Source organism: Methanosarcina sp. KYL-1 (assembly GCF_024372725.1).
Taxonomy (GTDB): Archaea; Halobacteriota; Methanosarcinia; order Methanosarcinales; family Methanosarcinaceae; genus Methanosarcina.
Window position 1 is genome coordinate 57,672 of the sequence record NZ_VOUA01000007.1, and the last position, 57,671, is coordinate 115,342.

At 41.9% G+C, this 57,671-nt stretch carries 51 protein-coding genes and 2 pseudogenes (2 of these 53 cut by a window edge); 17 read left to right on the forward strand and 36 right to left on the reverse strand.

Annotated features, from left to right (window positions below):
* The 5 genes from FTO70_RS07285 to nadC form a co-directional block, all read right to left on the reverse strand.
* Nucleotides 1–55: the start of an iron ABC transporter permease gene (locus FTO70_RS07285; RefSeq protein WP_255335086.1), read on the reverse strand. The gene continues 1,016 nt to the left of window position 1, outside the view; only the first 55 of its 1,071 coding nucleotides appear in the window; its start codon is at nucleotides 53–55; the stop codon falls past the left edge of the window.
* An 18-nt stretch (nucleotides 56–73) separates the two neighbouring features.
* Nucleotides 74–1,240, reverse strand: a complete 1,167-nt coding sequence (locus FTO70_RS07290; RefSeq protein WP_255335087.1) for an iron ABC transporter substrate-binding protein — start codon at nucleotides 1,238–1,240, stop codon at nucleotides 74–76.
* Between the two features lie 609 nt (nucleotides 1,241–1,849).
* Entirely contained in the window at nucleotides 1,850–2,962 is a 1,113-nt protein-coding gene (locus tag FTO70_RS07295; protein WP_255335088.1) for a cell division protein FtsZ, read from the reverse strand.
* Between the two features lie 131 nt (nucleotides 2,963–3,093).
* A complete protein-coding gene (locus FTO70_RS07300) occupies nucleotides 3,094–4,365 on the reverse strand; it encodes a BatD family protein (RefSeq protein ID WP_255335089.1) in 1,272 nt (423 codons plus the stop codon).
* A 380-nt stretch (nucleotides 4,366–4,745) separates the two neighbouring features.
* The gene (gene nadC / locus FTO70_RS07305; protein ID WP_255335186.1) at nucleotides 4,746–5,579 is read right to left on the reverse strand and encodes a carboxylating nicotinate-nucleotide diphosphorylase; all 834 of its coding nucleotides are present in this window, start codon (nucleotides 5,577–5,579) and stop codon (nucleotides 4,746–4,748) included.
* Nucleotides 5,580–5,831: 252 nt separating this feature from the next.
* On the opposite strand from nadC, the gene FTO70_RS07310 reads away from it, so the two are divergent.
* The 3 genes from FTO70_RS07310 to FTO70_RS07320 all read left to right on the forward strand — a co-directional run bounded on the left by FTO70_RS07310 (nucleotide 5,832) and on the right by FTO70_RS07320 (nucleotide 9,076).
* The gene (locus FTO70_RS07310) at nucleotides 5,832–6,647 is read left to right on the forward strand and encodes an aspartate dehydrogenase (protein ID WP_255335090.1); all 816 of its coding nucleotides are present in this window, start codon (nucleotides 5,832–5,834) and stop codon (nucleotides 6,645–6,647) included.
* Nucleotides 6,648–7,112: 465 nt separating this feature from the next.
* A complete protein-coding gene (nadA, locus tag FTO70_RS07315; RefSeq protein WP_255335091.1) occupies nucleotides 7,113–8,030 on the forward strand; it encodes a quinolinate synthase NadA in 918 nt (305 codons plus the stop codon).
* A gap of 176 nt (nucleotides 8,031–8,206) precedes the next feature.
* Nucleotides 8,207–9,076 (forward strand): geranylgeranylglycerol-phosphate geranylgeranyltransferase, encoded by an 870-nt coding sequence (locus tag FTO70_RS07320; protein ID WP_255335092.1) that lies wholly within the window; start codon nucleotides 8,207–8,209, stop codon nucleotides 9,074–9,076.
* A gap of 156 nt (nucleotides 9,077–9,232) precedes the next feature.
* Here the strand turns inward: FTO70_RS07320 and FTO70_RS07325 are convergent, their stop codons facing one another.
* Entirely contained in the window at nucleotides 9,233–10,465 is a 1,233-nt protein-coding gene (locus tag FTO70_RS07325; RefSeq protein ID WP_255335093.1) for a methionine adenosyltransferase, read from the reverse strand.
* A gap of 206 nt (nucleotides 10,466–10,671) precedes the next feature.
* Nucleotides 10,672–11,421, reverse strand: coding sequence for an RNA ligase partner protein (locus FTO70_RS07330; RefSeq protein WP_255335094.1), 750 nt, complete (start codon nucleotides 11,419–11,421; stop codon nucleotides 10,672–10,674).
* Between the two features lie 900 nt (nucleotides 11,422–12,321).
* Here FTO70_RS07330 and FTO70_RS07335 point away from each other — a divergent pair.
* The gene (locus FTO70_RS07335) at nucleotides 12,322–12,669 is read left to right on the forward strand and encodes a hypothetical protein (RefSeq protein ID WP_255335187.1); all 348 of its coding nucleotides are present in this window, start codon (nucleotides 12,322–12,324) and stop codon (nucleotides 12,667–12,669) included.
* Nucleotides 12,670–12,924: 255 nt separating this feature from the next.
* Here FTO70_RS07335 and FTO70_RS07340 read toward each other — a convergent pair whose 3' ends face one another.
* The gene (locus FTO70_RS07340) at nucleotides 12,925–13,089 is read right to left on the reverse strand and encodes a hypothetical protein (protein ID WP_255335095.1); all 165 of its coding nucleotides are present in this window, start codon (nucleotides 13,087–13,089) and stop codon (nucleotides 12,925–12,927) included.
* Nucleotides 13,090–13,269: 180 nt separating this feature from the next.
* On the opposite strand from FTO70_RS07340, the gene FTO70_RS07345 reads away from it, so the two are divergent.
* Nucleotides 13,270–13,662: a co-chaperone YbbN gene (locus FTO70_RS07345; RefSeq protein WP_255335096.1), complete on the forward strand. Its 393-nt coding sequence runs from the start codon at nucleotides 13,270–13,272 to the stop codon at nucleotides 13,660–13,662.
* Between the two features lie 8 nt (nucleotides 13,663–13,670).
* Here the strand turns inward: FTO70_RS07345 and FTO70_RS07350 are convergent, their stop codons facing one another.
* Nucleotides 13,671–14,501, reverse strand: coding sequence for an ABC transporter permease (locus FTO70_RS07350; protein ID WP_255335097.1), 831 nt, complete (start codon nucleotides 14,499–14,501; stop codon nucleotides 13,671–13,673).
* Nucleotide 14,502: 1 nt separating this feature from the next.
* Nucleotides 14,503–15,231, reverse strand: a complete 729-nt coding sequence (locus tag FTO70_RS07355; RefSeq protein WP_255335098.1) for an ATP-binding cassette domain-containing protein — start codon at nucleotides 15,229–15,231, stop codon at nucleotides 14,503–14,505.
* Between the two features lie 375 nt (nucleotides 15,232–15,606).
* Between FTO70_RS07355 and FTO70_RS07360 the strand changes: the two genes are divergently transcribed.
* A complete protein-coding gene (locus tag FTO70_RS07360; protein WP_255335099.1) occupies nucleotides 15,607–16,560 on the forward strand; it encodes a deoxyhypusine synthase in 954 nt (317 codons plus the stop codon).
* A 4-nt stretch (nucleotides 16,561–16,564) separates the two neighbouring features.
* Nucleotides 16,565–17,230, forward strand: coding sequence for an orotidine-5'-phosphate decarboxylase (gene pyrF, locus FTO70_RS07365; protein ID WP_255335100.1), 666 nt, complete (start codon nucleotides 16,565–16,567; stop codon nucleotides 17,228–17,230).
* Between the two features lie 270 nt (nucleotides 17,231–17,500).
* Here pyrF and FTO70_RS18035 read toward each other — a convergent pair whose 3' ends face one another.
* A complete protein-coding gene (locus tag FTO70_RS18035; RefSeq protein ID WP_369694347.1) occupies nucleotides 17,501–17,668 on the reverse strand; it encodes a Fur family transcriptional regulator in 168 nt (55 codons plus the stop codon).
* A 502-nt stretch (nucleotides 17,669–18,170) separates the two neighbouring features.
* Here FTO70_RS18035 and katG point away from each other — a divergent pair.
* Both katG and FTO70_RS07375 read left to right on the forward strand, forming a co-directional pair.
* Nucleotides 18,171–20,369 (forward strand): catalase/peroxidase HPI, encoded by a 2,199-nt coding sequence (gene katG, locus FTO70_RS07370; protein ID WP_304364428.1) that lies wholly within the window; start codon nucleotides 18,171–18,173, stop codon nucleotides 20,367–20,369.
* The gene (locus FTO70_RS07375; protein ID WP_255335101.1) at nucleotides 20,347–20,559 is read left to right on the forward strand and encodes a catalase-related domain-containing protein; all 213 of its coding nucleotides are present in this window, start codon (nucleotides 20,347–20,349) and stop codon (nucleotides 20,557–20,559) included. The genes katG and FTO70_RS07375 overlap by 23 nt, the downstream gene beginning before the upstream one ends.
* A gap of 194 nt (nucleotides 20,560–20,753) precedes the next feature.
* On the opposite strand, the gene FTO70_RS07380 is transcribed toward FTO70_RS07375, so the two are convergent.
* Nucleotides 20,754–21,473: a CDGSH iron-sulfur domain-containing protein gene (locus FTO70_RS07380; protein WP_255335102.1), complete on the reverse strand. Its 720-nt coding sequence runs from the start codon at nucleotides 21,471–21,473 to the stop codon at nucleotides 20,754–20,756.
* 236 nt (nucleotides 21,474–21,709) lie between these two features.
* On the opposite strand from FTO70_RS07380, the gene FTO70_RS18040 reads away from it, so the two are divergent.
* Nucleotides 21,710–21,901: a hypothetical protein gene (locus FTO70_RS18040; RefSeq protein ID WP_369694346.1), complete on the forward strand. Its 192-nt coding sequence runs from the start codon at nucleotides 21,710–21,712 to the stop codon at nucleotides 21,899–21,901.
* Nucleotides 21,902–21,908: 7 nt separating this feature from the next.
* Here the strand turns inward: FTO70_RS18040 and FTO70_RS07385 are convergent, their stop codons facing one another.
* A complete protein-coding gene (locus FTO70_RS07385; RefSeq protein WP_255335103.1) occupies nucleotides 21,909–22,457 on the reverse strand; it encodes a YkgJ family cysteine cluster protein in 549 nt (182 codons plus the stop codon).
* 531 nt (nucleotides 22,458–22,988) lie between these two features.
* On the opposite strand from FTO70_RS07385, the gene FTO70_RS07390 reads away from it, so the two are divergent.
* Entirely contained in the window at nucleotides 22,989–23,387 is a 399-nt protein-coding gene (locus FTO70_RS07390; protein WP_255335104.1) for a hypothetical protein, read from the forward strand.
* 368 nt (nucleotides 23,388–23,755) lie between these two features.
* Nucleotides 23,756–23,995, forward strand: a pseudogene (locus tag FTO70_RS07395) (peptide chain release factor 1); the annotation flags it as partial.
* A gap of 54 nt (nucleotides 23,996–24,049) precedes the next feature.
* Here FTO70_RS07395 and FTO70_RS07400 read toward each other — a convergent pair.
* Entirely contained in the window at nucleotides 24,050–24,835 is a 786-nt protein-coding gene (locus tag FTO70_RS07400) for an IS5 family transposase (RefSeq protein ID WP_255335105.1), read from the reverse strand.
* 69 nt (nucleotides 24,836–24,904) lie between these two features.
* Here FTO70_RS07400 and FTO70_RS07405 point away from each other — a divergent pair, with 69 nt between their 5' ends.
* Nucleotides 24,905–25,105, forward strand: coding sequence for a hypothetical protein (locus FTO70_RS07405; protein ID WP_255335106.1), 201 nt, complete (start codon nucleotides 24,905–24,907; stop codon nucleotides 25,103–25,105).
* Between the two features lie 167 nt (nucleotides 25,106–25,272).
* Here the strand turns inward: FTO70_RS07405 and FTO70_RS07410 are convergent, their stop codons facing one another.
* Complete coding sequence (locus tag FTO70_RS07410) at nucleotides 25,273–26,436, reverse strand: mechanosensitive ion channel domain-containing protein (RefSeq protein ID WP_255335107.1); 1,164 nt, start codon at nucleotides 26,434–26,436, stop codon at nucleotides 25,273–25,275.
* A gap of 274 nt (nucleotides 26,437–26,710) precedes the next feature.
* Here FTO70_RS07410 and FTO70_RS07415 point away from each other — a divergent pair, with 274 nt between their 5' ends.
* The 3 genes from FTO70_RS07415 to FTO70_RS07425 all read left to right on the forward strand — a co-directional run bounded on the left by FTO70_RS07415 (nucleotide 26,711) and on the right by FTO70_RS07425 (nucleotide 30,688).
* Nucleotides 26,711–27,502, forward strand: coding sequence for a zeta toxin family protein (locus tag FTO70_RS07415; RefSeq protein WP_255335108.1), 792 nt, complete (start codon nucleotides 26,711–26,713; stop codon nucleotides 27,500–27,502).
* A gap of 775 nt (nucleotides 27,503–28,277) precedes the next feature.
* The gene (gene iorA / locus FTO70_RS07420; RefSeq protein ID WP_255335109.1) at nucleotides 28,278–30,086 is read left to right on the forward strand and encodes an indolepyruvate ferredoxin oxidoreductase subunit alpha; all 1,809 of its coding nucleotides are present in this window, start codon (nucleotides 28,278–28,280) and stop codon (nucleotides 30,084–30,086) included.
* On the forward strand, nucleotides 30,083–30,688 hold the full coding sequence (locus FTO70_RS07425; RefSeq protein ID WP_255335110.1) for an indolepyruvate oxidoreductase subunit beta: 606 nt from the start codon (nucleotides 30,083–30,085) through the stop codon (nucleotides 30,686–30,688). Before iorA ends, FTO70_RS07425 begins: the two co-directional genes overlap by 4 nt.
* A gap of 203 nt (nucleotides 30,689–30,891) precedes the next feature.
* Here the strand turns inward: FTO70_RS07425 and FTO70_RS07430 are convergent, their stop codons facing one another.
* Together FTO70_RS07430 and FTO70_RS07435 are read right to left on the reverse strand one after the other, a co-directional pair.
* Nucleotides 30,892–31,419, reverse strand: coding sequence for a VanZ family protein (locus FTO70_RS07430; RefSeq protein ID WP_255335111.1), 528 nt, complete (start codon nucleotides 31,417–31,419; stop codon nucleotides 30,892–30,894).
* Nucleotides 31,420–31,470: 51 nt separating this feature from the next.
* Nucleotides 31,471–31,944, reverse strand: a complete 474-nt coding sequence (locus tag FTO70_RS07435; protein ID WP_255335112.1) for a VanZ family protein — start codon at nucleotides 31,942–31,944, stop codon at nucleotides 31,471–31,473.
* A gap of 665 nt (nucleotides 31,945–32,609) precedes the next feature.
* On the opposite strand from FTO70_RS07435, the gene FTO70_RS07440 reads away from it, so the two are divergent.
* Nucleotides 32,610–33,431: a UDP-N-acetylglucosamine-1-phosphate transferase gene (locus FTO70_RS07440; RefSeq protein ID WP_255335113.1), complete on the forward strand. Its 822-nt coding sequence runs from the start codon at nucleotides 32,610–32,612 to the stop codon at nucleotides 33,429–33,431.
* 92 nt (nucleotides 33,432–33,523) lie between these two features.
* Here FTO70_RS07440 and FTO70_RS07445 read toward each other — a convergent pair whose 3' ends face one another.
* The 19 genes and pseudogenes from FTO70_RS07445 to FTO70_RS07535 all read right to left on the reverse strand — a co-directional run.
* Nucleotides 33,524–34,705 (reverse strand): PGF-pre-PGF domain-containing protein, encoded by a 1,182-nt coding sequence (locus FTO70_RS07445; RefSeq protein WP_255335114.1) that lies wholly within the window; start codon nucleotides 34,703–34,705, stop codon nucleotides 33,524–33,526.
* Between the two features lie 732 nt (nucleotides 34,706–35,437).
* Nucleotides 35,438–38,815 carry a putative Ig domain-containing protein gene (locus FTO70_RS07450; RefSeq protein WP_255335115.1) on the reverse strand — a complete coding sequence of 1,126 codons (3,378 nt, stop codon included), beginning with the start codon at nucleotides 38,813–38,815 and terminating at the stop codon, nucleotides 35,438–35,440.
* A 1,364-nt stretch (nucleotides 38,816–40,179) separates the two neighbouring features.
* Complete coding sequence (locus FTO70_RS07455; protein ID WP_255335116.1) at nucleotides 40,180–41,196, reverse strand: acyltransferase; 1,017 nt, start codon at nucleotides 41,194–41,196, stop codon at nucleotides 40,180–40,182.
* Between the two features lie 755 nt (nucleotides 41,197–41,951).
* The gene (locus FTO70_RS07460; protein WP_255335117.1) at nucleotides 41,952–43,427 is read right to left on the reverse strand and encodes a flippase; all 1,476 of its coding nucleotides are present in this window, start codon (nucleotides 43,425–43,427) and stop codon (nucleotides 41,952–41,954) included.
* Nucleotides 43,428–43,544: 117 nt separating this feature from the next.
* Nucleotides 43,545–43,691: pseudogene (locus FTO70_RS07465) on the reverse strand (IS5/IS1182 family transposase); the annotation flags it as partial.
* A gap of 928 nt (nucleotides 43,692–44,619) precedes the next feature.
* A complete protein-coding gene (locus FTO70_RS07470; RefSeq protein ID WP_255335118.1) occupies nucleotides 44,620–45,423 on the reverse strand; it encodes a hypothetical protein in 804 nt (267 codons plus the stop codon).
* Nucleotides 45,420–46,646: a glycosyltransferase gene (locus FTO70_RS07475; RefSeq protein ID WP_255335119.1), complete on the reverse strand. Its 1,227-nt coding sequence runs from the start codon at nucleotides 46,644–46,646 to the stop codon at nucleotides 45,420–45,422. Before FTO70_RS07475 ends, FTO70_RS07470 begins: the two co-directional genes overlap by 4 nt.
* A 3-nt stretch (nucleotides 46,647–46,649) precedes the next feature.
* Complete coding sequence (locus tag FTO70_RS07480; RefSeq protein ID WP_255335120.1) at nucleotides 46,650–47,714, reverse strand: glycosyltransferase; 1,065 nt, start codon at nucleotides 47,712–47,714, stop codon at nucleotides 46,650–46,652.
* A gap of 28 nt (nucleotides 47,715–47,742) precedes the next feature.
* Entirely contained in the window at nucleotides 47,743–48,870 is a 1,128-nt protein-coding gene (locus tag FTO70_RS07485; RefSeq protein WP_255335121.1) for a glycosyltransferase family 4 protein, read from the reverse strand.
* Nucleotides 48,871–48,928: 58 nt separating this feature from the next.
* Nucleotides 48,929–50,485: a hypothetical protein gene (locus FTO70_RS07490; protein WP_255335122.1), complete on the reverse strand. Its 1,557-nt coding sequence runs from the start codon at nucleotides 50,483–50,485 to the stop codon at nucleotides 48,929–48,931.
* Entirely contained in the window at nucleotides 50,449–51,345 is an 897-nt protein-coding gene (locus FTO70_RS07495) for a glycosyltransferase family 2 protein (RefSeq protein ID WP_255335123.1), read from the reverse strand. The genes FTO70_RS07490 and FTO70_RS07495 overlap by 37 nt, the downstream gene beginning before the upstream one ends.
* Nucleotides 51,342–51,986 carry a PIG-L deacetylase family protein gene (locus FTO70_RS07500; RefSeq protein WP_255335124.1) on the reverse strand — a complete coding sequence of 215 codons (645 nt, stop codon included), beginning with the start codon at nucleotides 51,984–51,986 and terminating at the stop codon, nucleotides 51,342–51,344. The genes FTO70_RS07495 and FTO70_RS07500 overlap by 4 nt, the downstream gene beginning before the upstream one ends.
* On the reverse strand, nucleotides 51,983–52,411 hold the full coding sequence (locus tag FTO70_RS07505) for a GNAT family N-acetyltransferase (protein ID WP_255335125.1): 429 nt from the start codon (nucleotides 52,409–52,411) through the stop codon (nucleotides 51,983–51,985). The genes FTO70_RS07500 and FTO70_RS07505 overlap by 4 nt, the downstream gene beginning before the upstream one ends.
* Nucleotides 52,411–53,079: a WbqC family protein gene (locus tag FTO70_RS07510; protein WP_255335126.1), complete on the reverse strand. Its 669-nt coding sequence runs from the start codon at nucleotides 53,077–53,079 to the stop codon at nucleotides 52,411–52,413. The genes FTO70_RS07505 and FTO70_RS07510 overlap by 1 nt, the downstream gene beginning before the upstream one ends.
* 206 nt (nucleotides 53,080–53,285) lie before the next feature.
* Nucleotides 53,286–54,347, reverse strand: a complete 1,062-nt coding sequence (locus FTO70_RS07515) for a DUF354 domain-containing protein (RefSeq protein WP_255335127.1) — start codon at nucleotides 54,345–54,347, stop codon at nucleotides 53,286–53,288.
* The gene (locus FTO70_RS07520) at nucleotides 54,344–54,796 is read right to left on the reverse strand and encodes an acyltransferase (protein ID WP_255335128.1); all 453 of its coding nucleotides are present in this window, start codon (nucleotides 54,794–54,796) and stop codon (nucleotides 54,344–54,346) included. Before FTO70_RS07520 ends, FTO70_RS07515 begins: the two co-directional genes overlap by 4 nt.
* Nucleotides 54,784–55,896: a DegT/DnrJ/EryC1/StrS aminotransferase family protein gene (locus FTO70_RS07525; protein ID WP_255335129.1), complete on the reverse strand. Its 1,113-nt coding sequence runs from the start codon at nucleotides 55,894–55,896 to the stop codon at nucleotides 54,784–54,786. Before FTO70_RS07525 ends, FTO70_RS07520 begins: the two co-directional genes overlap by 13 nt.
* 119 nt (nucleotides 55,897–56,015) lie before the next feature.
* Entirely contained in the window at nucleotides 56,016–57,038 is a 1,023-nt protein-coding gene (locus FTO70_RS07530) for a GNAT family N-acetyltransferase (RefSeq protein WP_255335130.1), read from the reverse strand.
* 2 nt (nucleotides 57,039–57,040) lie between these two features.
* A protein-coding gene (locus FTO70_RS07535) for a hypothetical protein (protein ID WP_255335131.1) crosses the window boundary here: on the reverse strand, nucleotides 57,041–57,671 show its 3' portion. Its footprint extends 191 nt past the window's final position; the window shows 631 of its 822 coding nt (coding positions 192–822); the start codon falls outside the window, past its right edge; its stop codon occupies nucleotides 57,041–57,043.

The following is a 57,671-nucleotide window of genomic DNA, read 5'->3' on the forward strand; positions in this document are numbered from 1 at the left end:
TGTGCCGCACGTATCCGAGGTAATCCTCAGGGATTGCTCCGTCGTTAAAGTGCACTTCCTGATACCCTCCGTTTTACTTCGGAATCTGTCCAAAGCCCAGGTTATTGTATTGCTCATTCAGGTCTGAGAATACCGGTTCCCCCACAAAAAAGGTGTATATCTCATCTGCTCTGGCTTTCGGGTCAATATCTTCAAACCGGTCCGGATAGAGGACTTTCCCTACAAAGTAAGCGTTTCCAAGCACTGATTCGTAGTTTGTGTTGTAGTAGTTGTAGGGTATCACTCCGTAAATATTGCCATTCTTCACAACCGAGAGCCCTGTTAGTGATGGATCTGTCTTAAGTTCACTGGTGGCTCCGCCGTCACCCAGCTGGGTAGTGCCGATGTCTATGAAGATATATTCCGGGTCCCACTCAATGAGTTTTTCTTTGGCGATGTCGGCGTGATCCATGCCCATTCCTGCTGCAACGTTATCCGCATGTACCCAGAGGAACGGTGCGTATGCCGGCTCTGTGGAAATAATCCCGTGAGCTCCTGCATAACTCACCCCGCCTACATAGACATCCTTTTGTTCGGACTCGGGAATGTCTGCTGTCCGGCTGTCAAGGTCTTCCAGTGTCGTTTCGAAGTAAGCGATCACTTCTTCTGCCCTTTCCCCCTTTCCAACGACTTCTCCCATTAACCGGAGCGAACTGTACATATCAGCTTTATCCTCTTCGTTCCGCATAGACCCGTAGGGGAAGGCAACTACAGGAATACCGGTCTTTTCCTGGAGCTCGTCGGCATCCGCGATGCTGGCTGCAGGATCAACCGTCTCTACCTTGAGGATGACCTGCGGGCTGATTGCAATGATCTTCTCCGGGTCATCATTTCCTCTGAACTCGCCTATCAGGGGATAGTTCTTTAGCTGGGGATTTGCAAGGGCGTATGGACGACCTTCAATCTCTGAGTCCCTTGTCTCTATGCTGTCAACTCCGACTATAAGGTCCTGGGCCTGCAGGTATACGAGATAACGCAGGCACCCGGACCCGGAGCACACGACACTTTCAACATTTGCGGGTATGGTGACCGCCCTGCCAAATCCATCGGTGATCGTGACTTCTCCGGACTCTTCTGAAGTTGAACCTTCTTCCTGGACCGGTGCGGATTTGCTCGTGCACCCCGAGCTTACGACCAGGGCAACGATGAGCATTCCTATGAGAATGATGCTCGCTAATTTATTACGACAAAGTTTTTTCATAATACTTTCCTCTATTCTGATAGAGAAAAAGTATTACATAAAATTATCTAATTGTTCTTATCAACCCTTCTAATATCAACTGATTTTTAAAAAATATGTGATTAATTAAACTTTTCTTATCAATTCTTCTAATATCAACTGATTTTTGGAGAACCTGTTATTATCATAACTTCTCATAACATATTATAATTATTTGATGACTTTTCTCCCGGGTATTATATATAGCATCAAAAATTATTCAAGTATTAAATTGCAAACTTGCCAGGGGCTTTAGTTCAATAAGCAAATGATTGAACTTAGAACCGGATGAACAACCACTCATCAGGCCCGATTTTTCTGCATAACTAAAAAGACACTCTAATAATTTGGGTTAATTAAAAAACTTGGAATTAATATAATGAACTTTCCTAAAAAAAGTTTGAATAAGGAAGTTCGAATAAGGAAGTTTGAATAAGGAAGTTTGAATAAGGAAGTTTGAATAAGGAAGTTTGTAACAAAAAAGTTTGTAACAAAAAAGTTTGTAACAAAAAAGTTTGTAACAAAAAAGTTTGTAACAAAAAAGTTTGTAATAAAAAAGTGGAATCAGGTAAAAGGGGAGTAACCTGAATTTCAGTATTCAGGCTCAAGCCCATCTATCTGCGCAAATGCTTTATCCACTTCGGCTCCTTCTTCTACCCTCTGCTTTTTCGCTTTCTCATGGTGAATTGCCTGGACAGCCACATTGTAGAGTTTTTCGAGCTCATGGGCGGATTCCAGAGTGAGGACCGAGAGGACCTGGGGGTATTCCCCGTTACACACGACTATTCCTTTAAAGACATGCCCGACGGCTCCGGAAAGTTTTTCGATTTCCGTTGAGATGTCATCGATGCTTAAGTATTTTCGGTCGCCTTTTATGATGACCATTGCCCTGCTGGCTTCGTCGTAGACATCGGTGGAAAAGAGCAGACCTGAGGGGGAAAGGGCGTTCTGGATGGCGGTCTTGACAGGGAGTTCTTTTTCAGCCCTGAAAAAGCCAATGGTTGCAAGGCCTGCACCCCCGCTCATAACCGTCTTGAAGTCTCCGAGGTCCGTTACCATCATCATTTCGCTGTCCAGGGCATCAAGCAGGAAAAGGATGCGTTCGGCGATCATATCGTTGATGCCGTTATAGGCTTCCTGGATACTTCCTCCGATGTTTTTCAGGTACTGGTTGTCCGCAAGGATGATCCCATCCGCGCCACTTGCCCGGATGTCTTTGAGAGAAAAGGCTGCATTTTGCAGGTAGAGGGTCCCTTCTTCCCTGAAGGGGAGGACTACAATGCAGTAAACGGGATAATCATAGCGTTCTTTCATTTCTTTTACAAGAAGGGGGGTAAATGAAGAACCGGTGCCTCCGGATGCCGAGGTCAGTACAAAAGCAATGTCAAAACTGCCCCTTTCCTCGATCTGGCGCATGATCATTTCTTTTTTCTCGTCAAAGACCTGCTTTCCTATGTTCCTGTTAGCGCCGACTCCGTGAAGGTGAGGGATATGGATTCGGTCCTTCGCTTTTGTGAACCGCATCTCTTTTAAGTCATTGACAGCAGTGTTGATTGCAATGGTTTCCACCCGGCTTTTATACTTCTGCTTGGAATAAAATTTGGCAAGCTTGCCGCTTTTTCCCCCGCCGAAAGCGTGTTTGTTTATGGAATCCAGAATCCTGTTACCGCACTGCCCGTTTCCTATTACCAGTATGTTGAGCAAAAAACTCCTCCATTTTAGGTATGTTCGCCTTTCCCTGTCCGGGTTATTCACGGTTTTTTACAGCGCAAAGCCTGCAATTACCGGGCTTTATCCTTTGATAACTCCTGATAACTCTTCCTGATTATATATATTTAGTACTTGTATTCTCTGTGCTTTCTGTATACATGTACTCCCACGATTGCAAGGATCAGTATGGGGATTATATATACATATATCGGCTGTTCGAAGAGGAAATCTAACTTTCCTTTCATCACATAAATACTGGGGGTTGTCGCTTCGCCGGTTTCCTTGATGTTTGCGGCATCTCTCCCGTTATTGTACTCGTAAGAGAGCTCCGAGTTGATGCTGTAGGTGCCAATGTCATTTGCTTTCAGGGTGTACCTGAACTCCTTGTCATTGTTCGGCTGAAGCGTATCAATGTAGATCCTGGGGTTTCCGCCTACTACTTCAATGCCTTCGTCCCCTCCCATGTACTCGAGCCCATCGGGAACCTTGATGTCGAGGCGGACTGCCTGTGCAGGGGCATCACCTGTATTTTTCAGTATAACAGTTGAGGTTATTTTCCCGTTTCTTTCAACGGATAAAAGATCCACATTCATTGAAGCTTCAATACTTGCGCTCTGCTTATTTCCCTCGATTACGGTTATAGAGGGCATGTTCGAAGCGGACTGGTAGATCTGGTCAGCACTGTTGGTGTAACTCGCAGTGACCGCTTTAAGTTTGAAGGTTCCTGCTTCAGTTGCCTTTAACTTATATATATATACGAGGGTTTCAGGGGTCGATTTTTGGTACCCGATTTCCGGAATTGTACTTGAAATTTCGTATGTGGTTTCTTCCAGAATGAAATGTTCCTGCTTTGGATCGGTAAACAGGACATTTCTTGCAACATCGTTTCCGGTATTCTTTGCTTTTACCGTCACGGTTATACTTTCACCGATATTTACTTCGGACTTGTCCACATCTTTTGTAATTTCAAGGTCAGGGTCCCCTGCAAAGGTCGCCTCGGAATGGCCTCCGTCGACGACTTCGTTTACATAGAGGTCTCCCATGTTGTAGTTGGACATCGTGATCTCAACGGTGGCCCTGGGAAGGACGCTTCCTGAGTGTACGGATTTCAGGCGCATCTGGATTTCACCCTCATCCCCAAACTCAAACTCAACGCTTTCATTTATATCGAGCAGGCCGTCCTCGATCAACTTGCTCCTTTCGTACACGTAGTAAGAGGCGGTATTCGCTTCCACGAAGACGTCCGTAATTTCGATCACGTAGTTGTTAAGCTGGTATCCGTCTCCTTCTTCAATATCCCCGTCATATATTTCGGTTCTTGCTGAAGCTGCGCTGCCAAGCATCAACAGGATAAGAAACGCACACAAAACAGGTATATGGATCCTTTTTAGTTTCACTTCTGCTACCTCAAAGACCTGATAAAAAGAGCTATTTACGGCAGGTTTTTCTCCTCTTAATATTTTTCCGGTTCGTGACCTTAAATATCTTCAACAAAACCAGATATAAAGTTTGTGATCTTTTCTCATTTTTTATTATATAATTCACATTTAACCTGGTTCCATTTTCTGATTTTATTGTGTTCTTTTATATTTTTATATTTTCTCTGCTCCTCTATATTCTGTTTCCCTTTTTTATTTTTTCGGTGTTTTGGAAGTCGAATCAAGAGAATGAATGTAAATTAAGGTAAATTAGAGTAAAAGGGAGGTAGATGAAGGCAAAATAGGTGAAATATGGGCAAAATAAGGATAAAAAAGGTTTTATTGGAAAATAAACCTTTTTAATTGCCTGAATCCACAATTTCCAGGCTTATGTCAATCCATCTGGATTTATGAATCAATGAACCCATGGATATGACATCCACACCTGTTTTTGCGTATTGTTCGAGGTTTTCGCGGGAAATCCCGCCGGAAGCTTCTATCAGAACAGAGTTCCGCAGCCCTTTTTCTTCGAGTATGCCGAGGGTGTTTCGGATTTCTTCCGGTTTCATGTTGTCGAGCATGATGATGTCTGCTCCCATTCCTGCGGCAAGGACCGCGTCTCCTGCAGACTCGACCTCTACCTCGATTTTTCGGGTGAAACTTGATTTTCGGGCTGCCCTGATTGCGGCTTCGATTCCCATCAGCTTTATGTGGTTGTCCTTAATCATGACCGCGTCCGAAAGGTTGAACCTGTGCGAGTCTCCTCCGCCGGCAATGACTGCTTTCTTTTCGAACTTTCTGATCCCGGGTGTGGTCTTCCGGGTACATGCTACTCTCGTGGTTTCCGAGTGCCTCCTGACAATGTCGACGCAGGCCTGCGTCTGGGTTGCAATCCCACTGAGGTGCCCGAGGAAGTTCAGGACAAGGCGTTCCGCCCTGAGGATGGAGACTGCTCCTCCCCTTAACCGGAAAATGATATCTCCTGCCTTGAGCCGGCTCCCGTCCTTCAGGTCGGTTTCGGCCTTAACTCCAAGGTAAGAACAGATTGCTGCAGCTTCCGTGATTCCGGAAACCGTACAGTCCTCTTTAGTGAAAATAACAGCTTCTGCAGGCCTGTCAGGTACAAGAGTACACGAAACATCGTCGTACCCCAGGTCTTCTTCTATGAAGCTTTCGATTTCCTTGATAAGCATGGTCTTTACCCTGGGTACTCTATGCTCCCCGGATTTATAAGGTGTGCGGGCGTTTCTGCTGTCAGGGGTTTTGTAGAAACGTTTGTAAGAGAGGGAATTAAGTTCTGGTAATAGAAAGTTTGCGAGAGGGGCAATAGAAGGTTTTAAGAGAGGGAATGGAATACAGTACCCCTTGTCCTCCGGGCTTGCAAAGCCAGGCACTGGAAAAAGTTGCAATAGATTAATGTACTTATTATTTTTCAGGAGTTTAGAATGCTCAAAATAGGAATTATTGGCTGCGGATTTATCGGCGGGCAGATCTGCAGGGCTGTTGACAAAGGTGAGGTGGAGGCGGAACTGTATGGCCTCTGTGACTCCTCGGTAGTTAAGGCCCTGGACCTTGCAGCTTCCCTCAATACATGCAAACCGCAGTACATGGAAATTGAAAAACTCGTTAGGAATGTGGACCTTGTAGTGGAATGTGCTTCCCAGGCGGCAGTCCGGTTCATAGTTCCCGAAGCCCTCAAAGCAGGGTGTGACGTAATGGTCCTCAGTGTCGGTGCCCTTGCGGATAAAGCCCTCAGGGAGGAGCTTTTCAGGCTTGCGAAGGAGCACAACTGTAAACTCTACTTCCCCTCGGGAGCTGTTGTGGGGATCGACGGGCTGAACTCTGCATCTTCAGCAGGTATTTCCTCGGTTACCCTGACCACCCGGAAGCCTCCTTCAGGTCTTAAAGGGGCACCTTTTATCGTAGAACACGGGATTGAGCTTGAAAAAATTGATACGGAAATTGTCGTTTTCGAGGGCCCTGCCTCCGAAGCTGTGAAAGCTTTCCCTGCAAACGTAAATGTCGCAGCAACCATCAGCCTTGCAGGCATAGGTTTCGAGCGGACGAAAGTAAAGGTAATCGCCGATCCTTCCCTGTCCCGAAACGTCCACGAAATCGCAGTCGAAGGCGATTTTGGCAGGTTTTCCGCCAGAGTTGAAAACTTCCCTTCCCCCGAAAACCCGAAAACAAGTTATCTTGCGGCCCTTTCGGCAATTTCCGCCCTGAAAAAGATGGTAAACCCATTCCAGATAGGGACCTGAACCCCGGAAGCCCGGTTCCTCAGGCCGGGTGCAGTGGACCCTGAACCACGCACCGGCCAGAAGTTTCTTTTATATTTTTATATTATTTCTATATTTTTTCATCCTCTTCTATCTTTTATCTCACATGTTATATTTTTTATATCTTAATTTACTCATTACTGTCTCAGGCAGCCTATCTTCCCTGTGTTCATAAATGTTATATAGTTCGTAAGAGTTAAGCAGGTACGTTCCCCGGAACTGGTAGCATGAGTGCAGAAAAGCTCTTGATGGATCGATTTCCTTTATCGAACTTTCTTTATTTCGAGCTCACTTTCATGTCCCGGATCAACTTCAAGTAAACATCAACCAATGCCAGCATAAGCCTTTATGTTTACATCCACCTTTACTTTAACTTCAGCCTTTATGAACCATAATTATATTCCATCTCAAAAATTATATTCCATCTCAAAAGCTCCCGGTGGTCCCATGCAGCAAGCAGAACTTATAGAAAGGATCAAAGACCTGAAGAAAAAAAGAAATGCAGTGATTCTATCTCACTATTATTCCCGCCCCGAGGTCCAGGATATTGCGGATTTTGTTGGGGACTCCCTTGCCCTTAGCCAGGAAGCCGTCCGCCAGACTGCAGATGTTATCGTTTTTTGTGGGGTCCACTTCATGGGGGAAAGCGCTGCAATCCTCTCTCCTGAAAAGACCGTCCTTTTGCCGGAAATCGATGCTAGCTGTCCGATGGCCGACATGGCAGGCCTGGAGAGTCTCAGGAAAGAAAAAGAAAAGCACCCCGGAGTCCCGGTTGTCTGCTATGTGAACAGTTCGGCTGCGGTCAAGGCTGAGTCCTACATCTGCTGCACCTCTGCAAACGCCGTGGAAGTGGTAAACTCCCTGGATGCCGAAGAGGTCATCTTTGTACCGGACAAAAACCTTGCAGCATATGTGGCATCGCGTACGGACAAGAAAATCATTCCCTGGGAAGGGCACTGTCCCACGCATCACCAGATCCTCAGGGAAGACGTCCTGAAGATGAAGGAAGAGCACCCTGAGGCTAAATTCATCGCCCACCCGGAATGCCGCCCCGAAGTCCTGGAACTTGCGGACCGTGTTGCAAGTACCAGGGGGATGATCATGTATGCAAAAGAGTCAGAAGCCAGGGAGTTCATAGTGGGGACCGAGTGCGGGCTTATCCACGGGCTTTTGAAGGAAGCTCCTGAAAAGACCTTTTACTGCATAACCCCGTACGCCTGCTGCCCGAGCATGAAGATGGTCAACCTTGAAAAGGTCCTGGCTTCCCTTGAAAAGATGCAGCATGTGGTCACAGTACCCGAAGACATAAGGATACGGGCAAAAGAAGCCCTTGACCGGATGCTTGCCGTGAAAATTAACAGGTAAGTGAACATTAGCAGGGAAGGTCCGCAAGGTTTCCGGGTTGAATCTCCCTATTGAATCTCCGGGCCTCAAACCGGCTTCATTTGAAAAGCCGGGTCTTTTCATTCCTTTATGGACAGGCTGGGGTCCCGCCGGGAAAATCCGATACTTTTAATACTTTATAATGCTGCTTTCTTCTGATGTCTGCCGGAGTACGCACATACCTGGAACTTATGAGATACGGAAACTGCCTTATGGCAGGTTTTGCAGCCGTAATCGGAACGCTGATAGCTTTCAATATCCTGAAATCCGACCCATTGAGTTCATATCATCCGGGGACGTTTCCTTTTCTTGATGCAGCCCTCGTGTTCCTGGTGGTATTCCTTGTCTCAGGCGCAGGAAACGCTATCAATGACTATTTTGACATCAAGATCGATTCCATTAACCGGCCCGAGCGTCCCATCCCCTCCGGAAGGGTGAAAGCAAAAGAGGCCCTTTACTTTTCCTATTTCCTCTTTGCTCTGGGTACAGGGCTTGCTTTTTCTATCAACACCATCTGCGGGGCAATTGCCCTGTTTAATTCCCTGCTCCTTATCTTCTACGCAAAAACCCTGAAAGGGACTCCCCTTTTCGGAAATCTGAGCATCGGCTACCTTACCGGTTCCACCTTTTTGTTCGGGGCTTCGGTTTTAGGGTACCAGGGACTTGAAGCGCTTTTCGTGCTCTTCTTGCTGGCCGCCCTTGCCATCACGGCCCGGGAAATCGTAAAGGATATAGAGGATATGGAAGGGGACAGGCAGGAAGGTGCAGACACCCTGCCCCTCCGGATAGGCGCAAAAAAAGCAGGCTACCTGGCAGTGCTGATCGGGTTCCTTGCAGTGTTTTTAAGCCCGCTCCCTTACCTGATGTCCATTCTGGGCATGCGCTACCTCTACCTGGTTTTCCTGGCAGACCTGGGTTTCCTGGCAGCAATCTACCAGCTCCTTGCCCGGGACAACCCGACGAAATCCTCTAAAATGTTCAAAATTGCCATGCTTTTTGCCCTGATCGCGTTTGTGGCCGGGGCTTAAACTCCGGTTAGGCATATACGGTCAGGAATATACGATCAGGGTTTAAACTCTGCCCGGGGCGAAAACTCTGCCCTAAACGAAAAATCTGGCAGGGCCCAGATTTTGCAGTCTGGTCCAATGCTGCTTTTCCCTGCAAGGTATTTTCAGCAGGTATTTTCAGCAGATGGAAATCTTTCCTGCCGCAAGTTCCATGCAGAACTCCTGGATGTTTTCAAGCTCTTTTTCTATGACCTCGGCAGCTTCTTTTTCCACATCCCCTGCCGATCCTTTTTTCATGATCAGCTGGGCGGTTGCTATCTGCGGCCTGTCGATGGGAGTCCCGATCTCGCTCAGGAGCCAGACATAGACTTCGGAAAGGTCAGGCACCTGCCTGTAGATCCGGTCTGCAATCCTGTGGGAAAGGATGTTGTAGATCTTTCCTATGTGGCTGACCGGGTTTTTCCCGGCGGCAGCTTCACTGCTGACAGGACGGTTTAAGGGGATGATCCCGTTTACCCGGTTTCCGCGCCCCACCTGCCCGCAGTCGGCGTCTTCTGCTGATGTGCCCGTAACAGTGGTGTAGACCCCTTCAAGGCCGCGGCCGGGCATGTCAAGGGTGTTTAAGGACGCCGAGGTCTTCATGGCTGTCCCGGCTCCGGATTCCTCTACCTCTTTTTCCGCAAACCCGGAGGTAAATCTCTCTATCTGTTCGTGCAGCTCGGTTTTCTTCCTGAAATAGTCTGCTTCGGACTCCACAAAGCGGTCCACAAGGGGCATTGCAACCGTCAGGTGGACGTCGGAACCGTGCCTTAGCCCCATTACCTTGATGTCTTCCCCTGACTCCGGGTGCTCTTTCTTGAACTTCCTGGAGTTAAGGTGGCGTTCGCATTCGAGCACCAGCCGTTCCGTGGGGCTGAGGGGGGCATACCCAACGGCTGCTGAGGTATCATTTGCCCCCAGGGTCTCCCCTCCCCGGCTGAAGATGTCCGTCAGTTCGGCTGAGCCTTTTTTCAGCTCCACCTGGTAAAAGAGGTTTTCCGGGTCAACAAAGCGGAGGTTTTCGGAGAGCCATTCCTTTGCTGTGTCAACCGCAAGGCCGGAGACATCGATTTCGACTCCTCCTGCCTCGAAGGTTGCCCGGTCCCCGAAGATGAGGCGCATAGGGCTTACGACTTCTCCCCCTCCGAATTTCCCTTTCACTTCCCCGGCAACAAGCAGTCCCTTGTCGATGTTGTGGTGCAGGATGGTCCCGAAGGTTTCCAGGTACTTCTTGCAGAGGTTCACGGAAACCTGTTCCATTATGGAATCGCAAATGTAATCCGGGTGCCCCACACCCTTTCTTTCGACAACTTCAACCTTTTGCCGGTAGACTTCCGAAGCCTTCAATTCTTCTATAACTATATTTCTCAAACTCTTACCCCCATAAATTCCCCGTAAACGGGCGATGCAATATTTTGCAGGAGTCCGTCAAATGGCTCAAATTAAATGGCTTAAATTATGACTCACCTTAAATGACTCACCTTAAATGACTCACCTTAAATGACTCGAATTAAATGGCTCAAATTAAACGGCTCAATTAAATGATTTATTAAGAGATTCGGATGTAATGGCTCAAATTAAATGAAATCAAGCTCTTCTGAGTGCCCTTCTTTCTTTTTGTCTTCTTTTGAAGGCCCGGCTTCCTTTTCACCGTCCGGCCGGTGCTTCAGGTATTCCTTGATCATCATCGGGAAGGTATTTGCAGGCACAAAGCGGACCCCCAGTTGCTCTGCCCATTTCTCTATCCCGTAATCGCTTGCGACTACGGCGGCATCGAGTTCCTTGGCAAGGATAAGGACGTCAATGTCCGGGGCGCTGTCCAGGATTCCATAGCGAAGGGCAGCACGGTATTTGTTCCGGAACTTCCCGATAATCCCGCCTATGACCTCCCTTTCCACTTCTTCCCGGTACTCCTTTTTCCTGTTCTGCGGGTTCTCCATGAAGAGGCATTCAGTGGCAGCTTCCCATATGGCATCTTCCGCAACGCCCATTCCCCTATTGATCCTCTCCCGCATGTATGCCACGTATTCGTGGAAGATCTGGGAAGTTACGTCCACCCTGTAGCGGTCAGGAGACTTTTTTACAAGCCAGGTATCGATCTTTGCCGTCACTTCCCTATCGCAGCCGTTGCGGCTGGCAAATTCATACATCTCCTTGTACACCGACGGGTAGGGTACGTAACAGCTGATCCCGTACTGCAGGCGGGCGTCGGCTATCAGGTCGAGGATTTCCTTCATCCCCTCGCAAAGGGAGGTGTAGCCCAGGACCTCGCGGGTCTGCAGATCCGTTAATGCTGTGGTATCCAGCACAAATCTCTGCTTAAGCATTTTTCCAAAATCCTGTAGATTGGTACGTATTTTAAATGGTAAGCATTTCAAAATCGTCCTTATTTGAAATGGTCCTTGTTTGAAATGCCTTATTTTAAATGGTCCGTATTTCTTAAGATATCCTTTATGGCCTCAGGAGCTTCGCAGAGGCTCAGTCTGTAAGCCCTTCCTGAGTTTTTCCAGGGTTGCTTTGAGTTATCCCATTTCCCTCTTTATGTATTGAACAAGGAACAATAAAATTCTTTGTCTCATTCCGGCCTGACTCTTTTCGGCCTTTTTTGCCTTCTGTTTTGTTTTTGTCACGTCCGATTTTCTCATTTTATTTCCATTTTTAATTTTTTTATTTAAAATATGTTTTTCATACCCTATCTTTTGCTTTCAATTATTCTTCTTTCCATTTTTTTGATCTATCTCTGGCAGATTTATAATTATTATTTATGTTATTTTCCTTTGAATTTTGATCAAAATCAATAACTGTATATAGTTTTAAAACATAAATTTACATAGGGAAGTTAATATCAGAGGCGGACAACCGTACTCTAAACAGACTCTGAACAGATAGTTTTCTTGGAGGTTTTTTGCTTTGAAGGCAGCGTATTGCTCCGGAAAACATTCAAATAATAGTAAATCTGTTTACGGCGTTACGGTAATGTACATGTCAGCCCCGGTTGAAACTCCCATCCTGAACCCTCAACAGGTGCAAAAACCGGGCACTAAAAAGGTTGATTGCAGTTGAGTGGGGAAAACGGAAACTTTAGGGCTATAAAATACGGTAGATGAAAAACATACGGTAGAAAAACTGAAAATTGGTGGATCAAATTGAGCGCAAACACGGAAATCTTAAATACAGGCCAGGGACAGGGCCTGGCTAGAAATCCTTTGGGTAAAGGAGGCGATGCAATGGCAGAGTATTGCAACATCTGTGGTCGGGAGCTGCTTGAAGACGTGCTGGTAGTGGATACCAGTCTTGACATGAAGCCTATCATGTTCAGGGACGTCCATGGGGACCGGTCCGATCTGATATGTATTGATTGTGCAATTGATTCAGTTGAAAACCCGCCCTTCGTGTGCTCAAGATGCGGACAGCCAATTGAATTTAATGAAAAATTCTATATTTTCAAGGAAGCCGTCACAAAACCTGGAGGTCCCAAGGTTGACTTCAAGGAGAGCTGCCTTGAGGATAAATACGTCTGCAGCACATGTTTCGATGAGATCATGAACCCTGACCACGAAGAAATAGAAGCCTGATATCAGTTTAGATAGAAGACCTTTTTGTTTTACACGCCCTGAAGTCGCTTTTCCTCAGGGCAAATAACGGGCCTTTCAGCCCGAAACAGGGTTCATGCCCGAAAAAAACAGAACTGCTTTTCCAGTTCTGTTTAACCCGATTTTTTCCTTTGTTTTCCTTTTCCTTTGTTTACTGTTAGTTTTCCTGCTTTTCCATCCCTCTGTTCAAGGCTACAGATGGAAATGCTGAAACATGCTTTAATATGCAAACACTTCTCAATTATGAATGGAGTTCTCGTGAATCCTGTTTGTGAAATTTTCTTCTACAGGTTGTGGAAAACGTTCCCTGAGGGATGCCCTGAATACCATAAGGGGTGCCCTGAGGTCTGTAACAAACGGTTTCTCGAGAGCCGTCACCTGAGCTTCAGATGAAAGGTTCATGGAGGCTTCTTAGAAAAGGGATTTCCAGAGATGCCCGGTTCAGGAGCATGAACTTTAATTTCATGAAGGCGTAATTATTGGTCATAAGGAACATAATCATGGTTTCATAATCATGATTCAATGAGCACAAATATTGGTTTCATGTAACTCCAAAATTCTCGTTTACGGGGGTGTAATTAATTGGAAGAAAGCTACGTAGTTGAAATTGAGGATGCGACCTGGGGTACACAGGTGGAAAGTTCTAAAAAACCGGTTATTGTGATGTTTTACAGCCTTAGTTGCCCGTTTTGTAAAGCGATGGAGCCCTATTTTGAGGAGTATGCGAAAGAATTCAGGGATTCTGCGGTCTTTGCACGGATGAACGTGACAATAAACACCTGGACTGCTGAAAGGTACGGGGTCCAGGGCACACCCACCTTCAAGTTCTTCTGCCATGGGAAGCCCATCTGGGAGCAGGTAGGGCAGGTCTACCCTTCCATCCTGAAATCCGCTGTTGAGAACATGGTCGAGTACGGCGAGGACTGCGTGCGGAAAACCACGCCAATCGGGCAGGACATTACAGGTTACGTGTAAGCTGCCTTTCAGTGGCAATGGTGCCTGCTTTCCTTTTTTCCTTTTCCTTTCTTTTCCCTGTAAATCTCCTTTCTTACAAGCCCGTATTCGTCAAAAGTAGTCCGGATGGTGCTGAGGATGGAAAAGGTCGTACTCATGGCAGTGGAGACATAGAGTGCTATCATTATTGAGATCTGGTATTTGATTGCGAGGATCGGGCTTGCGCCCCCCAGGATCTGCCCTGTCATCATCCCGGGCAGGAAGACCAGTCCTGCGGTTGCGATGTTTGCAAGGGTGGGGCGGAGTGCCGAGCGCAGGCATTTGCGGATGTAGGGCAGGAGGGCTTCGTATTTGCTTGCCCCCAGGGAAAGGTTGTAGAGGTACCTGTTCTCGTTTCTCTTTATGTCCTCATAAAAATCCCCGATCCCTACCACATTTCCCCTCAGGGAGTTCCCGAGGATCATGCCCCCGATGGGAATAAGGTAGCGGGCTTCCAGAAGGTTTTCAAGGTCAAGCACGAATTCGTTGAAATACAGGAGCACGCTCAGGTTGGCTGCGGCAAAGGAGAGGAGCATGGGGGCAAGGAGCCTTCCCATTTTGAGCTCAACGTTGCGTATGGTGGTATAGGTTGCAATTGTGACCATCCCCAGCACCCAGGCCAGGTTCAAAAACCCGTTGTTCAGGTCGAAGACAAAGGTCAAAAATACCCCCACCATTAAGAGCTGAACTGTCATCCTCGCAACCGAATCTGTAGTTACCCGGATGATATGCAGTTTTATCAGGTAGCTTATCGTCAGGGGAATTGCAAGGAGCAAGAAGCACTGGACCATGGAAAGGACCGATATGTCGGGGCTCGTCATCTTAAATTCTCCTCCCTTTACTCATCCCTCTGCTCATGCTTTTTTCCGGTTCTGCATTGCTGTTTTCATTTGTCCAGCTTCGGCTTTTTTCGTTTTCCTCATTTTTGCTGAGTTCTACTACTCTGACGCCGTCTCTTTCCCATTCCCTGTCGTGAGAAATAATAAAAAGGGTCCATTCGCTGTGCTGCAGGAAATAGTCAGCTACCTTTTTCTTGAGTTCGGCATCAAGGGCAGAAGTGGCTTCGTCAAGGAGAAAAATGTCTCTTCCCAGCAGCAGGGCGATAAGGATTCCCACTCTCTGCTTCTCTCCCCCGGAAAGATCTTCAAAGTTTTTGTCAAGCGTATCTTCTTCCAGTTCAAATTCTTCCATCAGCCTGTGCAGTTTTTCCCGGCTCATCTTCGTCCGGTTGGGGCGGTAGGAAAAGATTTCCTCAAGCAGCTCCTTTACATGCCCCTGCCCGAGGTCCGTGTCCTGGGAGACGTAGGCAACTTCTCTTCGGATTTCCCAGGCAATGGAGGGGTCAACGGGCCTTTCCCTGTAATAAAGTGAGCCTTCAGAGGGTTTTTCGAAACCAAGGAGCATCTTGAACAGGGTGGACTTCCCGGTTCCGGATTTGCCTTTGAGCAGGATTTTCCAGCCCTTCGGAATGCTGAGGGAAAAGCCTGAAAGTACTTTTTTACTGCCGTACGATATGCCGACATCTTCATACCTTATTATATCGTCCTGCATCGTTTGATTCCCGGGTGCTTTCAATATATATTATACCCCGTAAGATTTTATTATATCCCGCAAGATTTTTCCATTTTCCTGCCTTTTCCGGGAAAGACTTTTATCCTGCATATTTCGGAAGAGAAGGTTTATCTGTACGTACGTGTTCACATAAATCATTCCCAGATATCTTGCTTCGTGAGGACGATTGCTTTCCGTATGGGATTCCAGCTATCGGTACCTTTCATGAAGGCTGAGGATTGTATCATAAGTATATAGATTGTCCTCTATATAATTGGTTTTATCTCTCTACAATATAGATATTTCCGCAATAAATATGTTTACTCTGATTAATCCCGTGCTTACTTTAATACCCTTAATCCCTGAGGAATAAAAATGGACTGTGAAGCTTCCAGCAAAAAACTCTCAACTCCTATCAAAGGCGCAAAAATAGTTCCTGGCATGACCGTGGACGAGCTTGTAGGAGAATACAGCGGCTGCGCTTTTGGGGCAGGCAGGCTTGCTAAGGCCGTAGACATCTATTACGAGATGCTGGCCTCGGAAAATACTACGAAGTTTTTCGGGCTTGCAGGAGCCATGACCCCTGCAGGTATGAGAAATGTCATTGCGGACCTGATCCGGGACGGGCACATAGATGTTCTTGTGACCACCGGGGCCAATATGGTGCATGACACGGTAGAAGCCCTGGGCCTGCACCACTATAAAGGCACGGATGCCGTAAATGATCTTCAGCTCCGGGACGAGTGCATCGACCGGATCTATGACGTTTATCTCCCGGACCAGCACTTTACGGACCTGGAAGAGTTTTTGCAGGACGTCTATGCCGGACTTCCGCAGGAAAAGCTCTCCATCCGGCAGGTCCTTACGGAAATCGGGAAGAACCTGGAAGACGATTCTTCCATCCTGAAAACCGCTGCCGAGATGGGTGTGCCTGTCTACTGCCCGGCCCTTCAGGACTCCGTGATCGGGCTTCAGGCCTGGCTCTACAAGGAAGGAAACCCCCTGCATGTGGACGCATTTGCCGATATGCACGAGTTCATTGATATCTGCTACGGGGCAGAAAGTGCAGGAGCCCTGCTGATCGGAGGAGGGGTCCCCAAAAACTACATCCTCCAGTCCATGCTTGTTACCCCGAAGTCCTTTGACTACGCAATCCAGCTCACAATGGACCACCCCGAGACCGGGGGCTTAAGCGGTGCTACCCTGGACGAAGCCCAGTCATGGGGAAAAGTCGGGGAAAATGCAAAAGCAGTAACCGTGTATGCGGATGCGACGATAACGCTCCCCCTTATGGTCGCAGCTGTCAGGACGCGCCTTTCGAAGAGGTGATTTTATGGAAAGGAACACCTGCATGATTCTTGCCCTTGACGTAACCGACAGGGAAGATGCCCTGAGGATCGCCGAGGACGTCTGGGAATTCGTAGACGCCATAAAGGTTGGCTACCCACTCATACTGGCTACCGGCCTCGGGATTATCCGGGAACTTGCCGAATTTGCCCCGGTTATCGCCGATTTCAAGGTTGCCGACATCCCCAACACCAACCGCCTTATCTGCGACCAGGTCTTTGAAGCCGGAGCCGATGCCGTCATTGTCCAGGGCTTCACGGGAAAAGACAGCCTTGAAGCCTGCATCGAGGTTGCTTCCGAATACAAAAAGGACGTTTTCGTGGTAACCGAGATGAGCCACCCGGGCGGGGCCGAGTTCCTCCAGCCTCTTGCAGAGGCAATCACAAGAATGGCCCTTGAAGCCGGAGCCTACGGGCTGGTCGCTCCCGCAACCCGCCCCGAAAGAGTGAAGAAAATCAGGAGGATCATCGGAGACAAACTCACAATCATCTCCCCCGGCGTAGGAGCCCAGGGCGGAAAAGCTTCGGACGTCATCGCTGCCGGCGCAGACTGGGTGATCGTGGGCAGGAGCATCTACAAGGCAGAATCCCCAAAAGAGGCTGCCAGGGAGATTGCTGAGGAAATCCAGGCTGAACTCCGGGGAGGAAACTGAAGAATATTTTTCTTGAAAGAGGCAGCCTTTTTAAAATACAATTATAATCTCAATTACGTGCCTGTGATGATAAATCTGGCTGATTCCATGATGAGCCCTATGAGTTCTGAGGCACACATTAAATATTTCTTAAATTCAATATAAATGCCAGCTTCACTCCTTCTTTTGCACTGGAGGCAAACCAGATGCGCTTGTGGCTCCATTGGGACCAAATCTGGCCTGATCTTTCTCTAAATTCAATTCCTGGATCAAATCTGCCTCTTTCAAGGTTTAAACAGTTTTATAAATTGTTGCAAGACTGACTGTTGGATAGATCTTCTTGACTTCGTTATAAATTCTCTGAGCCATTGGGTGGGCATGATTGTGGAGAACAAATCGACCGATCGCTATTCTCTGGGGTGTGGCCCTGTATCCTTTTCCGCGGAGAGCTTTGATTATGGATGAGTTTGAGTTCTGAAGGCTATTCGTAGCTCATTATTATTTAATACTCAATATTAAATAGATATCAGTGGTTATAGTAGTTGAATATTGAATTGGAATAAGTTCTTCAAGGATAGTAAGCTATTGGTAATTATTAAAGGGGGAATAACAAGGGGGAAATATGGCTAGAATCGGAGTCGTAAGACCTAAAGTAACGAACTTATAGGATTGGAAAGGCAAATTCGACAAGAGGCTGACGGTTTTAAAGAATAGCGCATGGACTTTACATGAGCTGTATTATGATGAAGCCTATTGAGGCTTATGTCATTCATACCTTAAATGATGACAAATTGGACATGGCAAAACAGCATGTAAGAATTTCAAGCTTTTGGAAAGCAGACCGAAATTAATCTCTCTGGCAATCGGCACTCAATTCTTCCAGGAGGAGACAAGATTGAAGAGATTGCATACTATATATTTGGTCTCGAATTTTTATTAATGGTAGGGGGTAGGTAACGTTATGACTGATGACAGAAAGAACCCTGAAACGGTCAGAGCAGACAAACAGGAAACCCGTAGAGGCATGTCGGACCGCGACTGGTGGCCAAACCAGTTGAAGCTCGAGGTCCTGCATCAGCATTCCTCCAGGTCCAACCCGATGGGCGAGGAATTCAACTACGCGAAGGAGTTCAAGAGCCTCGACCTGGCGGCTGTGAAGAAAGATCTCGCGGCGCTGATGGCCGATTCGCAGGACTGGTGGCCTGCGGACTTCGGTCACTATGGCCCTTTGTTCATTCGCATGGCATGGCACAGCGCCGGCACCTACCGCGCCTTTGACGGCCGCGGCGGTGGCGGTAGAGGCCAGCAGCGCTTTGCGCCGCTTAACAGTTGGCCGGACAACGTCAACCTGGACAAGGCGCGCCGCTTGCTCTGGCCGATCAAGCAGAAGTATGGCCGGAAGATTTCATGGGCTGACCTCATGATTCTTGCGGGCAACGTCGCCCTGGAAACGATGGGATTCAAAACGTTCGGTTTCGGAGGCGGTCGTGAGGATGTCTGGGAACCGGACCAGGACGTCTATTGGGGCTCTGAGGAGACGTGGCTGGGTGGTGATAAACGCTACTCCGGTGACCGGGACCTCGAAAATCCGCTCGCTGCCGTGCAGATGGGGCTGATCTACGTCAATCCGGAAGGCCCGGACGGCAACCCGGATCCGATCGCGGCGGCCAGGGATATCCGCGATATTTTCGCTCGCATGTCCATGAACGACGAAGAGACCGTTGCGCTCATCGCTGGCGGTCACGCTTTCGGCAAAACCCACGGCGCCGGCCCTGCGTCCCATGTCGGGCCTGAACCGGAAGCTGCCAGTATCGAGGAGCAAGGCCTCGGTTGGAAGAGCAGCTTCGGCACCGGCAAAGGTGGTGATACGATCACCAGCGGCCTGGAGGTCACCTGGACCAACACGCCAACGAGGTGGAGCAACAACTTCTTCAGGATCCTTTTCAGCTACGAATGGGAATTGACAAAGAGTCCGGCCGGTGCATATCAGTGGCAGCCGAAAGGTGGCGCAGGCGCCGGCACGATTCCGGACGCCCACGACCCATCCAGGCGCCATGCGCCAACCATGCTGACCACTGACCTTTCCTTGAGGTTCGACCCTGCCTACGAAAAGATTTCAAGGCGTTTCTACGAGAACCCGGATCAATTAACGGAAGCATTCGCACGCGCGTGGTTCAAGCTGACGCACCGCGACATGGGCCCGCGCGCACGCTATCTCGGTCCGGAGGTTCCTGGCGAAGAGCTCATCTGGCAAGACCCCATCCCCGCGGTCAATCACAAGTTGATCGATGAGAAGGACATTGCCTCCCTCAAGGGCAAGGTCCTCGCCTCCGGACTGTCGATCTCGCAACTGGTTTCGACCGCATGGGCATCGGCGTCTACCTTCCGTGGCTCCGACAAGCGCGGCGGCGCGAACGGCGCACGAATTTGCCTCGCGCCGCAGAAGGATTGGGAAGTCAACCAGCCAGCCGAACTGGCGAAAGTGCTGAACACTCTCGAAGGTATCCGGAACGAGTTCAACAGCGCGGCTTCTGGTGGCAAGAAGGTCTCGCTTGCTGACCTGATCGTTCTGGCTGGTTGTGCAGGCATCGAGCAGGCTGCGAAGAATGCCGGTCACGATGTAACGGTCCCCTTCTCTCCAGGGCGCATGGATGCCTTGCAGGAGCAGACCGATGTGGACTCCTTCGCCTTACTCGAACCGATTGCGGATGGTTTCCGCAACTACCTCAAGAGCCAATACACCGTACCAGCCGAGGCGTTGCTGGTTGACAGGGCGCAATTGCTGACGCTGAACGCACCAGAGATGACGGTGCTCGTTGGCGGTATGCGCGTGCTAAACACCAACTTCGGACAGACCCAGCACGGCGTTTTTACCCGGAATCCGGAAGCGCTAACAAACGACTTCTTCGTGAACCTGCTCGACATGGGCACGGAGTGGAAGGCGGTATCGGATGCCAGGGACATATTTGAAGGGCACGATCGCAAGACTGGCGAAGTCAAATGGATCGGCACGCGTGTCGATCTTATCTTCGGTTCGAACTCCCAGCTCCGGGCTCTGGCCGAGGTCTACGGAAGTGCGGACGCGCAGGAGAAGTTTGTCCAGGACTTCGTGGCGGCCTGGACCAAAGTGATGAACCTTGATCGCTTCGACCTCGCCTGATCGTAGCATAAAGGTCTTCCAGGGCTTGAAAATCTTCAAAACAAACGACTTTGCTCAGGCTGGAGAAAGGTACCGGTCGCTTGACAAGAGGGCACAGGAACATATGATTGGCGACCTTGTGGCCGACCTGAGCCTTGTCACCATTCCAGCTATTCAGAGACGTGCAATCGAAAACTTTGCGGCAGGCTGATGAGACTTTTGCAGCATCTGTAGCAAAAGGAGTTCGGGGATATTTTGAAATAAAGAAGGCCTACCCTCGAATTCTCTATTTTTTATCTCGGAATCGCCCGTTGATTGCTTTCATTTTGGCTTCTGGATTGCCTGATTGTTATGCGAGATTACTATTTCCGCAAGTTAAGAATCTCTATTAATCAACGAACTCACTCATTCCAGGCCCCATTTCTTCCTGAACTCGAGCTTCTGCTGGCTGTTCATCCAGTGGCTGCCGTCACAGTAGGGCTTGTTCTCCGACTTCCCACAGCGGCAGAGGGTTACTCTGTTTCGGGATTCGTACATGCTGCCATCTGCAGATTCAATAGGGACACCGCCTCTAACCCAGAGGGGGCCTTCGCAACCTTTTTGTTTGTCGTGAACCAGTACAATAGATGGTTCAAATTCTTTTTCAAAGGGTTTGCCTGTCTTCTTGTCCCACAGGACCAGCCGTCCCGATGGGCAGATCATGGCTTCCTCTATGGCGGTTTGTCGGGCTTCCGGGTCGTCTGATTTTTGTATGAGATCCCTTATTCCTCCAGACCGCTGGCAGAAACGGGAATGATCGCAGAGCTCGTGGGCATCGGTGAGTTTTAGATCAGGACCTTCAAACGTTTCCGCTTTTTCCAGGTAAGGCTTTCTGCTGGCAGTTTCGCTACCGTCAAAACCGATCTTGCGGTGGGTCCCATCACAGAAGGGCTTATTTTCGGATGAGCCGCAGCGGCATAAGATATAGGCTTCCCGCCGGGGGTATTCCTTTAGATCAATTAATTCCCTGGTGTGGCCGGCGTCATCGGTGACAATTACCTGTTCTAAAAGCGGCACTCCACCTGTAACCCGATACGGTCCATCTTTGATTATCTTCATCCTCATTTCTTTATCATTGACTGCCATACATAATCCCCCATTACCTCTTATAATGCATTACTGGATGTTTATTCTGACTATTCGCCTCTTGATGATTTCTATTTTTCTCTGCTCTGGTTGAAACAGGCGGCACATGGTCTAGATTTCTGTGAAATTGAGGAAAGCGAGGAAGATGTAAAATCAATTAGCTGGAGCAGTACTTTTAAGGAGAACGCAAAAGATCCTGTAAAAATAGCAGGGATTTAGAGCTGCTTGCTGAGAACATGCATAAATCTCTTGTAAAGCACCGATTCCTTTACAAAGTTGTAACAATCAGAATTCACTATGATGATTTCTCTACGTATACACGCTCAAAGACTATCCTAGTCTGGACATCGGATATTTTCGTAATTAAGAGGACAGCCGTGCAGCTACTTGAGCTTGTCACGAAGCTTGTGAAGGAGAAAAGGAAATGAATATTGATTACTTCCTTTCAAGAAATTCAATGAACAAATCTAAATTCTGCTCTTTCATTTCAATACAAAAATCATTATTTTTTTCGATGTTTTTATACTGTTCGTACAAGTCAGTTAATTGACTATACATTGTTGAGCTTGCAGATTTATACCATTGTGCATAATCTTGAATTATGTTGACAGACATCGGACACAATAACAACGTTAAACCAAATCCTGCTTCCGCATCCGGAAAAATTACAAAAGGAAAACTTCTACAGGCTTCCGGCCTGTTATCGTATATTCTGCATTTTGAGTCTATCAATAGTGGGCACTTCCCGACGATTGATTTATAACATCCTTCCAACTCTGATTTTACCGCACTCGATTTTAAAATCTTCGCACTTTCTTTATCTACATTTTTTAATATTTTTTCATATTCTTTTCTATGAAAATCAATAATATGAGTTTTGCAGCAACTCGCATTACATGATTCAGGACAGCTATAATGTTTAAGTATGCTTTGAGTTTTTGAGCTTAACCAGTCGTATTTTTCAGAACGTCGTCTTTTGTCCATAGCATTCACCCAGTTGAAAGAAAAAAGAGATGTTGCGTATATAATAGCTATCAATTACCCTATTTTATTAGGACTTAACATACTGATAAAACTTATTTATCCCAAAATTATTTCTCATTTCCTATTCTGGTTGTAATCCTTTTCTTTTGTGCCACATATCAAATAAGAGCCTATCAGAATAGTGAGATCGTCCAGTGATAGCTGATTGATGTTTTCACGACATTGTATACAACATGGCTTTAGCTTTCGTTTATATGGTCATATTGAAGATTTGCTCAAGCAGTGCTAAATTTACGAGAAAAGAAAGAGCTTGAAGCTGTATCTCACTATTTTGGAAAATCTCAATCAACAAATAATGTACTATCTATGGAATTATCGAGTTCAGAAAAGCTTCCGTAAAAATTTGTTGAAAATCAAAAGATAAATTTAGGAAGACGTGCCTAAGGTTAATCGTTAAGTGTTGAGAAAGGTGATTAATTGGGTACTGAAAATCTTCGGACTTATAATAAAATTGAACCATCTTCGTGTTCTATGAAAGACAAAATAATACTAATTATCTGGTTCTCTGCATTACTACTATGGCTCATAGTATACGCGATCAAAGTAATAAATTTTTACGAATATGAAGACGGTACATTATTTGACATTGGTTCATTAATAAAAGCATTATTATTTCTAGCCGCATTTTTTTTTATGGGGTCTATCATTCTGGGAATATGGGCACACTATAAAATAAAACGTGCATATTGCAATGATACATCAAGAGGGATAATGAATGCAGTTAAGTGGTTCATATTCGGACTCTTTGTTCTCATGATCTCTATTCCACATATATTTTTCCCAGAATTTGACAGATTCTCTGCGACATACTTAATTGCATTGACGTATGCAGGAAAACACGTAATGGGAAAGCTTTCAAAAAATCCGTGAGTAAATCCTGGCTTAACTTGAGAGTTAAAGAAAGGCTTATTATAAGTCCCTGTATTTGATTATAAGATGCTTCCCCACTCCCTTACCCAGTTCAGAAACGCTTAGCTTTCGGGCTTATTTTCCTACGTTTTAGACATTTAACCTTCTATAAATTGATGAAATACTTTGCATTCGTACAGGCTATGGAACGTTTCCTTCTTTTTTGCCAGTGGCCTCCCGATATCTTCTCACTTCGTAAGCATGCAGGTGTGGAGGGAAGTTATTGAATGGAAATTAATTTTTTTAAAAGATAAAGCATAAATTAACATTGTAGTTTTATGTCATTTTTTAGGTCCTTCAACTGTTTTATATAAGAGGAGGAAGCTGGGATGGCTGAATACTGTACATATGAAAAATATGTATTTAAAAAGAAGCTTGAAACTCTGAGAAGTAAAATTGGAAAGGGCACAGAATTAATTTCCCTTTCTATTCCTCCTGACAAACAGGTTTCGGATATTACAAAGCATTTAAGAGAAGAACATGAGCAGGCTTCGAACATTAAGTCTAAACTTACCAGCAATAACGTACAAGGAGCACTTGGTTCTTTGCTGGCAAAGTTAAGATCTCTTAGAGGCTGTCTGAATATTCATCTTTCAGTTGTTTAAAGGTTTGATCTTAGCCAGTCATTTGCTCATTATATGGATCATAGCAGCATAAATGAAGGCTTGACTGGACTCTGTCAATCCTTCATAATCTTTGCTCAACCGCCGATAACGACCCAGCCATCCAAATGTACGCTCTACCACCCACCTGCGAGGAAGTACTTGAAAACCTTTGACATCATCTTTACGCCTTACTATTTCCAAAACCCAACCACACGTTATCTTTACCCAATCAACCAGCTGACCAGCATAAGCAGCATCGGCCCAAATAAGCTGCAATCGAGAGAATGTTCCTTTTATTTGTTCCAGAACAAGTTTAGCTCCATCTCTATCCTGAATATTCGCTGCATGAACTACAACCGTTAATAGTAGTCCTGTTGTATCCACTAAAATGTGGCGCTTTTGTCCTTTGACTTTCTTGCCAGCATCATAGCCACGCACACCAGGGGTTTCTGTGGTTTTGACTGATTGACTATCCAAAATAGCTGCACTAGGTTCTGGTTCTCTACCGTTTGCAATTCTCAGTTCAGTTCTCAGCGAAGCATTTATGCGCTCCCAAATTCCGTAAAGCCGCCAAAGACGGAAATAGTGGTAGACAGTTTGCCACGGTGGAAATTCGTGGGGTAACATTCGCCATGCACAACCAGAACGTAATAAATAGAAGATAGCATTCAGTATTTCTCGATAAGAATGAATACGTTTTCGACCGCGAATACTTTGGGGAGTAGGAAGATGAGGTTTGATTAGTTCCCATTCTTTATCAGATAAATCACTGGGATAAGGAAGTCGTTGTGTTTGTTTGGACATTTACGAACAATCGTGGTACAAGTATTATTTAATTTTAAGACAGCCTCTGAGATAATAGAAATAGATGGCTTGGAATATGCACTGGTAAATTTTGGCGAGCATGAAATCAGCTACCTGAAAGTAGATGCCATGGACAAACCCGTGTATACTCTCATATACAGAACTGAGCAGGTTACTGAGGAGGGGGTGCTGTATGTCTACCTCTTCACTGAAATCTTTGAAACAAAGGAAGCGGCGCAGGTAAAGGCTGAAGAGCTGAACAACACATGAGGCAATATGACGATAAGTCATTTCCATTTTGTGTTGGGTTAAAAAGCAAAACGTCAAAAACCTATGGAAATATTACATAAAATCTCAAATTTTTTAAACACACCTCGATAAAAATCAATCCTATAATGCAAATGTGTGTGGTTGGAATTTCATATGGGCTTTCTTATTCAATTCTTTTGAGATCTTTTTAAGTTTTCTCTATTTTCAGACTTCTCAGCTTCTTCTTTTTCCAAAACTTCCTTCAATTCCTTTTCCAGTTTTTTCCTCCTTATATCCAGGTGATCGGCTTTCAGGTTAAGGCTTTGAAGCTGCCTCGAGCGCATTTCCGGCTCAATTATTTCTTCGCTTTCTTCCATTTGTTTTTTCATGGCTTCGAATTCGGTTTTGACCTCTTCTTTCCGGGTTTTTAAGAATTCCAGTTTTTCCGAAAGCTCTGCTTTTCTATTTTGTTCCGGCACGCCGCTTACCTGCTGGCCCAGTTCCTTTTCCTTCTCTTCCAGGGTTGAGAAGACAATCTCGATCCTGCCCAGGATTTCGGCTTCTATTGCTTTGTCAAAGATGATTTCTTCAGGCTTCTTTTTCGGGGGCTTTTCAGGCACCTCCGCTTTTAGGAGCTCTTTTGGGGGGATGAATACGGTCCCTTCTTTCAGGATCCTCTGGTTCATGAAGTTTGGGGAGACGATTTCTACATCAGCTTCGTGAAGGGCATCCAGAACGGCTTTCTTGAAATCCGAACGGGCCGTGATCAGGCTCTCAATGTTCTTTAAAAGCCCTCCCACCTTATATGTGACCGAAAAGTCCCCGAGTTCCAGGACGTGGACGAAAGGGTTTTCAAGTCCTGTTTTTTCTGCGGCAAGGAGAAGGTTTTTTTCGATTCTCTGGCGGGGAACGTCATAGCCCAGGGAGACGCAGGTACAGATGATGGTGCCTGAAGTCCTGATTGTTTTTAAGGGGTTTGAGACCAGTTTGAGGTTCGGGAAAGTCACCAGGTCCCTGTCTATCGACTGGACCTCGGTGTGCAGGATGTGGATGTCGGTGACTCTTCCGAATATGTCTTCACTTTCAATGTAGTCCCCTACCCTGAAGGGCTTTATAATCCTCAGCATGATCCCGGACATCGCATTAGCAATAAAAGTGGTGGAGGAAAGCGCAATCGCAGCTCCGGTAATGATTCCGAGCAGCTGGAGAATCGATTCCTTGTACTGGTCCGCAATTGGTAGGCTGAACACGACAAAAATGAGGCCGATGCTGAGAATGATAAACTGGATTAGCTGTTTTGTGAACTTCACATCGGTACGGACCAGCTTTGTCCGGGTAAGCAGGCGCCCCACCGCAAAAATAAGAAAAATGGTTACTGCAAGGGTGATAATGCTTGCCAGGTACTCTTCAATGATCTGGAAAAAATAGCTCAGCTCCCTTCTCCCCCATTAGAATCTCCTTTCGCTTATCGGACTCGAAATTAGTTAATCAATTAGTTCTTGATGCTTGATATTATTACCTTCATAGCTCGCTAAATTGCAGTTCGTCCTTGCAGGAAATAAATTTTAAGCCAGCTGGATAACTTTAAAAGCTCCCGGATAAATTATTGTATTAGGTGAACTGAAAATGAAAATAGCAGTATGCGGGAAAGGCGGAAGCGGAAAGAGCACTATTTCCGCCCTTCTGGCAAAGCAGATGGCAAAAACAAAGAACGTGCTTGTGCTTGATACCGACGAGTCCAACTACGGGCTGCACGGCCAGCTCGGGCTTGCGGCCCCAAGAGACCTTATGGAGTACTTCGGGGGAAAACAGGGCTTCAAGCAAAAGCAGAGAGCTCCCAGGACCGCTTCCCTCGGCGGACTTGCAGTCCCCGGGGCTGCCGCAGGCCAGCAGAAGTCCCGCTTTTTTGAGGAAAGGTGGAGCTTTTCCGACCTGCCTTCGGAATTCGTGGAAGAAAAGGAAAAGATAAGGCTCATGGCAGTCGGCAAGATCCACGAGTTCGGGGAAGGCTGCGCCTGCCCTATGGGTGTCCTTACCCGTGAGTTCCTGGAAAACCTCGACCTCTCGGAGGACGACATCGTCATCGTGGACACGGAAGCCGGGGTTGAGCATTTCGGGCGTGGAGTTGCAAAGGACTTTGACACGATCCTGGTCGTGGTCGACCCCTCCTTCGAATCCCTTAAGTTGTCTAAAAAGTTCGAGGAACTCGGGGAGCAGGCAGGAAACAGGGTTTTCTTCGTGCTGAACAAGGTAGAGGAAGATATTGAAGGAGACCTGCTGGAGGCCGTTGATTCTTCGAAGGTTGCCGCAGTGATCCCTGCAGACAGGGAGCTTTTCAAGGCGTCCCTGAAAGGTGCAGAATTCGATGTTGAAATTGAGGGGATCGTAAAACTTGCGGAGTTTCTGGACAAGAATTGATTCTTTGGTTCATTGATCGCGGACTCATTGATTCGCGGGGCGGGAAGCGGGTTCAGTGGATTCAGTGGGTGCCCCCGTCTTAATCCCACCTCGCGGCCCTTTATTTTAGTTGCGCGTTCACTTAACCGGGGCTGCATTCCCGGGCATAGCCCGGCCGGAGCATGTGTAAAATTATGAGGACGAAAATGCTGAAAATACATCATCAAGTTTACCGGACGAAGATCTTTTGAATCGCTGCCTCTGGTAGGGCCAGATGCGGTTGAACGCTGAGGTTTCGAAGGCGGTAGCGGTTTTTACAAAGATTTACATTGGTCTTGTTTTATGTTCTTTTTGCGGCTTCGTATTTTCATTATGCATGCGGAAAACGCCGTTTGCTTCGAAACGGAACAAGACACGTTTGATACGGCATTCCTATTGCCCTGTTTTTTATTCGAAACTCATGCCCATGCCTTTTTTTATGTCCTCTTGAGCGAAGCGCAGCGAGCGAAAAGGACGCGCACTGCAGAGCCGCAACTCTGCTGGCGCAACTCTGCTGGCGCAATTCGGGCAATTATCCGAAAGTATATTATTGATCGTGTTATTTTGGATAATGCAAAAGTTTTACTTAGTTTGCGGACAGCAGGTTTTGTTTGCCGGGGCTGTTATTCCTTAACTTTCGATTCATTGGCTTATTGACAAAAAATATATTGAAATGTTTGAGATATTTACGATGTTTGAAATATCTGGATGTTGTTGGAGTTATATTTTCATTATTTAAAACGCTGGAGAACGTAAAATGACTACACGCGAGTACATGCTTGGAAACGTGGCAATCGCCCGTGGCCTTCTGGAAGGCGGCTTGCAGGTGGCTGCAGGCTATCCGGGGACTCCTTCTTCGGAGATCATCGATACCCTTGCGGCCCGGAAGGACCGGGACTACTATATCGAATGGTCAGTGAACGAAAAGGTGGCAATGGAAGTGGCTGTTGGAGCCGCCTGGGCCGGGGTGCGCTCGGTTGTGACCATGAAGCACGTGGGGTTAAACGTTGCAGCAGACCCCTTCATGACCCTGGCCTATGCCGGGACAAAGGGCGGGCTGATCGCAATTGTGGCCGACGACCCGTCATGCCACTCCTCTCAGAACGAGCAGGACACCCGGCGCTACGCCCAGTTTGCCCTTGTGCCCTGTTTTGACCCTTCGACCCCCCAGGAAGCCAAGGACATGATCCCATTTGCCTTTGAGTTTTCGGAGAAGTTCGAAATCCCCGTCATCTTCCGGCCCACAACCCGGATCTCCCATGGGAAATCCGATATCGAGCTCGGGGAAATCCCGACCGACAAACCGCCCGCCAATTTCGAAAAGCTGCTCGACCGCTGGGTCATGCTCCCGAAGAACGCAAGGCCCAGGCACACTCACATCCTCTCGATCCAGCAGGACATGGAAGACGCCCTGTCTGAGTCTCCCTGGAACTCCCTGGAATTGAACCCGGACGCAAAGTTAGGGGTAATCGGGGCAGGCATTGCTTCGGTCTATGCAAAAGAAGCGGTCCAGGGGTTAGGGCTTGAAGCCTCCTTCCTGAAGATCGGGGCTTACCCGGTCCCGAAGAAGCTCATCCGGGAACTGCTGGAAACCGTGGACACCGTGCTCGTGTTTGAGGAACTTGAGCCTGTTGTGGAAGAGCAGGTAAAAATTATTGCACAGGAAGCCGGGCTTTCGGTCCAGGTCCTGGGGAAGATGAACGGTTTTGTCTCGCGGGAAGGGGAACTTGACGTCAGCGCTTTCCTTGAATCTCTCAGGAAAGTTTTCAACCTGCCTGAAGAGCCAGAATCTGGAGCTGCAGCTGCGGCCCCTGGACTTGCCCCCCGCCCGCCTGCCCTCTGCGCCGGCTGTTCCCACAGGGCGACTTTCTATTCCATGAAGAAGGTCTTTGGAAATGACGCAGTCTACCCAAGCGACATCGGCTGCTACACCCTGGGCATCCAGAGCGGGACGGTCGAGACCACCCTCTGCATGGGCTCAAGCATAAGCATCGGATCAGGGCTCTACCATGCCGGGGAAAAGCGCCCGATCTGTTGCTCTATTGGGGACTCGACCTTCTTCCACACAGGCATGAACTCGCTTTTGAACGCCATCTACAACAAAGCCGACATCACGGTCACCATCCTGGACAACCGCATCACAGGAATGACCGGGCACCAGCCAAACCCGGGTATGGGCTTTACAGCAACCGGGGAGCCGACTGTGGAAGTCTCCCTTGCCGAACTCTGCAAGGCCCTGGGAGCCGATTTCGTAACCATGGTCGACCCATATGACCTTGAAGAAACCCAGGAAGCCTTCAAGGCTGCAAAGGAATTCGAAGGCACTGCCGTGGTCATTGCCAGGCAGCCCTGCGTAATTTCTGCAAAGCGGGCCGGGATGAAGCGGGCCAGGTACGCTGTCGACTCCGAGAAGTGTGAGGGCTGCAAGCAGTGCGTGAAGTTCGGCTGCCCTGCAATCGAGTTTGATGAGGAAAACAAGCGTGCCGTGATCACTGCCCTCTGCAGCGGCTGCGGGGTCTGCGCCCAGATATGCAAGTTTGACGCAATCACGGAGGTGAAGAAATGAGCGCATCTGAAGGCCAGAAGCAGAAGTTCGATCTTCTAATCACCGGAGTCGGCGGCCAGGGGGCAATCCTTGCCTCGGACATCATAGGAAAAGCCGCAGTCATAGCAGGGCTTCCCATCCGGGCAGCCGAGACCCACGGCATGGCCCAGCGGGGGGGCTCCGTCGTAAATCACATAAGGATCGGAGAAGAGTTCGGGTCCATGATCCCGAAAAAGAGCGCTGACCTCATGCTCGCCCTCGAGCCCATGGAGGCCCTGAGGTACGTAGACTTCCTCAAAGAAGGCGGCGTGGTCATCGTAAACACCGAGCCCATCATTCCCGTAACAGTCACTTCCGGAATGGCAAAGTATCCTGAAGTTTCAAAGGTCCTTGAAACCCTCTCGCAGAAATTCACGGTAAAAGCCTTCAACGCCGACGAGCTGGCCGTGGAAGCCGGGAGCAGGCTTGCGATGAACGTGGTGATGGTGGGGGCGGTTTCAAACTACCTGCCGATTCCAAAAGAGGTCCTGCTGGAGAGTGTAAAAGCGCTTGTTCCGGCAAAGACAATCCAGGTGAATGTAAAGGCATTTGAGCTTGGAAGGGAGAAGGTAGAGAAAAGTTAAGAAGATAGAGGAAACCGGGAAGGTAGAGGAAAGTTAAGAATGTTAAATGGCGCAAATTTTTCAGGATGAATCCTGAAATTTCTTTATTTCTTTATTCGAGTGCCATCCTTTTTAACTTTTTAACTTTTTAACTTTTTAACTCCTGGCTTTAAAACAAGCTGTTGAATCTTTCCCGTTTCTCTTTCCCGTTTCTCTTTTCCGGTTCACAGTTCTTCTTTTTTCTTTTTTTGGATTGATTCCAGTAGAAGAATAAATCCCTTCAGTCCGAAGATAAGCATGACCAGGGCGAGCTGTGCAAGGGCAAGTCCCATCATGTTCGAAAACACATCTGCCATGTCTGTCTTTCTATTCAAAGTAAAAAACTGGATTATCTCCATTATTAACCCGTACACGGAACCCACATATACGGCAGCAAGGGCTGGCCTGCTGTTGAGTATTTTGTTTTTTGATTTCAGGAATGCGAAGTAGAGCAGGAGCCCAAAAGCAGCGTAGATCCCTATATGGCCTATATCCAGGGACATGTCTGCAGCATGGTGGTATAATCCGGTCAGAAAATCCGCAGCAGAAGAAAAGCCATTCTGGACCAGGAAATCTCTCGTGTTATAGAATATGTTGATTTTAATGAATCTTTTAATAGGGGATACGCTGGATGTTACGGAGAGGTAAAATATTACGATTGTGTACAGGACCGTAATTATGATTATGTTGCTGGGTTTTGTAAGCTTTGACATTTAACCATAAAGTGGTTGTTCAATCGTGAATATAAATTTTTATCCTTGAGTCTATTCTTGAGTCTCTCTCATTCTGGAAATCCCTCTAAGGCCGGAAGCAAAGATAATTACAAAAATCTGGGCAAGTATGAGTCCGAGAAGATTCGACATTGCATCTGCCATGCTTGCCACACGGAAGGGGAGGTACATCTGAAATATTTCGTTCAGGATCCCGTAAGCTGTACCTGCGGAGATAGCGTAAACTGCGGCATATTTTACGAGTTTCGGGTTTTTGGAATTTAAGAACACAAAATAAAGTAAAACCCCAAATCCGAAGTAAATAACAACATGTCCGGGATCTATGGATATGCTGATAGCAAAATTGAGAGCATCAAGCAAAAAGTCCGTGATAAAAGAAAGGTCGTTGGAAGCGAGGACATCCCTGGTTGTGTAACCCAGGTTCATTTTCAGAAAATTTTTCAGGTCCCACAGGTCAGCAGTGACTGATAAGTAAAAAATCAGGGTTGCGTATAAGGTCGTGATCAAAATGAACAGGTTGGATTTTTTGATTTTTAACATTTTCTCTGGAGTATTTATGGAAGATACCTGATTTAAAGGTATTTGATAGGTCACAGTTGAACGCCTTGAATTTTAATAATCCATCATCTGAAATATCCCGAAATTTTTCGAGATATTCTGAAGGCTCATCTATACAAAAATTTTTAGTACATTGAACTAGTTATGTTAATTCTTAATCCTTTAACACCTGGAGCAGAATCATGGCCAATAAGTGCATAAGAGCCGGTTCGGAAGTGGATCTCCTGCTTGAATCCTATAAGTACAGGCGATCAATTTAATAAGATTTTTATATCTGTTATACAGATAACATTGTATAATATTATTGGTATATATATTACAAACTGTTATTATATTATATGTATAACTTTCATCTATCATATTAAAAAAAGATTGTAACCTGGAACTGTTAAGCCGGGACTAAAAGAAATACAAAATGAATCAAACCTGAAGAATAGGAGGTGAATGTGATCACCTTAACTAATTTATATCCTGATAACTGGATTCAAGAAATTGAGCTCTTAAGTAATTTTTTGCTGCCTTTGTTAGTTACAGCAGTGGCCATGCCTTACTTCATTCAAAAATTGAAAGATAATAACTTTGTGGTTAAAGATTATTATAAGAAAGAGCTAACGATGGTGCCGACGTCAGGCGGGCTTCTTATCCTGATCATAGCGCTGCTTTCAATCTCCTTGAATTCCCTTTTTTTTAAGTTCACAACCCAGAACTATGTCATTCTGGTAATTATCGTGCTTTTCGGCCTGTTCGGGGTACTTGATGACATGATAAACATAGGCCGTTTGTCCAAGCTCGTAATTATGTATTACTGCACCTACCCGCTTATCCAGTATGTGCCTCAACCTCTTGTGTTGCATACGGATGCGTGGGCCATTTCTCTTGGGGTGCTTTCTCTTCAGTTCATAGTCCCAACATATGTCCTTGTTGCATCAAACCTGGTAAACATGCACTCCGGCTATAACGGTTTGGCTTCCGGGTTATCAGTGATCGTATTGAGTTCTCTTATTATCAAATCCATATTGGTAAACGACATTGAAAATATAGTTACAGTAGTTGCTTTAACCGGGGCTTTGATTGGCTTTTACATCTATGACCGCTACCCATCCAAAATATTTTGGGGGAATGTGGGTTCCCTGGTAATAGGGGCCACTATAGGCTCTATCATAGTCATACAGGGTTTTTTGATAAGCGGCTTCATCATGCTCATTCCGCACACAATCAATTTCCTGATGTATGTGTACTGGAAGGTTAAGAAATACCCGGTTGCAAAGTTTGGAAAATGCCGGGAAGATGGAACAATAGAGGTCCCAAATCCTCTCACTTTGAAATGGGTGCTTCCTTACTACTATAATGTGACTGAGAAACAGGCAACTTATGCAATGTTCTTGCTGACTTCAGTCTTTTGTGCTATAGGTATTCTCATTCCGGGAAGGTTGTAACTAAAATAAAAAAAGAAATCAAGGGGAGGTGCAACATGTGAGATCTCCCTTGATTATCCTTGATTATAATCCTTTATCTTGATTCTAATTCTTCAACTTCTTTTGAACATCATTAATACGGGCAAGAACAGTATTATTCCCACCGCAATATAGATAATTGCAGAGTAATCCTGATTTTCCTGCACCCCTTTTTCATTTTCAGGATACAGGGCTGTATTTGAAGTATCTTCTGTAAGTTCCTCATTCAAATCCTGGGCCTCGCTTGAATCTTGAATCTCGCTAGAATCCCGGATTTGATTTTCCATGCTCTGGAAAGCCTGGGAACTCTGCCCGGTTATCGCAAATGGAGAAAATCCGGGAGTTTCGGCTTCAAAATACAGGTACAGGCCATCTTCTCCGGTTTGCCGGGTTTCGAGCGCATTCCACATGTCATCGCTGAAATGGTTCAGGGTTATCGAGGTACGGTCAATTCCGTTTTCATTTATCCAGGCCCTGTCGACCCTGAAGCCCACAACGGCGTTTTCAAGGTTTTCGGGGTTTGAAATTCCATCCGTGCCTATCCAGATGTTCATGTGCTGGTACACCTGGCCTTCAGGTTCGACCGGGGTCAGTGAGGATTTTTCCTTGAGCATCTCGATGATTGCAGTGGTCTTCCCAAAGCTTCTTTTGGGGTCAAATTCCACATACCTTATGTCATTCGTGTCCCCTTTGAAAGTATATTTAGCCCGGACCCCGTTGGTTATGAAGCACTGGGAAATCTCTTTCAGTTTGATGTTCTGAGTGGATTCGGGAGAACCTGCGCCTCCCCCTCCTCCACCACCACCGCTTCCACCAGATGTTTGTTCAGATGTGGATTTCGAAGTCTCACCAATCTGGATATTACTGTTTACAACTGTTACCGGAATTGAATAACCGCTTGAATTGCTTACCACAACATTTGAAAGCTGTAATTTGCATACCCCTGACCTGTCGCTTGAAACCAGATCAACCGTTGCAAAAGTCCCGGGCGCTGTCACCATATTCTTACCCAGGATAAGGCCGTATATACCTGTAACAGTGCCGCGTGAGTTGTCAGTGGTACCTGAACTGAATATGGTGGTGCTGCCTGTCCGTTTTAATAGGTCTCCCTCCCGGATCTCTTTTACATTGACCAGAGAGTTATCGAAAATGAAGTCAAGCTGAGCTCCGGATATCGAAGTATCAGGTTCGATATATATGTTCAGGGTGAAGTCCTGTTCCCCTCCTATAGATTGTGTTTCTGGTGATATTCTCACAATAGTCTCGGATGAAGCGGTACCCATAAATGCAATGCTCAGAGAGAGCAATAGCAGTAAAGCCAGACTAAAACGTAATGTATCATTCTGCATGTTTTTCATGTGCACTATATTTTCCCCCATGCATTTCCTATGAAATTTGTTTTGTAATATTTATAAATCTCTTAATATTCATAGATCTTTATTTTACGCGTTTTATTATAAATTTCTTTCTTATGACACTGGTCTTTTTATGACAGAGAAAAAGGATCAAATAAGTCTGTAGTCATGAAGTCTCTCAATCTGCCAAAATTAAAAGTGAGATTTTTGAAATTTTCATGGTTATCTGGATGTATCTTGAAATTGATTTCCCGAAAACTTCCAGTACTCACGGACAGAATTATTCATGGACAGAATTATTATGAGCAGAGCTACTATAGCTCAAATTTGTCAAATGCCCCCTTTATATTATTACCATTCCCTCTCCTTTATTTGCCGGGCAAGGTATAAGTAACTTTTTTTATACAGTATTGCTATATACTTATAGAAAAATAACAATGTGTTAAGACTCGACTAAATATGAAACTAGTGAGTACGGTATCAACACGAGATGTCAAAAAAATAATAATATGTCAAAAAATTGAGATCTACGTTGAAAAAAGTAATTCTGACGCAGGTTCCTGTACCTGCGCCATATTTTTTATTCTACAGTATACCTTTTTTCTCTACGTTTCTACCTACCTTTTCACAAATTTACTCTATCGTTTCACCAAAGTAGTATCCCACAATGCTAAGGTCCTGAATATTAGTGGAACCGTCCTCATTCACATCCCATGCCGGGTAAGGTTCGGTTGTGGTGGTCCCATATTTCTGGGCGACCACGGTTACGTCCAGGATATCCACCTTCTTATCTTTGTTAACATCCCAGCGCGGCTGGTAATCATTGATGTAGATAGTGTGCTGGTCTGTTACCTGGTCCGTCCCATCACTTACCGCTACCTCTATCGTGTGGGTCCCGCTGCTTGAGAAGCCGGTGTTCCAGACATAACTCGAATCAGTGCTGCAGGTTATCCCATCGATCTTGATAACGTAGCTCAAGGGCTGTTCAGCTGCAGCGGATGCCCTTACTATAATGTTGATTTTATCTTTTTCCGTGAAGACTGATCCGTCATCCGGCTCAAAAGAATCAATGACCAGAGCAGGATTCACGGTTATGGTAACATCTTCGGAATCGGTAAGGTAGCCGTCGCTTACTTCAAATGTGACTGTATAAGTTCCTGCCTGTCCCTGAGATGGTGTCCAGATAAACTGCCCTGATGCCGGATCAAAGTATGCTCCTTCCGGGAGGCCCGCGGCTGAATACGTCAGTTTATCTCCGTCCATATCGTTAGCATTTACCGTGAAGGTCAGAGACTTTGTTTCACCAATCGATTTTGAGCCAATCGGATTCAATTCTGGCGCAGTATCGATTAGCACGGTCGCATTATTGATTGTGATTGGGGCAGGGTTTGAATTGCTGTCACTGACAATCACATTTGATAACTTGAGTTCTATATATCCGGTCATGTTTCCTGCGGTCATGCTGATGGTTGCCATCACGCCCGGTGAGGAGACGCTTGATTCTCCCAGAATTGAGCCGTAGACATTTCCTACTTTTCCAGCGGTGTTGTCAGTGGTTCCACTGCTGAAAAAGGTTGAAGCTCCTGCCTGGCTAAAGAGGTTTCCTTCGGTTACGCCGTTTGCACTTACCATTGAACCGTTGAATCGAAGGTCTAACTGGGATCCGGCTATGGCTGTGCCTGGCTCGATCTCGACATCTAAGGTAAAGGGCTGGTTAGGAGCGACTAACTGGTATTCCGAAGTTTGGTATTCCGGAATTACTGTAACTATTGATGTATTCTGGGGCTCCACTGAACCAATCACATCTACTATCCAGATATGCAGGATTGATTCTTCGCCGCTGGAACCGGTCACCATAACCTCATATGTGCCGGGTGTATCCCAGGTCCGGGTTATGGATGCGGCATCACTCTGGACCATTTCCCCGTTGATGAACCAGTTTGTGGTCAGGGGCTGATCTGAATTAACACTGAACGTTACAGGTTCATCAGTGTTTTGAGTAAGTGTAGTATCTGTCGGAAAGAATTCTATGACTGCCTTCGGCAGGGCACCTGAATCTTCTCCTATGTTCCAGGTCTGGTTAACAGTACCGTTTGCATTGGATCCGACAAACTTAATTGTGTGGCCGCCTTCCTCCACAGTCCACGTGTAACTCATGGCTCCTTCGTTTACTGGCTCATCAACATCATCAACATACCATTTCATATTGGTCAGAGGTTCATCTGTCCAGACCCTGAAGATCTTTTTATCACCCGTGTTGAAGGGGTTCTCTTCACTTGGGGCGAAACCGGTTTTGTGCGGGCCTATTAAATCGTCAGGGATTATTGCTGTGATGGTGTATGTTGGGACGTTGGGATCTTCACGGTACCATGAAGAATCGGGAGTGATGCCTGAAAGAGATATATTGAGGCTGCTTTGGGTAATTATGCTAATTGTATGTGGTAAGTAATCATAAGTTCCATCTGGGTTCCTGTGATATTCATTTATCGCGGGTGAGTTGGCTCTGTTATCATTTGGTAGGTACGTATGGCCTTCGGAATTTGTAAAAAATATTGTTTTGTCTCTGGCATACCCATTCTGTGATTGATAATCAGAGATATTAGAACTAATTATTAATTTTGTATTAGGCACAGATGTTCCATCTTCATATTTCGTAATCATATCCAGATAATATGCATTATAGAAATCTGTACTTGAATCATAGCTGGCTTTTCCGTAACGGACATTGAGAAGTTTTGCTCGAATAGACTTCTGTATCCAAATATCCTTATAAGAGGAATTATATAAAGATGCATCAATTAATACGATGTCTTCGGTCGTTAAACCATCATAAGTAGTTGGTTCCCATGTTGTGGTTGTCCAGATATCGTTAAGACCTATCACAGTTATATTGCTACATCCCATCATTTTAATGCCATTATGGGGATTTTCAGGTTCGCTACCAACTGATATTTTGTTTATAGTTACATTATTGGCATTATCAGCAATCGAAACCCCTGATGCAGATGGGCTATATGTTGATATATCACGGAAAATTATATCATGTGCGCTAGAACTAGATATTATAAAATCATTACTGTAGCTATCATTCACTGTAATATTCTCAATGGTTAGATTGTATCCACCATGCACATCTATTCCATTATGACCAGCATAATTCACTGTTACATTTTTAACAATTGTGTTATGTTCTACTCCTGAAATGTATATCCCACCCCAGCGAGGGCTTTCAATATTTAGATCATGAACATAATTGCTATGCCCATTATTTATCGAGAGCCCGTTTGAGGAAGTTGCGTGAGTATTTCTGAAACTCGGATCATTGTAAAATATATAGTCTGATAATTCGCAATTTTTACAACTTGAAAGAGCTAGTCCTGTATATATAATGTTTCTACATTTGATATTAGAAAAATCAGTATTGCTTATATTGACTATCATAATCCCTTTGTAGGAATCTTCAACAGACACCTCGGTGATATTACTGATATCGTTATAGCAATAAATCCCCCTAATCGCTTTGAATGTCACATTGTCTAAAGTTGCATGATATGTGTCTATTTGTGTCATATCAGCGTATTCCGATAATGGGATCATAGTTCCTGATGTTTCATTCCAACCAATAACAGTAACATTTCTAAATACAAATTTTCCGTATCCTGTCTCGTACATGGTCCCAAATTCAACGTGCCCGCCACTCGAACCAATCGTTTTTCCTAGTCTCACCTCTGTGCAATCATCAGAAGAGTCGAAGACTAATGTGGAGTTATTACCACATTCTACACGCTTACGATATACCCAGACCTTTTCAGATGTCTGATTGATATAATATTCCACATTACCATAACTTGGGTTTTTGGTTAACCAAGCATCTAATTTAGATTCAAGCGTTGTAGAATTGATGTTACCTTCATCAACTAATTTGATTGCGCCGTCACTCCCCCATACAGTTGCAGAAGCAGGGTCAACAAGCATTAACATAAAAACAGCTAAGATAATGATTCTCTTCATCATTCAATACTTCCCTTTATTGAAGTTTTTAATGTTATTCCTCAAACGTAACTATTCGATCTAGGCAAAAATATTAATAGATATACTTGTTAAGGTTCAATGTATAATCTTTTATGGACTAATTTCTTGAGTTTTTAGTTATATATTGCATTTTTTCTTTTTTCATCAGTTAGTAATCATACTCATCTTGCATCTAAATAAACATCAATCAACTGATTTATGTTAGACTGAATCGTTACCGTCAAACGTTAATTATAGAGCTTAATCCCTAAACTCTAAATTTGCTTCTTTGAATATCGTCTTTTCAGTAACCAATGGTGTTTCGAATCATGAAAGTAATCTTGAAGACTCATTACTGATTAAAAATAAAGGGATTTGTGGTAGCTTGTGTACAATTGATTTTAATAAATTATTTTTCTGGTAATTATTTGATATAACTCTCCATGGTCATATTTTGTTGGTCTTTTCATATTATATTGGTCTTCTAATGTTCTACTGTTAATATTTTGAAACACTAGTACTGCGATTCCAAAATATCTCCATAACTATGGATATTGAAATCAATCTGCATGTCAACGTAAGGAACCACGGATAGACACGGATTTAGGTCATCCGTGTTAATCTGTGTTCATCCGTGGTTTACTCACAGATTTTGGAATCGATGTACTAGTACTTCGAGTCTGGTCTGCAATCCTTATATACCGTGTAATCTCAGTAGAAATGGATCGAGTTTTGAGACCGCCTGTAGTAGATTGTAATTTTTATCTTCAATAAATTGAAACCTTACTCATGCAAAGTAATAAAGCAGAATAAGAGTATCCTCTTCAAATTGTATGGGAATAGGTAAATTTCACACATGTGCTAAAATTTAAGAATTTTTTTAAGTTTGAGAACCACACTCAAATCGGAGTTCTAAGATCTCATGAAAATCGAGATGTAACTATGGATATTACATAGGTCTAACAAAAAATTAATTAAGTTCCATAACGGTTTAAAGCTACCGATTTTTGATCCAAATCCGTGAGTCCTATCCCAATTGTATAGTCAAATTGAATTTTAAGACACGCTTTTAGACCCTGTATAGGTGGGAAATTAGCTATTATTGTTACACATTCATTTATTTGAGTAGTTCTATATTTTTTTGGTTTTATATTAAAATGCTTTGAATTGTTGCTAATCATAATTAATTTCGTGTTAGATCCTATTAATTATATGTCGCTTGATGTGGCTTTATACTACAAAATATAAACTCCGGCCAAAAGGCTAAATTAAATTCCTAAATATATGACAAAATTGTTTCATATTTTTCTAGTTGGAAAATTCTCCCTTGAATTTGAAGAGGATACGAATCAGATCAAACTTAACTATACTAATTTTTCATAAAGTTTATTAAAATATATCATTATGTAATACCCCATAAATAAGGTAAATGGAATACCAATAAAGAGAGTTAAATAATCACTTAAATATGAATTTGTAATGTCCAGGGGAATTAATGAATTAACAAAGGTTTCAAATACTGTTAGGATTGGAATATGAAATAAGTACGTGGAATAAGAACTATCAGCTAGGTTTTTCACTAATTTGGGTAGCTTAAACATACTTTGACGGGGAGTTTTTATTTTGTATAATGTAAATACAAATAATAAAATCAGAAAAAAAATATCATGCTTTATATCTGCAAGATTGTCTGCGTTAATCCCAAAATAAGGAAGTAATAAAAATACAAACAATAAAATAGAGTAAAATAAAGTAATCTTTTTTAAGGATTGTAAGCTTTCTGCAGTAGCACTTAAGATCCCAGCAATAAAGATAAAGTAAAAAACAAATACATTAACATTTATCATATTAAATTCATTTTTCAGAAATAATAAAGGAAAAACTGCAAAAAAAGAATATATCAGCAGACTTTCAATGTTCTTTGAATAACATAGAATTATGGAGAACAAAAGGTAATATAAAAGGATAACACCGACAAACCACCATATAGACAAAGAGTAATTCTCAGAAAAAAAACCTTGAAAGCCTAATACGTTTAAAAGTAACATAAATTTATCTGAATCAATATCATTAGAGCCTAAAACATCAAAGCCTACTCTGTTCATAACACAGATCAAAGCGATGGAAAGCCAATACAAAGGATATATTTTTGTTGCTCTTTTCTTAAAAAAAGAATAAATGTTTCCATAAGTATTAAATTTATTATTTAGTTGCATTAAAAATCCGGAAATAAAGAAAAAAATTGTAAGACCTAATACTGCAAAAGTTCCATCTAGTTTTTCTAATATAGGTAACTTAGTATAACTGTCAATGTGCGCAAAAATTACAAAAATAATTGCCATTGATCTTAGGATGTCAATTTCCTGAAAACGACTTACCACGTTTTTCACCTTTAAATAAAAATTACTTCAAGAGACTACAACCTGAACATCTTCGCAATCTATAGCCTTATATCAAAAGATTGGACTTTATATAAATGTTTCGATTTTAACAACTCCAAAAAAGGTATCCTCTTCAAATTTGATGGGGTTTCAATCACAGGAAAAATATAATAGTTGTTCCATTTCCCCTTATTTTACATTTCGCCCCCCTCTCAAAAATCAGGTGATTTTTTGCGAAAACTGTAAGGATTTATTAGGTCTGTTATGGGCACAAGCTCAACAAAATAAATAATTTTGGTGGAATCCTGCAATTCTCCAAAAACTCCTGGCCAAAATAGTAAAAAATACAACAAAGTTGATTTGTTTTTCAGCAAAATATCATGGGAGATTGAATAATTAATTACGAAGATCGGAAAAAATGAGCACTTAACTGTAAAAATAAAAAAATTAAGTTGCTTTTTTTGGGTGGGGGTCGAAATGCAAAGTTTACTCAAATTCGGATGAAATTTTATGATTATTTTTGAAATTGAAGAAAAACCAGAAAAAATTAAAAAGACTCAAATTTTACGACCAAAATGAAGTTAAGAATAGTGGAAACTGTCAAAGTTAGGATAAAAACAGGAAATACGTACCAGTAATTTTCTAAAGAGTTTATGAAAAAATTTAGTAAAATTTATATTAGCAGGTGAGGAAATTTATACCGGCCAAAATGGGGAAAATTAAATCGGCCTTGACACTGCGGAAAGTCGGATTAATCATATTTTACAGAACTTTCGGGACGCTGCCATCTTTATTGAAATAATTAATGATTTAAATAATCTTTTGTCTTCTTTTGAAAGGAAAAAGACCATAACTATAGTTGTAAACAAAACAATTGAGACTAGGTCAATAAAAAATTGGTTAACTATATTTGCCTTTATATTACCATAAACAAATAGAGCTGCAGTTAGAGATAATTTGAAATACCATTCGTAGTCAATCTTCAGATTAAGTTTTTTGACAACAAAATAAATATTTATAAATGACGCAAAAATTAGGGATAGAGTAGTTGCTAATGCCGCACCCGTAATACCGTATAGAGGAGTGAGTAAAATATAGAACACCACACCTACTACAGCTGAAATTGTAACTTTAACAAATTCTGTATTGGGAAAACCAGCTCCCGCCAAAGATCCAGCTATAGGTTTATTAATGGAACCAAAAATAATCGTTCCAATGAGCAATATCTTAAGTGGGAGTACTGCACTTATAAAATCTGTACCAAATAAAAATACTATAATTGGTTCTGCAAAAATCCATATAGTTAGACCTGCTACGAGTAAAGCTATTGAGGAATACTTCATACTTTTGTCAACCATCTTGTTCAGCCGGTTAATGTCTTTTTTTGCCCAGTAATCAGAAGTTGCAGGATATGATATTTGTTGTATAGCACCGGGTAAAATCCAGAAAAATTCACTCAGAGATAGTGCAACAGAATAATAACCTATGTCTGTAGCCGTTAAAAAATATCCGATTAAAAAAATATCTGCTTTGTAATTTATTATTCCAACAGAATTTGAAAGCAGCATTTTACTCCCAAAAGATGCTAACTTCTTTACATCTTCTACGAAATTATTAATTTTAAAGTCTACAAATCCCTTCATATAAAAGATCGCTATTACAAATCCTATTATTACGGCAAGTATACTTCCAGTTACTACTCCACCTAACCCATATCCCAAAATTAAAAGCGTAATAGTTAAAACAAAATTAATCACATTTTTAAGTGTAGATATATAAGAGTAACACTTCATAGATCGGATTCCATTAAAAAAAGTAAGAATAACTGTGAACATTAAAGAAAAAGGAATTGCAAGTGCGTATATATTTAAAAGAAATCCTAAAGAGGGCATGTCAAAAAAATCCTCTATATAACCTGAGATTGCTATTAAAACAATAATAAAAAATGTTCCCACTAATAACATTGTTACAGTAGCGCTTAAAATCAATGAGGACCTATCTTTTTTATCTTTTAACTCCGATTCATATTTAATAACTGCAGCAGGGACACCAAAAGATGCAATAAGTTCTACGAAGCCTGCAATGACTGTAACCATTGCAAATAAACCAAGTCCTTCGGGACCCAGATACCTAGCTAGAAGGGGCTTCCTTAAAAAATTGAGTGCGTAAGTAAAAAGTGATGCTAAAAGTACGAAACTTGCATCAAAAATAAACTTCTTCTTTGACTGCATAATTTTTTTGACAACTCCTCATTATTTAATTAATGCTGTTTTATCTTGTTTCCACAAATATTTCTTTATCATTCTTTATTTTCGTGTGAAACTGTAAAATAATAAGGCTCTTAGAGCCTATCCGAAAAGTCCCGCTGCTCTGAAAGTTATCCCTGAGCATGCGAAATGAAGCATAGCAAGGTAATTCTCAATTTTCTTTTCCCATCGAATAAGCAGTCTTCTGAATCTATTCATCCAAGAATGCGTCCTTTCTACAATCCACCTTCATATAGTAAATTTTTGAATATTGATCTCACTTGTCAAACTCATTCTGGCTCAAAATGAAGGGTGATTCTCTAAGAGGTTGTCTTAAAATTCAAACCATTTCTGCATTTGGATAATGGGCATTTTTGATTTTAAATTCAGACTGAAAATTTATTACATTGTAATCACTCATTCAATGTATGAAATCAAATACATTAGACATCATAGCTAGAATTTCCACTTTAGGCATCTAACGGTTTAATGCTAACGTTTTCAGTTCAAATGCCGTAAGTCTGTCCCTGTTGTAGAATCAAATTTAATATTAAGACACGCTCTAAGAGTTAGTGAATACTATCATAATTGAGAATGCAATTCAAAATTTTGTATAGATTTCTATGTTAGTTATGACTTTGCAGTTTTTCAGATTATATTGAATCTCTGCAAGGCGTTTTTTGCAACCTTGAACTGTCAGAGTTATCGAAATCTGTCAAATTTAGGATATATTTGGAATCGATGTACTAGTATCTTTGCACTGTTTTAGTTATCAAAATCTGTCAAATTAAGGGGTATTAACAAAGGTCAATTAGTTTCAGACAGTTAGTTGTTGAATTAAAATGATTTTATTTATGTGGACGTTTGCGGAATGTCGGCTTTATGGTCTCTTTTCTTCGGGAGCTTCTCATCAATAAGTTAGTCAACTTCAAGTTCCTGGAAAACTCCAGCTATGAGACCAAGGTGACCTAAAAAGCTTGCACGTTTCACAGCTGCATCAACGCTTATACTACTGTTTTTTGGGCTATTGAATTTCACTAATGTGAAAATATAAAATAAAGTATGTTAAATTATACGTTTACCTGCCGAATGCAGGCTACAAGAATAAAGCCGCAAGATATCGTTTTTGGTCACAAAGTATAAACTCCGGTATAAGTGTTTCAAAACATCAACCACATCAAAATTGACGACCAATGTACTCTTTTACCCAAATCCGTATTTGTTCAAATATATTATATTCCCAATGTATAGGGTGAGTTAACAATAAGATAACCTGCATTTGTTTATCAACCGCCTCAATTGGAGATACTCCATATCTCCATAGCCCATTCTTCGCAGATGCATCTGAAATATAAATATCAACTGAATTGAGAATATCTTTACTATAAGCTTCAGCTAACAATCCAAACTCCTGTATCTCTGAATCTTTAACTAAAATATTATTTGGTAACCCAAGTTTTCTATTTATTGGCTCTCCATGCGATGCAGCAGTGTAAGTTTTGCCAAATAATATATTAAAATTGATGATTTCTTTTTTCAATTCTTCAACACAACTCAAATAATCACATTCTGTAAAATCATTTTTCTTTTTAATTCCCTTTTTTATAGCATATGTTGCTAAAGTTTCATAATGTAAGCCCACTTCACTTCCATACTTACTTATTTCTTCAATTAGTTTTTTGTTTACAGTTAGCCACCTAAAATAAAATGTAGAGTTCACCCCAATTTTTCTTTCGATCTTAAACATTTTGGATGCACCACTTATGGAATAATCAATATCGTGGCGCATAATCAATACTTTCTGATCTGGAACACTTCGATAGTTCATGTACCAGTCAAACAATGATGTTACTGTATATCCGTTTTTAACAGCATGTTTTACAATATTTTCATATTCTTCCCATCGAGGTTTCTGTAAGCTTAGCCACAAAGACATCGATATATTCTTTAATAGTCTTGTACCTTTATTATTCAGATTCATATTTCAACTTCTATTTGGTTGTATAATTTAATTAGTTTCAAACTCTCTTCTTCCCAGCTATACTGTTTTTTAGATATTAATACATTTTTTATCTTCTGTTCGTATATATCTGGATCGATTACTTTTTTTATTGCATTTGCCATGCTTTCAGGATCTCTTGGGTCGAAAACCTCTCCCATTTTCCCATCTATTGCCAACCTTCTCATTTCTGGAAAATTGCTGACCGCAAAAGGAATTCCTGCCATTATAAATTCTCCAACTTTGTTAGGTAATGAAAAATAGTAACTCAAACATATGTTTTGAACAGGGGCAACTCCAATGTCAGCTGAGCTGACATAATCTATTAATACTTCGTGAGGGACAGCATCTAACATTTTCACTTTATTAGAATAACCCTCTTGCTCAATTCTTTTTCGAATTTTATCCTTAAGATAACCATCTCCCATTATAACTACAACCACATCATCCAAGTATTTGCTGCATGTAATAAGTTGTTCTATTCCTCTTCCTTTAAAAACAGCCCCCTGGTACAACACTATCTTTTTATTTTCATCAATAGATAATTCGTCTCTTAGTTTTCTGCTTTTACTCACATTAGAGTATTCTGGAAAGTTAGCCACAACAACTGGATTTTGAATTTTATATTTCTGGGCAAGGTAATCAGAAATTGATTTATTAACGGTAATTACTTTATCTGCTTTTTTTATTAAGAAATTCTCCATGATGAAAATAAACGGTTTTTGAATCCTGCCGCGTGATGAAATAAAATTTCGACTTTCGGTCCAAAGCTCGTGTGAATCATATACTAATTTTTTTCTTTTTATAGATGAGGAGATGTATCCAACTAATAACGTTTCAAAGTCATGTGCGTGATATACGTCTGTATTTTCATTCAATAATATGTGCAATGTATTTATATTATATATTGTGTGATATATTTGTAAAACAAGATGGTCAAGAATTTTTAGAAAAATATTTTTTCTGTTGTATTGGTACACTTGAGAACTAAATGGGTTGATATGTTTAAAGAGTGTTAAATCACTTATTTTAGCTATTTTTACATCTGCATTTGATAATTTTTCAGAATTATTACTTAAATTATCCCCAAAGATAGTTATTGAAACTTGGTGCCCGTTTTCCATCAATGTTTTACATTCCTTTAAGACACGTGAATCTTTTTTTAATTCACCAAATGACCTTTTTAAAATCATACACACTTTCATATTTCACAACCATTTGTTTTTGTAATTATTATCAGATTTATAACTGTTAGATGTTACAATTTTTATTAATTCACTAAAACGTTGCTCCCAAGCCATTTTAGTCATTTTATCTAAGGTAGTATTTTTATCAATCGAAAAGCTTTGAATATTATTAAGAGCATCCGATAAGTTGCTTTCATCCCACTTATCTATATACATGATATTATCATTTAGATCTACATAAGATGCATATTCTGAAATTCCTTCCAATTGTGTTGAAATAATCGGCTTACAAGAAGCTAACGCAGATCCTAGCTTCATAGGCATACATATTTCAAAATAGTCATTAGTCGGATAAGGTATTAGGATAACATCAACATCTCTCAATTTGTGTATAAGATTTTCATGGTCCATTTGACCTAAATATTTAACATTATTTGATTGTGCAATCTCTTCACCATCAGAAGGGCCAACAAGATGTAGTTCCCAATTACTAAAATTTGAAAATATGTTAATGATTTCAGGAATAGCTTTTCCTCTTTTCATACTCCCAAAGTACACAGCTATTTTTTTATTGTTTTCACATTTTATACTTGTAGGTGAGATGCTTAATTCATCTTTACCTATTCCAGGTGGCATAACTATTAAATGTTTATTTTTTAAAGACTTAAAATAATTTGTTAAACCTGGAGCTGCAATGATTATATTATGTGAACAGTATATTAAAAGCGACTCAATTAACCATATTGAACATCTTTGAAAAATCGAATATTTTTTTCCATCTAAATCAAATTGTTGTGCTACAGGAGAATCATGGATAGTTAGTATTAACTTTTTTCTTGAAACCAAAGACATGAAAATGGCAATCAAGGACATTGATCTTCTTGAAGGATAATGAAACCATAAGATTTTATTTTTCAGAAACGAAAGCTTAATAAGCATTTTTAAACTATTAAAACTATCCATATAATATATTTTATTTCCGGCCTGTTTAAGCGCAAGCTGTGAGTAATATTTTCTTACAGTACCCCCATAAGTCATGTTCTTTTTATCTTCAATTTTATTATTATCAAAAAATATTACATTCATAATATACCCACTGACATCACTAACATAATTACCCACATAGAGAATCTATACACTGCTTGAACTTTAAGAATAGTTTTTTATTATTATTTTTCTCTTCAAATATCTTCCTCGAATTTATACCCATTTCATTTTCTAGTGTATCATCTGAAATTATCTTTAATATCGCCTTTGATAACTCCAAACTATTTCCATTGCTCACCATGTATCCGTTTATACCCTCTTTTACCATATCATACCCGGCACCAACTGCATCAGTCGTTATTACAGGCTTTCCAAAAGCCATTGCCTCGTTTACAACTAAACCCCATGGATCATAAATATTATTAATGAATATTGAAGGTAAAATAAAAAGATTGCATGCTTTATAATAAGATCCTTTTTCACTCTCGTTTCCTACAAATCCTTGAAAAAGAATATTTGTAACACCCATTTCTTTGGATAATTCTTTACAGTGATTTTCTAAAGGACCGGTTCCTACGATGATCAAAAAAGCGTTGTCTATCTGTTGATTCACAAGTGATATAGCTTCAATCAAAAACGTCAAGCCTTTTTCTTCAACAAGCCTTCCAACATACAATATAATTTTCTTATTTTGCAAATTGAGTTTTTCCCTGAAATCACCGCTATAAATTTGACTGTAGTCTACAGAGCATTGTGGATGAGTAAAAACCTTATCTTTATCTACCCCGATACCTGCTTGTGCTTGAGCCGCTTTAGTTCCCGTAGCTATAACTGCATCAGAATGTCTTGATATAAAAAAAGTAATGGAGTTTAGGATTTTTCTTGTAGTGGATGTATTCTCCCAGTGCCAGAATTCCGTCCAGTATATAAATTTTTTACGAGTTAATTTTGCAATTGGCCAGCAGATGTACCAGCTATTGGATACTAAAAAAACATCATATTTTCCAAAAAGTAATTCCTTTATTAATTTGGGGTACATTCCAATATCGCGATTTCTTATTAAATACTTTGTCCTTAATATTTTATGTTTCCAGCCAGGAGGATTTAAATGCTTTTCCTTAACGTTTGCTTGCCCTCTTCCTTGCTTTGTAAAAATAAAGGTGATGTCGTATTCAGAGTTAAGCATCTCAAATAATTCTATTCTATAATCCATAAGTGCAGGATGAATAAAACCGATTTTTATGTTTTTGTTCATAATGTACCCCAATCTTCAGTTGATATGTTTTCCAAGGAGATCAGTACTTCTTCATTTATCAGTCTATTATCCATATGCTAATCCCTCCATCATCAAATATGGAACTCTTTTTTGATCTAATAGATTGAATTCCACGTCCTGAATTCGTTGACGGCATTATAAAGTAGGATAAATCGTAAGACTTCAAAATTGGTTTCACTCCTTTATAATCAATATCATTTTCCAACATCCACCTTGTTTTTCCTTGAATATCTACACTATTTTCAGCTAAATAGGGTCCATTGAAGTAAAAACTTGATGATGTTGGACTTACTTCACTTACTTCTATTTGTGATCCATTTATGAAACCATAAGCTAAATCTGATGTCCCAGCTAGTGGCATTATCGGGTGTCCATCTGATGCAACGAAAAGTCGGTTTGATTCACCAATCCCGAAACCATATTTATTTTGTGGGATATATTCATTTGACCAGACGCTTGCAGAATAAGTAGAGTCTTTCATAAACCAGTTGTAATCCGAAATCCTGTTCGTTCGTTCATGGTTATAATATGATGAAAAAACTGTAGATGACAGTATCAAAAATACAACAAACACTTTATAAGTAGTAGATTTAACGGATGCATCTAATAGATTTCGAAAAGCAATTGATATAAAAATAATTAGATATAATAATAGAACATAAGTTCCGTAAGTAGGGTTATAATTAAAAGGAATTAATATAAGTATTAATATTAAGAAATACCACTCTTTTAATATTTTATTTTTCTTAAATGCTAAATAGATAATCCCAGAAGCTGCAAAAAAGATTAATGGTCCAATAAACCGCGTGTTTATTGTAAGCATGCTAATAATCCAGCCATATCTTGATCCAGCTTTTATCATCGATCCATCTATAAAAGGTATTAAAAAAACGATCGATAATCCGAAAAGGTAGAGATAATTAAAATTAAAGTTAATATGTATGGGCATTGTTTTCTGTGAAAATGCTTTTGAAAATAATGTTAAAAATACATATATAATTGTAAGAGGGAATAAGAAATAAAAAAAGTTGTGTGTCGTAGCAAGAAATACTCCAATCATTAATACAAGAATCGAACTTTTTAAGTATTCAATCTTACTCAATAAGGCGAATAAAAATAAAGGAAGTAAAACCATGAACAGTCCTCTTGAGCTTGGTTCCCATGTAGTGAAAACCAATATTCCCTGAGAAGTGGAGAATAGAAATGCCGTTACGTATTTAAACAAAAAATCATCGTAAATATGTCCTGCTAATACATATGTTGTAAATACGCTAAATAAACCTATAAGTATTGAATAAAGTAATATCGATTTCTCCATATGTATGCCAGTTAAGCCAATAATCTGTGAAAATCCTGAAAGAGAAAAAGGTAAAGCACTAGCATATGAATAAGGATATAGTCCAGCAACTGAAAGCCAATTTATCCACCAGTTTGCTTGTCCAAAAGTAGTAATTGAATTAGCCAAGGAATGTATAAAAAATGAGTCAAATCCTTTTTCATGAGGAATTGAAGGAATCCTTATTACTATGTTTTGTATTAATAGCAATGCAAGCATAACTATTTTGTTTTTCTTTGAAACTTCAACTTTGAGCATAGTATATTCCTCAGCCTTTTGTCATAGTAATTAAGAACTTCTTTATCATCTATTCGGGGGCTTTTTTTCAGATAACTTGCAAAGTACCCATAGATATACGCAATTCCAATACCAGTTTTAAAATAACCCTTTCTACTATAGAAAAGACTCATTCCTTTTAGCAAAACATGCGATCGTGTGTATCCTATGAAATAATTGTTAGAGCCCAGCTTTTTATATCCTATCCACTGTCCTTGAGCACTCGCATATGGCCTGGTCGAAACTGCATTAATACTCTCATACTGTCTTGTATCCCAACCTTTTATTTTTGCTTTAACATTTGAAACGCTATCTGGGCTACACGTTAGAAGATACCTGTCTGTTTCTTCGAAACATTCTTTTCTCCATAGACGTGCGCCTCCGCTAGGCAAATCGCTTCTGAAGTTGCTCCATAGAATTTTCCCATCCACAATATTTCCTATGTGACCGCTGCAAATTCCAAGCTTAGAGTTTTTTACGAATTCAGACATTAGAGCTTCAAAATAATTAGTTTCGAGAATTATATCTGCATCAACAACTCCAATATACACATAATTAATTCCATGATCTAGACAATACCGGATAGCGTAATCAAATCCTTGTCTATATACATGAGCAACATGTATTCCTAGGTCTCTAGGTGCTTCATTTAGCCTGATAGTTTTTATCCAATTATACTTTTCAGTTATTTCCTTTAATGTATTTGGTGTTTTATCTGTGCTTCCATCATCTACAATTACCCAAAGCTTAGGCTGTATAGTTTGATTAACAACTGACTCTATGAGTTTTGGTAGACTTTCTTCTTCATTTTTGCACGGTGTTACAAGTGTATAGTCTGTCATAGCCATAGACTATCATCCATTCTTATTACTTCAAAACATTCGGCGTATTTGTATCCCATCGCCCAACCGTAATTTTTTGCCATAGCATTTATACACTCGATTAGCTTTTCACCACCGAACTTTTCATACTGGCTGCTGTAAGCTCTTATTGCATTCAGTTTAATTTCTATAGTTTCTGTTATGTCAACAAAAAACTGAGGTCTAAAAGCAAAAACATTCGGACGGTAAGGCAACGGCGAACCACTCAGCAAATTTTTAACCCTTCCTTGACGACAGACTGCAAACATTATTTCTGATGCAGCTTTGTGGTCTTGATGGGAGTCAAAAGGATGATGGGAAATACAAACATCAGGTTTTATTTTATCTACTAATTTGTCTACCTTGGAAATAATTTCTCCATTGGTTTTTAACTCAGTATCTTGATAATCGAAAAATATAACCTCTTTTATCCCCAAAATATCTGCTACTTCTTTAGCTTCATCTCTTCTTTGTTTTACTGAAATACTAACTCTGTCTTTATATCCAGAAGTTAAAATGAGATGGTATACGTCGTACCCGTTTCTTGCAAACTTTGCAATCGTGCCTCCAGACTCAAGTTCCATGTCATCTGGATGGGCACTTACTGCAAGGATTTTTTTCATTGTAATAACCTCTGATAAATATAATTTTCATTTTCTGAATATGCACGTTTAAATCCTGACTTTTCATAAAAATTATGGGCGGTAGCATTGTCTGTTTTTACTTTCAACGTAATACTATTCAGCTTGTGGTTTGTGGAATTAATCACCTTTGTGATCAACTGTGTTCCTACTCCCATATTTTGGAATTCCTTTCTTACAGCAAATCTATGAATATGCAATGTACGTTCATTTTTTATAGAACATATTATAAATCCAGCAACAGTATCTTCTCTTAAAGCAACATAACTGTTATCCCATTTCCCATTAAGCTCTACCAAAAAGTTTTCATGTCTCCAGCGTTCATTAATTTTTATGACTGAGTCTATTTCTATCAATTCTTCTATATTTTCGAGTAATATTTCTTTTGTTAATTTTATTATATTCATTATGGGATTCTCCCATCATTAAATAATGAATCAATAGCAGACATATTTGGCTCAAATCCATTATACTGCTGTTGATAAGCTGGATGTTTGAACTCTTGAAAAGTCACATGGATATTTTTTTCCTCAAATAACTGGTGTTCAAGGTAATTTTTTCCCATGGGTCCTGATAAGTAAACATCCCCCTCAACTGCGCTTACAAGATCAACGAGTTTCTCGGTGGATTTTGAATTGAATCCGAATTCACTGGAATAGATTATCTCCGTAGCAATGTCAAATGATTTCATCAGAAATTCTATTAGTTCCATGTTAATATCGATAAGCACGTCGTATTGTTGTTCATAGATCCGCTGAATATCTTTTTCATACTTTGGATAATAGGGAGCTTTTCTATAGTTGTCGTGGATTTCTTTGAAATGTGCTTCCTGCCAGTTCATACCACTTATTTTTACATTATTTTTTATTTTTATTTGATTAATTGGTATATGCTTTTTTTCAACTGGAACAGTGAGCCACTCCCACCCATGGTGTATCCTTATCCGGTTTCTGTGTTGAAAATCTCCTTTACTAAACTGGGCATCATCATAGATAATAAATACATCAGACTTCTTCAGCTTATCAACAAAACCCATATATGGCAAATAATTCGGTTGATGTATTCCCACTATCATTTTTCCAACACATTCCTACTTTTATTTCTAAATTATCTATATTTTTATTTTAACTACTACATAGGACTTACGCAGTTGAACAAAAAAACCAGTGGCATTAGACACAAAACTGTCTCAATCACAATCATGTTGACGAGTTCGCATGTGCCTGATTTTACTCTTCAAGTGCGTAAGTCCTATACTACATTTAAATTTGCGAACTTATATTACATATTTGGGAGAATTTTCAAAGAAATATTTGAGTCTAATTTATTCATATTTTCAATAGTCTCAACCATAAACTCAACAACATCTACTTTTTCGCTCAACATTTTATCTCGCTTGAGATGCCATGCATTTTTACTGGATTTATCCTCTAAGATTTCAATTGCTTTCTGCAGTCCTTCATCCCTTTTTTGAAGTGTGTACACAAGTCCGTAGTTTTGCTCCAGTTCGTTCAAGTACCCTCTCTGGGTACTGGATACATAAATTGAAGGTACGCCCAGAATAGCTGCTTCCGAAGCCATTGTAGCACCTTCTCCGATGCACAGGGATGAATACGAGATTAAATCGTGCAGATTTTTTGGGTTAATCTTTAACTGGTGGTCTCTTATTGTCTGCCATTGGGTGGTTTCGGAAGAAATTATTACTTTTCCGTATTTTTCAAGTTGATTTACGTATTCCCGCAGGTCTTCTTCAGTTTTAAAGTTCAGTCCTGTCGCGTTTATGTCATGGTGTGCAGCCAGAGCTGATAAGCGGAGAATTATATATTCATCCAGACCATACTTTTTCGGGATTTCCGGATTTGGCTTGAAATATTTGGGGTGCAAGTATGCTAATTCGTAATATCCGTTAAAACGTTCCTGCTTTGGCCCAAGATCAGTATAAAAGCTTGAAGATGTGTATATTTTATTGGTAAAAGGAAGCATTAATTTTATAGCAGGTACTGCGATTTCGGTATCTATATATGCTAGGTGTGGCTTTCCAAGCAATCGGCTAACGTGGGCGGCATATGGCGATCCTAAACTTATGAATATGTCCGGCTTATATTTTCTTGCAATGTCGTATAGCCATAAGTCTTTGTGTACAATTCCAAATGCTTTTCCAATGATATTTTTGTAATGTGGTCCGAATTCAAACCGAAATCCATATTCTTCTAATATTTTTTTAATATTCTCTTTAGCCCTCCCTACTATTTTGATTTCATGACCATGGTTTTCAAGTGAAAATATCACATTTTTGAACACATTAACGTCTTTTGGGTGCCCGATATCAATTATTATTTTCAAGAGACCACCACATCATTTATTTTCTTTGCAGGGACTCCTGCTACAATCGTATATGGCTCAACGTCTTCTTTTACCACTGCTCCTGCACCCACAACTGATCCTTCACCTATAGTTACATTTGGAAAAATAATGGAGCCAGCGCCAATCCAAGCATCATGTTTTATCTTAATCGGACCTTTTTCTGTTTTTACATGTTGTCTAATTTTTGAAAAATTAGGTTCTGAGGACGTAATAAGAATAACTCCTGGGGCTACAGCTACTCTATCCCCAATAAAAAGATTATCTTTGTCTGCAAGTTCATCGACTATTATAATCCTTTCTCCAATGTACACATCTTTACCAATGTTGTAACCGCATGATCTTAATAATGCGATCCTGAATTTGTTTATTGGCAAGGTTGGTGCAATCATTTTTAGGATTCTTTTGATTATTGTTCTTAATGAAGGCATGCTTTAACAATCTCTGAGATCATTTCCAATTCATTTTTTTTTAATGTGTAATAATTGGGCACAACAAGTACTTTTTCAGACACTTTCTCGGTATCTGGACAATTATTTTTGTACCCATAAAGAGACTTTGCAATTAGTGGAGTGTTGCTAAACATTTTAGCTGTATCCACACCTTTTTTACGAAGACTATTACTCACTTTATCTCTTGTTGATTCATCTTTAAACTGGATTGGAAACAAAAAACAATTGCAATAAGTGTGAGGTTTTTCGAAAGGTAATTTTAATTGTGAACCTGAGTCCTTCAACTTCTTTAGTAAATATATTGAGTTTTCTCTTTGTTTTTCTACATTTTCTTCGAAAATTTGTATTTTTTCTGTAATAGTATGTAAATCCGTGTTTCTTATTTTTGTTTTTGGGAAGGAGTATTTGTTCATGATATCAATTTTTTTCTCGACCAGAGATCCTATTGGTAGAGCGAATGAACCAAACCAGGGCCTGTGGTAAAGAGTCGAGCGCATGTATGTTGTTAAAGTGTGTTTGATTTCGTTTGCTATCGACAGTTTCGGCAGTTTTTCGATTTCATTTCTGATTCTTAAAGCAAGATCTGGATCATTTGCGGTTATCATCCCGCCTTCTCCCGCAGAAAGGTATTTTCCAGATCGAAATGAGAAGAAACCAGCTGTTGATTTTGTGCCAAGTAATTCTCCATGAAGCTTACTGAGCAAAGCATGGGCGCAATCTTCAATCAGGGGTCTTTCACCGGTTATTTTCAGGATCCTGTCAAGATCCGAGACTCTTCCGAAAGTGTGGACTGCGATTACCGCTTCAACTTCCTCGATTCTCTCTTCTAGGCTCTCTGGGCTGAGGGTATAATTCTCAGGATCTATATCAAGAAAATGAGGTTTGTAACCCGCGTGCAATATCGCATCAAAATCGCTTGGGCATGTATACAACGGCACACCTATCTTTGAATTTGGTGGCAATTGTAGTGCTTTCAGTATCACATAAAGGGATGTTCTTCCACTATTGGTAAACCCTATGGATGAATTGCAAAATAGTTCTTCTAGTTGTGTAATATCCGCTTCAGAATTAAGGTTCATTAGAGAATGTACGAAATCTTTCGTATCATAGTCTATGTTAAACCGCGGAATCAACATTGGATTTGGCCTAATGAAATTCATCCCCGTCGTTCTCGAATTGAATGATTCTTTTTGAATAGTTACGCTTTTATGTTCATATATTTCCCAACTGTTTTGTATATTTTTAGCCCTGATTTCATAATTTCTTCTCTACTTTTATTATGAACTTTCTTATATCTCCCGTAGTTAACCTCTTCACCCCCAAACCTCTTTTTGAACTCCCTTACCCCATAAGGCTTGTCCGGGTGGCCTGCCCCTCCGAAATCAAACACCTTTTCTTTTCCGGCATACTCACGCAGCATGTGCCACACGACTGCTTCATTCACGTAATTTATTTCCTGTTTTGAGCCTGCATACCAGTCATGCACCATGCCTTTGTACTTCAAAACTACCCTCGACCCTACCACTTCGCCATCTAAATTGGCAAGGTAGAAATCGACAAAACCGGTACCAACGAATTTTTCGTATACACTCTCAAGAAGAGAAATATCGGCAAGAGGCAACCTTACATTTTTGTAGGTTTCCTCAATTTGCCTGTAACAGTCTTTTATCTCTGTTTTATCTTCGATTTTTCTTATCTGGATCCCAATTTTTTCAGCTCTGTTGATCCCTTTTCGGCGAGGTTTGTGGATGTCTTTCCAGATATCTTCTATTGAGCGGTCAAGGTTAATCAGATAATTTAAGTGCGGTTCATACTGGTATCCGAGGGGTTCTAAGGTGTTTCTGGCGTTTTCCATGTTCCATACATTGCGCATCTGGGTGTAGATTGCTCTGTTTTGAAGAACCTGTTCATAATAATTGAGTAATTGTGTAACCGCTTCAAATCCTTTTTTATCTTCTATAAAAATTGGGCCGCCATTGATTATTGACCTTGAGGAAATTGAGCCTATCAGTCCAGTGGCATCCCGGATGATTACTGCCAGGGTAACTGCCATTATTTCTAGGCTTTCCGAATCTACGGCAGCTAGGGAAATAGGCTCATAATTTTTGGTTGAGCTATATACGTCTGCCATATAACTAGTCTGAAAAATGTTCCCCTTCGGATGATTGAATACAAACTCATCCCATTTTTCCCGATCGATTGAATCTTTAATTTCAATCATCATTAAACTCCGTAATTCCTGCTTTTTTGAACCCTATTCCTGTACCACACAATCCCCGCCTTCCCAACATTTTTCATATTCTGGAATGCCAGCTCCTTGGTCCATCCCCCAAAATCATCACACCACCTGTTAGGGTGCACAAGCAGGCATATGCGGGAAATTTTTTCGCTCCGGATCAATTGTATGACGTCATAGGTAGAATATATGGTCTTAAGGTCAGAGCATGCTGCATTTAGTCCTGCCCTTTCAATAGTATCTTTTACTCTGATGTTCAAATCAGCCCAGGTCCTGCCCGTGTCCGTAAGGTAGAGGACTTTGTTGTAATCAATTGAAAGGTAGGGCTCTCCCATAATCCCGAAATCTTTGAAATCATACTCCTGCCACAAATCCCGGTTTGACCATGACTTGAGGGGGTTTCCGTGCATGCAGACCGTTTTTATTTCGGTAACGTTTTCGGTAACTTTCCTGAGGTCTTCGAGTTCCTCTTTGAAGATTTCGATTGCTTTTTTTGGGTCCCCGTTTGCCTTGTCCATAACTTCGTAGTGAAAGCCTATCTCGTGGCCCATTTCTGCCATCTGGCGAATGATCTCGGGCTTGAAAGTTTCCTCGACGTGCCGGAAATAATAGGTTGAG

Coding starts and splice junctions, on each gene's coding strand:
- FTO70_RS07290 (WP_255335087.1), bottom strand. CDS start 1,240: ATGAAAAAACTTTGTCGTAATAAATTAGCGAGCATCATTCTCATAGGA.
- nadC (WP_255335186.1), bottom strand. CDS start 5,579: ATGCTTATCAAGGAAATCGAAAGCTTCATAGAAGAAGACCTGGGGTAC.
- FTO70_RS07310 (WP_255335090.1), top strand. CDS start 5,832: ATGCTCAAAATAGGAATTATTGGCTGCGGATTTATCGGCGGGCAGATC.
- nadA (WP_255335091.1), top strand. CDS start 7,113: ATGCAGCAAGCAGAACTTATAGAAAGGATCAAAGACCTGAAGAAAAAA.
- FTO70_RS07320 (WP_255335092.1), top strand. CDS start 8,207: ATGTCTGCCGGAGTACGCACATACCTGGAACTTATGAGATACGGAAAC.
- FTO70_RS07330 (WP_255335094.1), bottom strand. CDS start 11,421: ATGCTTAAGCAGAGATTTGTGCTGGATACCACAGCATTAACGGATCTG.
- FTO70_RS07335 (WP_255335187.1), top strand. CDS start 12,322: ATGGCAGAGTATTGCAACATCTGTGGTCGGGAGCTGCTTGAAGACGTG.
- FTO70_RS07340 (WP_255335095.1), bottom strand. CDS start 13,089: ATGAACCTTTCATCTGAAGCTCAGGTGACGGCTCTCGAGAAACCGTTT.
- FTO70_RS07350 (WP_255335097.1), bottom strand. CDS start 14,501: ATGACGAGCCCCGACATATCGGTCCTTTCCATGGTCCAGTGCTTCTTG.
- FTO70_RS07355 (WP_255335098.1), bottom strand. CDS start 15,231: ATGCAGGACGATATAATAAGGTATGAAGATGTCGGCATATCGTACGGC.
- FTO70_RS07360 (WP_255335099.1), top strand. CDS start 15,607: ATGGACTGTGAAGCTTCCAGCAAAAAACTCTCAACTCCTATCAAAGGC.
- pyrF (WP_255335100.1), top strand. CDS start 16,565: ATGGAAAGGAACACCTGCATGATTCTTGCCCTTGACGTAACCGACAGG.
- katG (WP_304364428.1), top strand. CDS start 18,171: ATGACTGATGACAGAAAGAACCCTGAAACGGTCAGAGCAGACAAACAG.
- FTO70_RS07380 (WP_255335102.1), bottom strand. CDS start 21,473: ATGGCAGTCAATGATAAAGAAATGAGGATGAAGATAATCAAAGATGGA.
- FTO70_RS18040 (WP_369694346.1), top strand. CDS start 21,710: ATGCATAAATCTCTTGTAAAGCACCGATTCCTTTACAAAGTTGTAACA.
- FTO70_RS07385 (WP_255335103.1), bottom strand. CDS start 22,457: ATGGACAAAAGACGACGTTCTGAAAAATACGACTGGTTAAGCTCAAAA.
- FTO70_RS07390 (WP_255335104.1), top strand. CDS start 22,989: ATGAAAGACAAAATAATACTAATTATCTGGTTCTCTGCATTACTACTA.
- FTO70_RS07400 (WP_255335105.1), bottom strand. CDS start 24,835: ATGTCCAAACAAACACAACGACTTCCTTATCCCAGTGATTTATCTGAT.
- FTO70_RS07415 (WP_255335108.1), top strand. CDS start 26,711: ATGAAAATAGCAGTATGCGGGAAAGGCGGAAGCGGAAAGAGCACTATT.
- iorA (WP_255335109.1), top strand. CDS start 28,278: ATGACTACACGCGAGTACATGCTTGGAAACGTGGCAATCGCCCGTGGC.
- FTO70_RS07425 (WP_255335110.1), top strand. CDS start 30,083: ATGAGCGCATCTGAAGGCCAGAAGCAGAAGTTCGATCTTCTAATCACC.
- FTO70_RS07430 (WP_255335111.1), bottom strand. CDS start 31,419: ATGTCAAAGCTTACAAAACCCAGCAACATAATCATAATTACGGTCCTG.
- FTO70_RS07440 (WP_255335113.1), top strand. CDS start 32,610: ATGGTGCCGACGTCAGGCGGGCTTCTTATCCTGATCATAGCGCTGCTT.
- FTO70_RS07450 (WP_255335115.1), bottom strand. CDS start 38,815: ATGAAGAGAATCATTATCTTAGCTGTTTTTATGTTAATGCTTGTTGAC.
- FTO70_RS07460 (WP_255335117.1), bottom strand. CDS start 43,427: ATGCAGTCAAAGAAGAAGTTTATTTTTGATGCAAGTTTCGTACTTTTA.
- FTO70_RS07470 (WP_255335118.1), bottom strand. CDS start 45,423: ATGAATCTGAATAATAAAGGTACAAGACTATTAAAGAATATATCGATG.
- FTO70_RS07475 (WP_255335119.1), bottom strand. CDS start 46,646: ATGAAAGTGTGTATGATTTTAAAAAGGTCATTTGGTGAATTAAAAAAA.
- FTO70_RS07480 (WP_255335120.1), bottom strand. CDS start 47,714: ATGAATGTAATATTTTTTGATAATAATAAAATTGAAGATAAAAAGAAC.
- FTO70_RS07485 (WP_255335121.1), bottom strand. CDS start 48,870: ATGAACAAAAACATAAAAATCGGTTTTATTCATCCTGCACTTATGGAT.
- FTO70_RS07490 (WP_255335122.1), bottom strand. CDS start 50,485: ATGCTCAAAGTTGAAGTTTCAAAGAAAAACAAAATAGTTATGCTTGCA.
- FTO70_RS07495 (WP_255335123.1), bottom strand. CDS start 51,345: ATGACAGACTATACACTTGTAACACCGTGCAAAAATGAAGAAGAAAGT.
- FTO70_RS07500 (WP_255335124.1), bottom strand. CDS start 51,986: ATGAAAAAAATCCTTGCAGTAAGTGCCCATCCAGATGACATGGAACTT.
- FTO70_RS07505 (WP_255335125.1), bottom strand. CDS start 52,411: ATGAATATAATAAAATTAACAAAAGAAATATTACTCGAAAATATAGAA.
- FTO70_RS07510 (WP_255335126.1), bottom strand. CDS start 53,079: ATGATAGTGGGAATACATCAACCGAATTATTTGCCATATATGGGTTTT.
- FTO70_RS07520 (WP_255335128.1), bottom strand. CDS start 54,796: ATGCCTTCATTAAGAACAATAATCAAAAGAATCCTAAAAATGATTGCA.
- FTO70_RS07525 (WP_255335129.1), bottom strand. CDS start 55,896: ATGAACCTTAATTCTGAAGCGGATATTACACAACTAGAAGAACTATTT.
- FTO70_RS07530 (WP_255335130.1), bottom strand. CDS start 57,038: ATGATTGAAATTAAAGATTCAATCGATCGGGAAAAATGGGATGAGTTT.